The organism is Curtobacterium sp. MCBD17_023 (assembly GCF_003224415.1).
Lineage (GTDB): Bacteria > Actinomycetota > Actinomycetes > Actinomycetales > Microbacteriaceae > Curtobacterium.
The window spans coordinates 1-57,671 of record NZ_QKLJ01000005.1 but is presented as its reverse complement, the minus strand read 5'-3'; the positions used below and the strand labels follow the sequence as shown (position 1 = coordinate 57,671).

The following is a 57,671-nucleotide window of genomic DNA, read 5'->3' as shown; positions in this document are numbered from 1 at the left end:
CGGCCAGGAGGTCAGTGGAAGGCAGGGACGATGAGGTAGACGCCGTACAGCACCGCGGCACCGCAGGCGGCGAAGCAGACCACGGCGAGCGCCCGGAACGCACGGATCGCGGTGGAGGCCGCGGTCGGGTCGGGGAAGCCGGCGGTGGCCGGGCCGACGGTGCCGTCGTCCTTCACCGTGTACTTGCCCGCGCGGGCGTCGGCGGCGCTCCAGAGGCGGAGGCCCACGGAGTAGACGGTGACGACGAAGCACGCCGACACGACGGCCACCAGTGCGACGAGCAAGAACGCCGCCCAGTCGATACCCATCAGCAGGTCCCTCCGAGCAGGAACGCTCCGCCGCGTCCGTCCATGGCGATACCCATCAGCAGGTCCCTCCGCAGCGTCCGTCCATGGCGATACCCATCAGCGACGGCCTCCCTTGCGTCCGGCCATGCGGCGGAGGGTCCGCTCGCGGCTCAGTTCGGCGCGACGCGCGGCGACGGCCTCGGCACGCTTGGCGCGCTGCAGGTCGCGCCGCTCCTTGCGGGTCAGCACGGCGTTCGCGGCGACGTCGACCTCGATGGCCGCGGCGTGCTCGTGCGGCTTGCGCAGCGACCACAGGTACAGGCCGAGGATCACGGCACCACCGATGACCGCGTCGAGCACGAGACCGATGACGCCGAAGTGGGCGATGCCCGAGGCGATCGCCCCGACCGCCGCGGCGGCGGGCAGCGTGATGAACCACGCGATGACGATCTTGCCGGCCGTCGACCACTGGATCTTCGAACCGCGGCGGCCGAGGCCCGCGCCGATGATCGAGCCCGACGACACCTGCGTCGTCGACAGTGCGAAGCCGAGGTGGCTCGACGCGAGGATCGTGGCGGCGGTGGACGCCTCGGCTGCGAAGCCCTGCGTCGCGCGGATCTCGGTGATGCCCGAGCCGAGCGTCCGGATGATGCGCCACCCGCCCGTGTAGGTGCCGAGGGCGATCGCCAGGGCACACGCCACGACGACCCAGAACTGCACGCCCTGGTCACTCGACTGCGCGCCCGAGGCGATGAGCGTCAGCGTGATGACACCCATCGTCTTCTGCGCGTCGTTCGTGCCGTGGGCGAGCGACACCATCGAGCTCGTGAACACCTGTCCGATGCGGAAGCCCCCGCGCTCGTTCGGGAACACCGGACGACGGGTCACGCGGTAGGCGATGCGCGTGGCGAGGAGCGACACGAGCGCGGCGATCACCGGCGACAGGAAGGCCGGGATGATCACGACCGTCAGCAGTGCCGCGTAGTTCACCGAGTCGAAGCCGGCGCCGACGATCGCGGCGCCGATGAGCCCGCCGAAGAGCGCGTGCGAGGACGACGAGGGCAAGCCGCGCAACCACGTGATCATGTTCCACACGACCGCGCCGATCAGGCCCGCGAAGATCATCTCGGGGCTGATGGCGACGCCACCGGGGCCCTCGTTGATGAGCCCGTGCGAGATCGACGTCGCCACGGCGGTGCTGAGGAACGCACCGACGAGGTTCAGCACCGCGGCGACCGTCACGGCCACCTTCGGCTTCATGGCACCGGTGGCGATCGGTGTCGCCATCGCGTTGGCGGTGTCATGGAATCCGTTTGTGAAGTCGAAGAAGAGGGCCAACGCGATGACCAGGACGACTATGAGTGTGATGTCCACCGCGGGCAAGTGTCGCAGCCCGGCGGCTCCGGAGCAAACCCTGTCGTCCACCGGCCGTTCACCGGGGCTGCGGAACCGTTCAGCCTGCGAACCATCCGGATGGGAGGATGGGCCTCATGGGCACCGCGGAACTCCTCATCCTGTTGATCGGTTCGCTCGCGGTGACCGGCTTCGCCCGCGCCAAGGGGCTGCCCGCCCCGCTGCTCGTCACGGCCGTCGCACTCGCCGTCTCGTTCCTGCCCGGCCTGCCGGAGATCGAGATCGACTCCGAGGTGATCCTCACGGTGATCCTGCCGCCGCTGCTGTACTCGGCGGCACTCGACGTGTCGTGGCAGAGCTTCCGGCAGTCGATCAAGCAGATCCGGCGACTCGGCATCGTCCTCGTCATCGTCACGGCGCTCGCGGTGGGACTCGCCGCGTACCTGATCATCCCCGACATGGACTGGCCGGCGGCGATCCTGCTCGGCGCCGTGGTCGCTCCGCCGGACGCCGTGTCCGCCGCCGCCATCGGCCGGAAGCTCGGACTCCCCCGCCGTGTGATGACGGTGCTGTCCGGCGAGAGCCTCATCAACGACGCGGCGTCGCTGACCTTGGTCCGGGTGTTCACGCTCATCGCCGCGGGCACGTCGCTCACCATCTGGCAGGACCTCGGCATCTTCGGCCTGGCGATCGGCGTCGGCTTCGCGGTCGGCATCGTCCTCGGCGTCGCGGTGCACTGGATCCGGATGCGCATCAACGACCCCGTGGTCGAGACGATCATGAGCATCCTGTTGCCCTTCGTCGCGTACGTCCTCGCCGAGCACCTGTCCGGCTCCGGCGTCATCGCGGTCGTCACCGCCGGCCTGTACATCGGGTACAACTCGCCGAAGGAGGGGTACGCGACGCGACTGCAGGAGCGCCCGCTCTGGACGAGCATCGACGTCATCCTCGAGGGGTTCGTGTTCGCCCTGATCGGGCTGCAGCTGAAGACGGTCGTGCAGGACCTGCTCGAGAGCGACCGCAGCCTGGCCCAGACCCTCACCGCGGCGGCCGTCGTGCTCGTCGTCGTGGTCCTCGTCCGTCCGCTCTTCGTCTTCGAGTCCTACGCGCGCAACCGGATCAACGGCAGGTGGCTGAGACCGCTGCGCGTCCGGTTGTCCCGCGGGCACCGTTCCCTGCGGTGGTTGCGCGGCACGGCGGAGCCGAAGCTGAACTGGCGGGAGCTCACGGTCATCTCGTGGACCGGCATGCGGGGCGTCGTCACGCTCGCAGCAGCCGTCGCCGTCGTCTCCGACCCCGTCCAGGTCAAGGCGCAGGACACCATCTTCATCATCGCGTTCGTCGTGACGGTGGGCACACTCCTCCTGCAGGGGCTGACGTTGCCGTTCGTGATCCGCGCGTTGCAGGTGCAGGACCCCGGCGAGAGCGAGGAGGACGTCCGCAGCGAGATGCGCCTCAACCAGCGCACGACCGAAGCGGCGATCGCCCTGCTCGAGCGCCGACGTCCGGCCTGGGCGGAGCAGTACGGACACCAGGCCGTCGACAGCGTCGTGAACCGCTTGAAGGCCCGGCTCGAGCGGCAGGCCGAGACCCTCCGCCGCGATGCCGAGGAAGAAGAGGACGAGGAGCGCAACACCCCGATGCGCCTCCGTGGCGCACAGATCCAGGACATCCGACGCGAGCTGCTCGACCGTCGCCGCGAGATCGTCCTCGAGGAGCGCGAGAAGGGCAACCTCGACGAGGAGGTCATGCGCCGCGTGCTCGTGACGCTCGACGCCGAGGAGCTCGCGATGGACTCCGCGCAGGCCTCCCGCAGCCGCTCCTGATCCCGTCACCCACCCCGGAGGCACCCCTGCTGCCGCGGCGTATCGTGGAGCGCCAGACGACAGGACAGGAGCGCAGCGCCGAGTGAGCACGCCGCGGAACGACCGACCGAGGAAGAACGACCTGCCGGAGCGGGCAGGTGGTGCGCGGACGGCCGCCGGTCCGCCCGCCGCCGCCCGCTCCAGCGCGCCGCCGAAGCAGCAGATCGGGCGCTACCGCCGCTGGTACTCGACCCTGCACCCGTCCCTCCAGCTCATCGGGCTGCAGCTCTGGATGCCGCTGTTCTTCATCGTCGGCTTCTGCCTCTGCTACGTCTTCGCCTTCCACGCGCCGCATCCGCACGACGTCCCGGTGGCGCTCGTCGGCAGTGACCCGTCGTTCGTCGCGGCCGTGCAGAAGGCCCTGCCGGGTGAGTTCGTCTTCCACACCTACGACTCGCTCGCGGCCGCGAAGCGGGACGTCCTCACCGGGTCGATGGCGGTCGCGTACGACCCGTCGGCCAACACCTTCTTCAAGGCCAGCGCGCACCAGTTCCAGGTCGCGAACCTCGTCCCGGCGACGCTGACGGCCGTGTTGACCGGCATCGGGGTCGCGACGCCGCAGGTCACCGAGCTCGCCGCGCTGCCGGCGCGGGACGAGTACGGCACCGTCCCGATGTACGTCATGCTCGCGTGGTGCATCGGCGGCTACATGGTCGCGATGTTCATCGGCATCATGGGTGGGCCCCTGCGGCACCGCACCCGGATGACCGTGATCGTCGTCGGCGGTCTCGTCATCTCCGTCATCACGAACACCCTCGCGGGTCCGGTCGTCGGCGCGATCTCCGGGCACTTCGTGCCGCTCGTGCTCATCGCCTGGGGGTGGATCGTGGCCATCGGGCTCGCGGTCAACGGGCTGAGCTACTTCGTCGGCCGCTTCATCGCCGCCCCCGCGATGATCTGCTTCGTGTTCCTGTCGATGCCGTCCTCCGGCGGGGCCTACCCGAAGTGGTTCATGCCGGAGCCGTTCGCGTGGCTGAACCACGTCGTGGTCGGCTCGAGCATGGTCGACATGATCAAGCACGAGGTCTACGGCGTCGGCCCCGGTCCGGCCCGCGGGCTGATCACCATGGCCTGCTACGCGGCCGCCGGGCTCGTGCTCATGTACTTCGGCAAGCAGTGGTGGGAGCGCCGTCGCATCCGGGCGATCCTCACCGGCCGCACCACGATGTTCCAGGACGCGAACACCGCGAACCGCGAGTTCCTCGGTCGTGAGCGCGACGCCGAGCTGGAGCGGCACGGCCTGACCTCGACCGCGACCGGCACGCTGCAGGTGGTGCGCGACGACCGGTGGGAGGACGACCGCGCCGGCGGCGACGTGTTCACCGGCGGCCGCGACGGGCTCGAGAACGATCCGCTGGACCGCGGTCGGTAGCGCTCCCGGCGTCGGTATCCTGGGGTGATCATGTCCCGCATCGCCTGGCACCGCCTCCTCGTCACGATCGTCGTCGTCTTCCTCGTGCTCGCGGCGATGTCGTACGTCACGAGCATCGTCCTCGCGCCGAGCGGCGGCCGCAGCGTCGCCGGGCTCTGGGACGGCTGGGCGATGTTCTCGCTCGTGGCCGCGATCGCCTTCGGGGTCGTGGACTTCTTCGTGCGTCCGCTCGGCGGACAGAGCGGGGACGCGGACGTGATGGCCGCGGCCGAGGAGGCCCGGACCGGCAGCACGCGGACACAGCGGTCGCGCTGACCGTCGGTCGACGTCGGGCCCGCAGGCCTCACCGTCCGGCGTCCCCGGCGCTCAAGCCGGTTCCCCGATGCCCGTCCCGGTGAACCCGGCGACCGTCGCGTCGTCCTCGGCGAACACGACCCGCGCCTCGACCCGACCGCCCGCGAGCACACCGGGCAGCCAGTAGCGCGCGTCGTCCCACATCGCGTCGTAGGGGACGGCGTCGACCGGCACCCACCGCGGCTCCAGCTCGTCGCCGCCCGACGGCTCCCCCTGCCAGCGGCGGCAGACGAAGACGTCCGACACCTGGGACCAGGACGGGCGGAACGGGAACCGGTAGTCCAACGTGCCACGTGCCTCCAGGTCGGCAGCGTCGACGCGGAGACCGACCTCCTCGGCGACCTCGCGGACGGCGGTCTCGACCGCCGTCTCGTCGCCCTCGCGCTTGCCGCCCGGACCGACCACGCGGCCCGTGCCGAGCCCGCGTCGCTTCTCGCCGAGCAGGACCTCCGGCCCGTCCGCACCGTCCCGCAGCAGGTACACGACGACCACGGCCGGGTGCTGGGACTTGCTCTCGTCGCGCTCGGTCATGTGGTCCAGTGTGGCCGATCCGATGACGTACGCTCGTTGCATGGCAGGCGTGCTCTGGGGGCGTCATGGCTGAGTCGCGGAGGGCGGGGCGCAGCCTCGAGGTGCTGCGCGCCGAAGCCGCCGAGGAGATCTCGGTCATCGTCGAACACCGCTGCCGGCAGGGCGACGACCCGTGGGACTTCATGCACACGCTGCCGACCGTGGACGAGCAGGTCGTGCTCATCCTCCGCGCCGAGGCCATGGACGTCGACGTCCGGATCGGCCGCCGGAGCTCCCAGTGGTCGGCGCACCCGGCCTCCGGTCACGGCACCGAACACGGCGAGGAGTACCACCGTCTCCGGCGCATCGCGCTCCAGCACCCCGAGCTGACGCAGGCGGTTTGGAAACTCATGGACGCGCTGCCCGGCGGTCGCTGACCTGGGGTTGGATGGGTGGCATGACCGACACCGTCCTCGCCGTCCTGAACCAGCCCTCGCGGTCCGCAGCCCCGCACGACCCGGAGGCGGACGCCTTCACGTGGGAGAAGCCGCTCGAGGAGCACGTCCAGGTGATGGACCTCGGGCTCACCCGCGGGGACGGCGTCTTCGAGACGATCACGGTCATCAACGGCCGACCGCAGGCGCTCGAGGCGCACCTGGCCCGCTTCGTCCGCTCCGCCGCCAAGCTCGACCTGCCGGAACCGGACGTCGATGCGTGGCGGCGGGCGATCGAGGCCGTCTGTGCCCGGCTCGACCCGGTGCGCGAGGCGTACGCGAAGACCGTGCTCACCCGGGGCGTCGAGGGCCTCGGGCGTCCGACCGGGTGGGTCTACGCGGCGCCGTCGGCCGACCAGACGCGTGACCGCACCGAGGGCATCGGCGTCGTCACGCTCGACCGCGGCTACCGGCACGACGTCGAGCGGACCTCCCCGTGGCTGCTGCAGGGCGCGAAGACGCTCTCGTACGCGGTGAACATGGCGGCACTCCGGGAAGCCGTCCGCCGTGGAGCCGACGACGCGCTGTTCGTCTCGACGGACGGGTACGTGCTCGAGGGCACCCGCGCGAACCTCATCATGTCCGTGGGCGGCCGCTTCGTGACGCCCCGCACCGACATCGGCATCCTCGACGGCACCACGCAGGCCGACGTCTTCCGCTTCGCCGAGCAGGAGGGCATCGAGACCGCCTACGAGCTCGTCACGCTCGACGACCTGCGGGCCGCCGACGCGCTGTGGCTGGTCTCCAGCATCCGGCAGGCGGCACCGATCCACACCGTCAACGGGGTGCGGATCGAGATGGACCTCGGCATGACGGAGCGCATCAACGACTTCCTGCTGGCGCGCGAGGACTGACGCGTCGGACGGGAGGCACGGGGCGGGGGTGCGCCGCGCCTCCCGTCCGACACGGTGTCACCAGCGCGGTGTCGTGACGCCCTGACCGTCGACGTAGGCGAAGACCTGGCGGCCCTCGATCCAGACGCGCTGCGCGCGGCTGGTCGCGTCGAGCGGGTCGCCGTCCCAGAGGACGAGGTCGGCGTCGTACCCCGCGGCGATGCGGCCGACACGGTCGCCGAAACCGAGGATGTCCGCGGGGGCGGAGGTGATCGCCTCGAGCGCGGTCTGCCGGGGCAGCCCGTCGCGGACGGCCATCGTGGCCTGGGTCACGAGCATGTTGATCGGGACGACCGGGGCGTCCGTCGTGATCGCGACCCGGACCCCGGCCGCCGCGATCGTGGCGAGGTTCGGGATGCCGCGGTCACGGAGCTCCACCTTCGACCGGCTCGTGAACAGCGGGCCGTAGACCACCGGGATGCCCTTCTCGGCGAGCAGGTCGGCGATCTTGTGGGCCTCGGTGCCGTGGTTCACGACCAGGCGGTAGCCGAACTCCTCGGCGAGGCGGATCGCCGTCGCGATGTCGTCGTGACGGTGGGTGTGCTGGTCCCAGGCGAGCTCCCCGTCGAGCACGCGCGCGAGGGTCTCCTTCGTGAGGTCACGCTCGAACGGCTCGTCCTTGCGCGCAGCGGCGTCGCGGGCAGCGCGGTAGTGGTCGGCGGCCAGGAAGGCCTCGCGGATGACCTTCGCGACGCCGAGGCGGGTCGACGGCGTCTGGCCCTTCTCGCCGTAGACGCGCTTCGGGTTCTCGCCGAGGGCGCTCTTCACGCTGACGCTGTCCGAGATGAGCTGTTCGTCGATGGTGCGGCCGCCCCAGGTCTTGATCGCGACCGTCTGCCCTCCGATCGGGTTGCCGGAGCCGGGCTTGACGACGATGCTCGTGATGCCGCCGGACAGGGCGTCGCGGAAGCCCTCGTCCTCGATGTCGACCGCGTCGATCGCGCGGACCGCCGCCATGTTCGGGCCGGTCATCTCGTTCGTGTCGTTCCCGGCGGAGCCGTTCGCCTCCTCGTGGATGCCCACGTGCCCGTGCGCCTCGACGAAACCCGGCAGGAGCCAGGCACCGGCGGCGTCCACGACCGGCAGCCCGTCCGGCGGGGTGACGTCCGGTCCGACGGCGGTGATCCGGCCGTCCTGCACGACGACCGCCCCACCGTCGAACTCGTCACCCTCGACGGGGACGACGTGGGCACCGGTGATCACGAACGTGTTGTCAGTCATTCCACAACGGTACCGATCGGTGCCCGTACCGGGACGAGCCGGGCTGGCCGTGCCGGCCCGGCCCGTGCACACGACATCCGGGTTCTTCGCTGATCGGGCCGCACCGCCACTACCGTCGGCCGGTGCGAGGAACGGGAGGCAGCATGACGGGCACCACGGACACGACCGACAGCACAGTCACGATCGGCAGCACGGACACGATCGGCGCGGACTGGGCGCTCCGTCCCGGGGCGTCGGGTGCACCACGCGCGGCGACCGGGAGCGGGCGTGCCGCGGGGGCTTGGCCACGCCACGGATCGACCACGCGTCCGTGGCGGAGCAACCGGCGGCTGCCGCGCGCCGACCGGATGACACGCTCAGTGCGGTGCGCGGTGCCGCCCGCGATCGCGGAGCAGACGTACGTGGCGCCGCCCGACCTCGCCGCACTGCTGACACGCGCGACCGACCGCCTGGTGGACCTCGACCGCCGGCTCGGTGACCGCACGGCCGCGTTCGACCTGCTGCTCGCCCGGACCGAGGCGGTCTCGTCGTCCCGGATCGAGGAGGAGCACGCCACGCTCGACGACTACGCCCGGGCGCTCGTCGGCATCCGCGCGAACGGCAGTGCCACGGCGATGGTCGGGGCGACCGCCGCCCTGCGCGGGATGATCACGGCCGCCGGTCGGGGCAGCATCACCGAGCGGTCCGTGCTCGACGCCCACGCGGTGCTCATGCGGGACGACCCGGTGGACGGCCCCGCCGCCGGGCAGTGGCGTCGGGTGCAGAACTGGATCGGCGGCGGGGCCTCTCCCCGGGACGCCGCGTACGTGCCGCCGCCCGCGGACGACGTCCCCGCCGCGATGGCCGACCTCTTCGCGTTCCTCGCGCGGGACGATGTCGACGCGTTGGCGCAGGCCGCGATCGCCCATGCCCACTTCGAGTCCGTCCACCCGTTCACCGACGGCAACGGTCGGATCGGACGAGCGCTCGTCAACGCGGTCCTGCGGCGGCGCGGCGTCACGACCGCGCTCGTCGTGCCCGTGGCCGCCGCCCTGGCCGCCGATCGGACGGGCTACTTCGCCGAGCTCGAGCGCTACCGGGACGGCGCAGTCGACGGGATCGTCGGCCTGACGGCACGGGCGATCGGCGTCGTCTGCGACGAGGTCGAGTTCGCCGCGCTCCGACTCGACGAGGTCGAGCACGACCGGAGCGCGGTCCGCCCGACCGGTCACGGACCGCGGGTCACACACCACTCGGACCTCCTCCGCGTCCTCCTGGCCGATCCTGTGCTGACCGAGGCCGCGGTGAGCGCAGCGCTCCCGGCGGACCTGCCGTGGACCGACGCGGTGATCGACGAGCTGGTCGAGGCCGGCGTGCTCCGCCCCGTCACGGAACGTCGGCGCGACCGGGCGTGGGTCGCGGCCGACGTGCTGGCCGAACTCGACGCACTCGCCGAGCGGATCCGGGCGGCAGCGGCACCGGGGTCGTCCTGATGGAGCAACAGACCGGTCGTGGACGCACGATCCACGAGCTGAGGTTCCTGATGGACCGTTCGACTCGACAGCCTGGAAGGAGACCAGTTCGACCGCGGAACGGGCCGATTCAGGCACCACAGACGGCCATCGGTCGGTTCGGATCGGTACTGACCCAGATGGCGTTCACGTGTTCCCCGTCAGTTCCGACCTGGAAGCGCAGCACACTGTCAGCTTGTGTGACGTCCCACATCGACCCCGGGCCCGAGAAGTCCGGCGTCGAGTTGACCAGCGTCGAGTACACCGCACGGACCTCCCCGATCGTCGAACCGACACCGATCCCAGCTGCCGTCGTCGGGCCGGGCACCAGGCTCGTCGGAGTACCGCCGTCCTCCGCCGTAATCAGAACGCCGGACACCGATCTGACGAGGGCGCCGGAGGTTTCCGTCTCCTCCCAGGCGAGCTCGATGGTCGAGTAGCCCTCGCGTGCCCACGTGCCCGGTACCGTGCACGAGCCTTCGCCTGGTGGAAGCGACCGGTAAGCGACGCGGAGGTCGTCGCCCTCGGCCTCGAACTCACCGCCGATCTCGATCGGTCCGACTTCAGAACCGGAGATGGTCCACGTGGAGGGGTCGTTGAGCGCGAAGGCGCCCTTCGTGCCCGTGGGTGTCGGTGTGGGGTCGGGGATCTCCCGGACCGGTGCCGCTGCCGGCGTGCTCGGCATCGCTGGTCCGGTGGGGCTGGGCGACGGCGCGGGGGCCGAGGCCGTGAAGGGCTGCGGGATCATCCCGAGGGCGACAGCGCCGCTCGTGGCGCCGAGGCCGAGCAGCGCGATCACGCCGATCGCGACACCGGCACGTCGGCCGCGACGGCGCGGTGCGGGGCGACGGTCCTCGGCGCGGTCGAGGACCGTGTGCTTCATCGAGACGAGCATCCGCTGCAGGTCGTCTCCGGTGGGGGGCTCAGTGTTCATCGTGCATCACCGCCTTCTTCAGTCGTGCGCGCGAGCGGGAGACCCGCTGGGTGACCGCCCCGACGCTGAGGCCGAGGATCTGCGCGGCCTCGGCGTAGGAGTGGCCCTCGAGCAGGCACAGCTCGCAGATGCGTCGGTCGATGGGTGCCAGTGCTGCGATCTCGTCGCGGACCCAGCGCAGGCGTTCGCGGGCCTCGTCGGCACCCGGATGCGCCGCGAGCTCCTCGGGGAGCTCGTCCCCGCGGTTCTTCGCCGAGCGTCGGGCCTGGTTGCGGGCGTGGTTGCGGCACACCACGAGCAGCCACGGCAGCAGCGCACTCGTGGCCAGGTCGAGTCCGGCAGCCTTCTGCCAGAGCGTGAGGAAGGTGTCCTGCACGAGTTCCTCGACGTCCTGCCGGCTGTCGGCCAGCGCCCACGCGTAGCGCGTCAGGGTCGGCGCGAACCGGTCGAACGCGTCGGCCAGCGCCGTCCGGTCCCCGTCCGCGAGCCGACGAGCCAGTGCTGCGTCGGCTTCGGTGTCGTCATCCACTGATGCCCCCTCTCACCTGGAAGTGTCGAGAACGACGCGATCATGACAGGCGACGGAGCAACCGACCAGCTCCCCTCCTGCCGACGTGGTGTCGGAGGGGCCGGTCACGGACCGGACTGCACCCCGCGTTCGGACAGCTCGGGGACGATCGTGACGAGTCCGACATGGACCGACCGGCGCCGTCCATGGACGGTGCTTCCGCTGCGGGTCACCCTCCTCGACGCCGCAGGAGTCCCCGCGCGGTGCAACCGAGCCCAGCGATCAGCGCGAGCATCAGCACGACGAGGCTCGCTCTCCAACGATGCCGGCGGGATCGAGCGCCTCGAGCGTTCCGTCCGGGGTCGGGCCTCCATCCCGAACGCATAGGGTGGGCCGGGTGACCAGCGAGCACGACGTGACCACCCCGCCGACCGCCGCCAAGCGGCCCGTGACGCGGACCCACCACGGCATCGACTTCGTCGACGACTACGAATGGCTCCGTGACAAGGAGTCCCCGGACACCGTCGCGTACCTCGAGGCCGAGAACCGGTACACCGAAGCGCAGACCGAGCACCTCGGTGCGCTGCGGGACCGCCTGTTCGACGAGGTGAAGAGCCGCGTGCAGGAGACCGACCTCTCGGTGCCGGTGCGGATGGGCCAGTGGTGGTACTTCACCCGCACGAGCGAGGGCAGCCAGTACGGCGTGCAGTGCCGCGCCCCGATCAGCGGGCCGGACGACTGGACACCGCCGTCCCTCGACGAGGGCTCAGCCACCCTCCCGAACGAGGAGGTCGTCCTCGACGGCAACGCCCTCGCCGACGGACACGACTTCTTCTCGCTCGGCACGTACGACATCAGCGACGACGGCAGCCGCCTCGTGTACGGCGTCGACGTCGAGGGCGACGAGCGGTACACGCTCGCCGTCCGCGACCTCGAGACCGGGCAGGACCTGCCCGACACGATCCCGAACACCGGAGCCGGCGCGACGTTCGACCCCTCCGGGCGGTACGTCTTCTACCCGACGGTGGACGAGTCCTGGCGCCCGGACCGCATCTGGCGGCACGAGGTCGGCACCGCGGCGGACGCCGACGTGGTCGTGTTCGAGGAACCGGACGACCGGTACTGGGTCGGCGTCGGGGTCACCCGTTCGTCGCAGTACATCGTCATCGAGCTCGGGTCGAAGATCACCTCCGAGGCGCTCGTCCTCGACGCGTCCGACCCCACGGGCGAGTTCCGTGTGGTGTGGCCGCGTCGCGAGGGCGTGGAGTACGAGATCGAGCACGCGATCGTCGGGGGCAGCGACCGTCTGCTCGTCCTGCACAACGACGGCGCGGAGAACTTCGAGCTGGTCGACGTGCCCGCAGACGACCCGGCCTCGACCGCCGACCGCCGCGTGGTCGTCCCGCACCACGAGCAGCGGCGCATCGAGTCGGTGGACGCCTTCGCCAGGCACCTCGCGCTCGAGTACCGGTCCGAGGCGCTCCCCCGGATCGCCGTCATCCCGATCGAGGGCGACGGCTACGGCGAACCCCACGAGGTCCCCTTCGACGAGGCACTGTTCTCGGCCGGACTCGGCGGCAACCCCGAGTGGGACCAGCCGACCCTCCGCCTCGGGTACACGTCCTTCGTGACGCCGTCCGAGGTGAGCGACCTCGACCTGACGACCGGACAGGTGACCGTCCTGAAGCGGCAGCCGGTGCTGGGCGGGTACGACCCGGCCGACTACGTGCAGGAGCGCGACTGGGCGACCGCTGCCGACGGCACCCGCGTCCCGATCTCGCTGGTGTGGCGCAAGGACGCCGTCGACGCGGACGCCCCGGCGCCGCTGCACCTGTACGGCTACGGGTCGTACGAGCACTCGATCGACCCCGGCTTCAGCGTCATGCGCCTGTCGATGCTCGACCGCGGGGTGGTCTTCGCGGTGGCGCACGTCCGCGGTGGTGGCGAGATGGGCCGGCACTGGTACGAAGACGGCAAGACCCTGACCAAGAAGAACACCTTCACGGACTTCGTCGCCGTCGCCGAGCACCTGATCGACAGCGGTCGGACGAGCGCCGACCAGCTCGTGGCCGAGGGCGGCAGCGCCGGTGGGCTCCTGATGGGCGCGGTGGCGAACCTGGCCCCCGAGCGGTTCGCGGGCATCCTCGCCGCGGTGCCGTTCGTCGACGCGCTGACGAGCATCCTCGACCCGGACCTGCCGCTCACGGTGATCGAGTGGGACGAGTGGGGCGACCCGCTGCACGATGCCGAGGTCTACCGCTACATGAGCGAGTACACGCCGTACGAGAACGTCCGCGACGACGTGCAGTACCCGCGCATCCTCGCCGTGACCTCGATCAACGACACCCGCGTGCTGTACGTCGAGCCGGCGAAGTGGACCGCGAAGCTCCGCGAGGTCGGGGCTCCCGTCCTGCTGAAGACGGAGATGGCCGCCGGCCATGGTGGCGTCAGCGGACGGTACGACTCGTGGAAGGAGCGGGCGTTCGAATTGGCCTGGTTGCTCGACGTCCTCGGTCTGGCCGACGTCTCCCCTGCGGCCGCGACGGCGAACCCGATCGCGGCCGGCTGAGCGGACCCCGCGACCGACACGACGACGGCGCGCACCCGACCCGGGTGCGCGCCGTCGTCGTGTCCGACGGTCACACGCGGTTGAGCGCGTGCACCGCCTCGTCGTAGGACTCCTCCGCCAGCCGGACCCGGTCGCCGGCGAGCACGCCGTACCCGAACGTCCCTTCGCCTCCGCGATCGGCGATCCCGGAGTGCGTGCGGAGCGCGTCGAGTGCGTACAGCGACCGCACCCGCTCGGTGAGGACGTCGGCGGCGGTCCCGATGCGCTTCCACAGTGCGTGCGGGAAGGCGTCGTCCCCGAGCACGTCCATCGCGAGTCGTGCGCGCATCGTCCCCTGCCAGGCCAGTTCGGTCGCAGCCCGGTCGGCTGCTTCGCGTGCGGCTGCCGTGTCGGAGGTGTCGTCGGCCACGGCGTCGCGCACGAGCTCCCGGACGTGGGGCTTCACCGTTGCGGTGACGTCCTGGGCGACCTTCTTCGGCGACCGGAGCGCCCACTCGGTCGGGGCGGGCCGCTCGACGGCGTCGTCGAGGGCGTCGAGGAGCTCCAGGAACGGCTCCCCGTGCAGCGCCGCGACGACGTCCCGCACCGCGGAGTCGCGTCGCTCGCGCGTGGCGGCGAGGATGCGTTCGCGGGTCATGGCGTCGACGAGGGCGTCCTGCGCCGGCGTCGACGCCCGCGGCAGCCGCTCGACCAGGTACTCGGCGAGCGCGGCGCGGGCGGCCACGTCGGCGAGGGCGTCGGCGCCGGCGACGGCGCGGTCGACGGCGTCACCGGCGGCGAAGGCAGGTCGGTAGGTCTGCAGGATCGCTGCGATCTCCAGCGTCGTCGCGGCCACGTCGCGGAGCTCAGCGTTCTCGCCGGAGCGCAGCCGGGCCTCCTGGCCGAGCAGCGCGGAGCGCAGCTTCCCGAGACGCTTCGTGAGGATGCGCGCGGTCGTCCCCTTCTCGGGGCGGTCGACGGTCTGGAGGCGCGGTGCGGGTGCGCCGGCGAGCCCGCGTGCCAGCTTGGACGCGACGGCGGCGGGGCCGGCACCGACGGCCGCGAACCGACCGTCGAGCGCGGCGAAGAGCTCGTGAGCGACCTGTTCGTCCACACCGCCGAGGGTCTCGACCTCGACCTCCCGCCAGGTGCGCGGGTCGGCCGGAGCGTCGTCGTCGAGCCGTTCGGCGACGACCCGGTCGTCCGCGAGTTCGGCGATCTGGTCGCCGTCCTCGTCGAGCAGTCGGGTGACGGTGCGGGTGGTGGTGATGCGGACGACCGGGTGCAGTCCGCGGCCCCGACGCTCGGTGAACAGGGCGGCGAGGACCTCGTCGGGCACGGTGTCCGGGTCCTCGGTGAGCGGGAAGTGTTGCTCGTGCCGGACGGTGTCGGACTCGGCGCGCTTGATGTGCCAGCCGGCGTCGTGTCCCCCGGTGCGACGGCGGACGGTGACGTGCGCGGCGACCAGGTCGTACCGCTGCGTGTCCCAGTAGGTGGCGTCGAGCTCGAACGGCTCCTGGTGGTCGGCCCGCATGATGCCGCCGACGCCGATCAGGTCGGGGAGCGGGGCTCCGTCGGGCAGGTCGTAGGTGCGCTCGATCTCGAGGTGGGTGTCGCTCACGCGGTCCTGTCTACCAGGGTGGCGGCATGCTCCTCACCACGGGTGCCTCGGCTGGACCGAGCGGTTCGCCAGGCCAGGAGCCCGGCGACGACCACGGCGAGCCCGAGCAGGGAGATGATGCACGGCTGCAGCCGGATCGGGACGACCACCCACAGCGCGCCGCTCTCGATCAGGGTCGCCACTCCGAGCGGAACGAGCAGGAGCAGCCAGCCGCGTCGTGGCGCCTCGATCGCGACGAGCCAGCCGGCGAGCGCGAGGAGGGACGGCAGCACCGCCGGCAGGATGCTGACGGGCCAACCAGAATCCGGGACGACGAGCGGGGTGACGACCGCACCGACCGCAGCGGCCGCGATCAACGCGGCACCGAGGCGACGGCGACCGGGACTCGATCCGGGCAGGAGCAAGGCCGCCGCGGTCACCGCTGCGCCCGGGACCAGGTACGACAGGAGCCAGAAACCGATCACGCCGACGGTGCGGTCGAGGTCGCTCTCGTACCCGTAGTTGGGCTGCAGGATCAGCCACGGTCCGGTCATCAGGATCGCCAGGACGGCGACCGTGACCAGCACCGGGACGGTGCGGATGGTGTGTGGTGTCGCCGCTGTCGAGAACGGTGCGGTGGTCATGGTCTCTCCCCAGGTGGTACGCCGAACCCCTCGGCGGTGGAACAGTGCGGTGGTGAAGGCGCCGAAGGCCAACGCCGTCGGTGAGAGCCCGAAGTCGGCCGCGTCGCGCAGGTCCGCCTGCCATTGCTCGCGCCGGACCGGGCGGTGCTCGGCGGGTGAGATGGCCACGGCGGCGGCGACGAGGGCGCGGCTGAACGCGGTCACGAGGTCACCGGCCGGGTGCTCGGGCGCGGTGCGGGACGGGTGGCTGCGGCGTCGGCTGTTCGTCGAGCGTCGACGAGCTCGTCCGCAGCTTGACGCCCGTCGGCGGTGAACTCGTAGAGGCGGCGACGGGGCCCGGAACGCTCGGCGTCGTCGTCCCAGCTGGAGTCGACCCACCCCTGACGCTCGAGTCGTTCGAGGATCGGGTACACGGTGCCGGACGGCCGTCCGACCACCTTGATGAGTTGCAGCCCCCAGGCCGGGCCCTCTGCCGCGAGCAGGGCGGTGAGGACGTCGAGCGTCGGAGCGGTGACGCGGAGCAACGGTTCCATGCTCGTAACCTAGCTATGTAGGACAAGCCGGTCAAGAGCCTCCCGGGGAGCAGGACGAGAATGAGGACATGAGCGAGACGATCACCCGTGACGCGTTCGTGCCCCAGGCCGGCGGCGTCACCATGTTCACCACGAGCTGGTGCGGCTACTGTGCCCGGCTGAAGAACCAGATGACGAAGGCCGGTGTGCCCTTCCGCGAGGTCGACATCGAGCAGACGCCGGGCACCGCCGAGCTGGTCGCCGAGGTCAACGGCGGCAACCAGACCGTGCCGACCCTGGTGTTCCCGGACGGCAGCACCGCGACGAACCCGTCCCTGGCGGAGGTCCAGTCGCGCGTCTGACGCGCGCGGCGCGGCCCGGCGCGAGCTGGCCCAGCACAACGAGAACCCGCTCGAACCACGGACGTCCGTGGTTCGAGCGGGTTCCTGTTGTGCGGTGCCGAACGGCGCCGGGCCGGGCGACGCCCGCGTCGGGCCGCCGCCGAGCGCTAGCGGCTGAGCGCGTCCATGAGCAGCGCGGCCATGGCGTCGAGCTGGATGTCGCCGGAGTCGACGACCTCCTCGTCGGAGCCGTCGAGCGCCCGGGCCGCGAGTCCGGCCTTGCTGTCGATGAGCTCGGCGATCTTCGTGTCGATCGTCTGCGCGGCGATGATGCGCCACGCGGTGACCGGCTCCTCCTGCCCGATGCGGTGTACGCGGTCGATCGCCTGCGTCTGCTCGGCACTCGTCCAGGACAGCTCGGCGAGGACGACGTTGGACGCCACCTGCAGGTTGAGCCCGACACCCGCCGCGGTGAGCGAGCAGACGATGACGGCCACGTCCGGGTCGTTCACGAACGAGTCGATCTCGGCCGTGCGCTGCGCCGGCGTCTGGTCGCCGCGGATCGTCGCCGTGCGCAGGTGCCGACGGGCGAAGACCTCTTCCGCCTGGTCCATCACGTCGAGGTGCTTCGCGAAGAACACCACCTTGCCGACGTTCGAGGCGAGCTGCGCCGCGTAGTCCGCCGCGAGCTGCGCCTTGGCCCGGCCGATGCGGCGCACCATGGAGAACACGTTCTCGCCGGTGGACGAGGCGTCCTGGTCCTCGAGCTCCCAGCGGGCGACCTGGCGGACGAGCTTCTCGTCGATGCCGACGACCGGGTCCTGGCCGGTCCGGGCGGCGAGCGCCTGGTGGTACCGCTTGACGAGCTTCGCGGTGAGCTCGCGCTCGGCGTCGCGGATGGAGCGGCCCTCGTCGCCGTCGAGCTCGACGGGGATGTCGGCGATCCGGCGGGCGGGGATGTCCGCCGCGACGTCGACCTTGCGCCGTCGGACGATGCCGAGGTCGATCACGGCCTTCCGCGCTTCGGTGAAGAAGCCCTGGTCGGCCGGGGTGAGCCCGATCTCCTCGAGCTCGTTCATGAGCTGCGCGCGGGGCTTCTTGTCGTCGATCCAGCCGAGGAACTCCCAGATGGTGCGGAAGTCCTCGACGGAGTTGATGAGCGGGGTACCGGTCAGGGCCATGAGCAGCGGGTTCGCCGTCCGCTCCCGGATCTTCTCGGCGAGCTGCAGCACGTACTTCGAGCGCTGCGACTCCTTGTTCTTGATGAAGTGTGCCTCGTCGACGACCATGCCCTTGAAGCCGAACGTGCCGAGCCAGCCGACGTGCCGGTCGAGGATCTCGTAGTTGACGATGAGGATGTCGGCGAAGCCGTCGAGGTCCTGCCCGTCACCGTGGATGACGGTCGCGCGGTGGTTCGGCACCCAGCGCTCGGCCTCGCGCGCCCAGTTCGTCTTGACGACGTTCGGGACGACGACGAGCAGCGGGAAGGCCTTGGCCGCGTCCGCCGCGAGGAGCGACTGCGCGGTCTTGCCGAGACCCGGTTCGTCGGCGAGCAGGAAGGTGCGGTGTCCCTGCGCGGCGGAGGTGACGAGCTCGGCCTGGTGCTTCATCAGCGTCACACCGGAGGGGGTGTGCAGCGACGCGGGCTCGGGCAGCGGCATGGACGCTGCTCCCCCGCCGGCGCCGTACTCGAACGACTTGAACAGCGGACCGAAGAGCTCCCAGTTCGCCAGCCGGCGGGGATGGGCGACGGGCTGGTCGGCGAGCGCGAAGTCCGGCGGCAGGAACGGATTGGCGAGCTGGCGCTGCACGACCGCCTGCGGCACGACGGCACGCTCGGGGGTCTCCACCGCCGCGGTGGGTTCGGCCGCGATGACGAGGTCCTCGGGCTGGAGCTCCATGCCGGCGGCGATCATCATGTCGCGCTTCACGGTGCGGGTGGCCTCGGAGACCGCGGCCTCCTCGGTCAGGAGCTGGATGACGCTGGTGTCCCGGGCGGCGGTCTTCGCCAGGATCGTCGCGACGCCGTCCAGGCGCTTGAGCTGCTCGGCACGCTGTGCGTCGGTGAGCGTCGTGTCCGCCTTCACGCGGGCACGCTCCTCACGCATGAGCAGCGCCACTGCCTGGAACTTCGTGCGGTTCGTGGCCTTGAGGGCTCCGCGCTGCGCGGCGGCCTCGACCTCGCGGACGGCACGGGCGAGGACGGGGATGAGGCCGTCGTTGTCGAGCGGCCGGGTCCGGCGCGACGCCGTCCGCGTGCCACCGGCAGCGCGGCGGGTACCTGATCGAGCCAAGGCTCCTCCTGTTCCGCCCTCGTCGGGGCGAGCCACCCGGTACGGGCGGAAGTCGTGTCGGTGCGTCCGTCGCACCCGGGTCCTCCCCGGGCCGCCGTGGCCCGGAGCGCACCGGATCGTCCGGCTGACCGCATCGCACGGCCCAGGGTGAGGACCGGTGGTCGATGGAACGGCCTGCGCGGGAGGTCCGGCGCCGTCGCACGCACGCGTCGTCCCGGAACTGTGCCCCCGGAGAGCTCCGCCCTCCGGAGGGCCACGCCTCGATGAGAGGCCCACCCCAGGAGGTCCGAACCCGGACGACGCGGATCCGGCACCCGCACCGGTCAGGCGACCGGTCGTCGCGGCAGGAATCGACGCGACATGCGAGCACGCGGTGCGTGCGCGGTCAGTTTACTCCCCAGCCCACGTCGGAGGCGACTCCCCGCCCGCCGCGCGTGGCGGGCCTCCCGGCCGGTCGCCGTCGACGCTGCCTCCCGGACCGCAGCCGGAGCCGTCCCGTCGGGACCGCTGGTCAGACGCGCGGCGCGGACCGCGGACGGCCGGAGCCGGACGGGAGGCTCGGGGCCGGCTCCGCCAGGGCGGCCCGCGTCGCGGCGAGCAGCTGCTCCGCCGTCGCGATGCCGTTCGCCGACCCGGTGGTGGCCTGGCCGCCGGCGTGGGCGAGGAGCTGCGCGCCGATGGCGGGTCCGATGCGCTCGGCCTCCTGCGGGTTGCGGGCGACCCAGTCGCGGGCGACGGCGTCGGCGAGACGCTCGGCGGCGGCCCCACGCTCGGCGTCCCCGCGCGACCGGTGCCAGAGCCCGGTGACGACGAGGTGCGCGACCACGGCGCCGATGTCCCGCACCGGGTGTCCCCAGCCGGCGGTGTCGATGTCGAGCAGGCCGGAGATGCGCCAGGGCTCGTCCTCGTCGACGAACACCTGCTCGAGGTGCAGGTCCCCGTGCACGACCTGCTTCTGGCCCGCGGCCCACCCGATGGAGCGGCGGCCGATGGCGTCGTACAGCCGGTCGATCTCCTCGGCGTCACCGGGGAGCGCGGTCGTCAGCGTCCGACGGTGCCAGTCGGCGTGGTCCATCGCGTCGGCCCGGGCCTGCTGCGTCATCGGCACCGTGGCGATCCGCCCGGTGAGCGCGGCGAGGGACGCCACGAACCGCGGGTCGTCGGCGATGTCGGTGATGCGGCTGCCGGCGGGCACGCCGCGGACGAGTTCGAGGACGAGCAGTCCGTCACCGCGGCTCGCCAGCACCCGCGGCACGGGCAGGCCCGCGGCCGCGAACTGCTCGTGGGTCCGGACGATCGGGGCGACCCGGTGCGGACGGACGATCTTGATGAACAGGGTCCGTTCCGGGGCGTCCACCCGGACGACGGCGCGCTTCCCCGGTCGGTACGCGGCGACCGTCAGCGTCGGGTTCGTCACCGGCAGCCCGAGCGTGGTGAGGAGCTCCGCGACGGCGTCGCGGTACGTCACCTGCGGCAGGACCGGGAGGCCCGGGTCGTTCGGGTAGGCCCACACCGACACCGGGTCGCCGGTCGTCGGGTCGGTGACGATGGCGCTGTTCTGGTCGTGGGTGCCACCGGTGTCGACGTAGGTCAGGACGGTGGCGCGCTGGCCGGCCCGGTCGACGGTGTCCACCTCGTAGCCGTACAGGTAGCCGTTGCCGGACGGCTCGACCGAGTGAGCGCGCGCGGCGACGACCGTCGTCCCGGACCCCGCGAAGGCCTCGGGGATGACTCGCTCATGGTTCGGCCACACGTCCACAGTCAACCGTGTCACCGGGGATCCGTCGCGTTCGTGCCCGGCTCGGCGTGCGGCTCGTGGCTACCGTGGGAGCGTGAACCCGGTCGCGCCCCTCCGCAGCTCGAGTCGCACACCCTTCCTGCAGGTCGTGAAGACCGCGGTGGCGGTGGTCGCGGCGGTGCTCCTGTGCGAACTGCTCATCCGCGGGCCCTTCCCGACCTTCGCCGCGATCGCCGCCCTGCTCGTCGTCCAGCCGAGCATCAACCAGTCGTTCGTCAAGGGCCTCGAGCGGAGCGCGGGCGTGCTGCTCGGCGTGGTGCTCGCCACCGGGGTGCACCTGCTCCTCGGCGACGCCGTCGCGGTCGTCCTGCTCGTCGTCGTCCTCGCGATCCTGCTCGCCTGGGCACTGCGGCTCACACCGACCTCCGCGACGCAGGTCGGCATCAGCGGCATGCTCGTGCTCACCGCGGGTGTCGTCACGCCGAACTACTCGGCCGATCGGATCCTCGAGACCGTGGTCGGCGCGGTCGTCGCCCTCGCGGTGAACGCCGTCATCGTCCCGCCGGTGCTCATCGAACCCGCGCACCTGGCGGTCGCGCGGCTCGCCCGGGACACGGCCGCCGCCTTCGAGCGGATCGCCGTCGGACTGACCGAGGGGTGGGACGCCGGCCGGTGGGACGAGGCACTCCGCCAGGCCCGCGCGCTCCGCCAGCAGCACGGCAGGACCGAGGCGGCGCTGACGTCGGCGCGCGACTCCCTCACGATGAACCCGCGTGGCGGCCGGCACCGCACGATCCTCGAGCGCGACGTCGCGGTCGCCGAACACCTCCGGGTCCTCGTCACGCGCGTGACCGGCATGACCCGTGCCGTCCGGGACAACACCGCCCCCGACCTGCGCGCCGACCCGATGGTCGGTCGGATCGCCACCGAGATCGCCCGGATCGGCGCCGACGTCCGACGCCTCGGTGCACAGGTCGAGTCAGCGCGGCTGACGCCGGGTGAACTCGACGACGGCCCGGAGGACGCCACGCTCGAGCACGCCCTGACGGCCCCGCTCGCGGTGGTCCGGCCGAACTCCCGGCACTGGGTGCTCATCGGGGCCCTGCTCGAGGACGTCCGACGCGTGCGCGAGGAACTCCTCGGCGAGGACGACTGACGCCGGCCCCCGGTTCAGCAGACCCGCTCGCCCGCTGCCCGTGCGGCCTCGGTGGCGGTGGACAGCACCTCGCGCCAGACGTCGGCTGCGGGCCACGTCGGGTCCGAGGTGCCCATCTCCACGTCGGCGAAACGGCCGATCTCGGCGACCACGGCCTCCGGTCCGACCGCCCGTGCTGCGCGACCGGCGCTGTCCGGCACGGCCGTGCGCAGGTCGGCGACCACGCGGTCGCGGTGTGGTCCGTCGAGCGCTCCGAGGCCGACGACGCCCTTCCAGGCGGAGTCGAGCTCGGCGCGCAGGCGGACGATCTCCGGAAGGTCCGGGTCGTGCATGCTTCCCCCAAGTACAGGACGGTCTGTCGGGTGCAGCGTCCGAGGCGGAGCATAGCAACGAAGGGGGTACCGTCAGTACCCGTCAGTCTCGGGTGTCCACTGACCGCAGCCCGCACCGGTCGGCTGTGTCGCTGCTCAGGCGTCGTGACGACGGAACCGCCCACGCGGTCCGCGTTCGGTGCCACGATGGTCGCAGGAGGTCCAGATGCGCTTGTTGGTGGTCGAGGACGACGACGAGATGCGCGCGCTCATGGAGCGCGGGCTCGCCGCCGAGGGGTACCGCGTCACCGCGGTCGAGAACGGTGTGGAGGCACTCATCGCCCTGGGCGAGCAGCCCTACGACATCGCCGTGGTCGACGTGATGATGCCCGGCATGTCCGGCTTCGAGTTGGCGCGGCGCGTCCGCGAGCGCGAGGACCCGGTCCGGATCCTGCTCGTGACCGCGCGGGACGCCGTCGACGACCGTGTGTTCGGGCTCGACGCGGGCGCGGACGACTACCTCACCAAGCCCTTCGCCTTCGCCGAGCTCACCGCACGTCTGCGGGCCCTGGGGCGTCGCGAGCCGACCGGCGCCCCGCGCACCATCGAGGTCGGGGACGTCTCCATCGACTCGGAAGCCCGTCGTGTGTCCGTCAAGGGGCAGCGGGTCGCGATGAGCCCCACCGAGTTCGCCCTGCTGCGCCTCCTCGCGCGCTCGGTCGGCACCGTCGTCGACCGGCCGAAGATCCTCGAGGAGGTCTGGGACGGGTCGCAGCACGTGGACCCGAACGTCGTCGAGCAGTACATCTCCTACCTGCGGAAGAAGCTCGTCGCGCAGGAGGCCACCGTGGCCATCAGCACCGTGCGCGGCCGGGGCTACCGGCTCGACCTCGTCACGGCCTGACGACCGCGTGGTGCGGTCGGACGGCGGCGTGACCGCGGGGCGGGTGGCCGGGCGCCGACCGTCCCGACTGCGGTCGCTGTCGTTGCGCGCCCGGATCACGATCGGGTCGACCGTCATCGCCGCCGTCGTCATCGCCCTGCTCGTGCTCGTGATGCGCCTGCAGGTGGTCAACGTCGTGGCGAGCGCCACCGAGACCCTGCTCGACGCCGACACGGACCCGTACGTCGCGACGCTCGAGGTCGACAGCGACCCGAACCTCTCACCACCCGGCAACGCCCAGTTCGTCGCCGTGGTCTCCCCCACCGGTGAGATCACCCTGTCCTCGATGCCGCGCCGCCTCGAGCAGTCGCTCGGCAGTCTGCGGACGACGCCGGCCGGCACCTCGGTCGTCGAGCTCGGCGGGTCCCAGTACCGCGTGGTCGTCGAACACCCGGTGAACCAGGCCGGTCGCTGGACCGTCGTCGCTGCCCGCAACTCGCAGGCCGAGGCGATCGTCGTCGACGAACTCACCACGACGCTGTCCTTCACCGGTCTGGCGATCCTCCTGGCCTTCGGCGTCGCGTCGTGGGTGCTGGCCACCACCGCACTCCGTCCGGTCAACCGGATGCGTCGCGAAGCCGAGCGGCTGTCCGTCGCCCCCGAACGTGCCGAGTTGCCGGTCGGCCCGGCGCAGGACGAACTCGCCTCGCTCGCGACGACCCTCAACGCCTTCCTGGCGCGGACGCGACAGGCCACCGAACGCGAACGACAGATGGTCTCGGACGCGAGCCACGAGCTCCGCACACCGCTGGCGATCCTCACCACGCAGCTCGACCTCGCCGCGCTCGACCGGGACGACGCCCGCGCACTCGCCGCGCACATCGAGCGGGCGAAGAACAGCGTCGCCCGGCTCTCCCGACTGGCCAACGACCTGCTCACGCTCTCGCGGATCGAGGAGTCGGAGCGCCGCGCGGCCGACGGTGCCCCGCAGTCCGCCACGACCTGGTCGGACCTCGGTGACGAGGTGATGGCCGCCGTCGACCGGGTGCGGCTCATCGCGAGCGCGAAGGACGTCACCGTCGACTTCGAACTCGAACCGCCGACCGTGGCCGACGGTTCCGACGAGCCGCGGTACCGGCTCGACACCGGGGGCATGGCACAGCTCGTCACGAACACCGCCGGCAACGCCGTCGCGGCGCTCCCCCGCGGAGGCACCGTGCTCGTCAGCTGGCGGGCCGCCTCCGGCGAGGGGGTGCTGCAGGTCACGGACGACGGCCCCGGCGTCCCGGAGTCGTTCGTGCCGGTCGCGTTCGACCGCTTCACCCGACCCGACGAGGCCCGCACGTCCCGCCGCGACCCGGACCCGACCACCGGCGGGGTCCCGATGCCGGGCGGGTCCGGCCTCGGGCTCGCGATCGTGCGGGCGGTGGCGGAGCGGGCGGGCGGCACGGCGGCCCTCCGCAACCTGCCGACGGGTGGGCTCGAGGTGACCGTGCGGGTGCCCGCGGTGCGGGACGCTCCGGCGGTGCGCGCAGCGCACTGACCCGGACGGGAGCCGCGGTCACTGGAAGTCCCGCGACCGTGTCCGGACAGCGAGCGGGAGGTGCTCGATGCGGTCCGCGACGAGGTTGACCACCCCGTCCGGTGACCGCTCGAGGATCCCCCGCACGATGACCGCAGGGGACTCCCGTGCCACCCGGCGGTACCGGCCCCACACCCCGACGCTGCAGATGACGTTCACCAGGCCGGACTCGTCCTCGACGTTGAGGAACGTGATCCCCGACGCCGTCGCCGGGCGCTGCCGGTGCGTCACGATCCCGCCGACCTCCACGCGCCGACCGGTCTCCGCCGTCCTGGTGTCCTCGACGCTGAGCACCCCGCGCGCCGACAACCGCTCGCGGAGGTGCCCGACGGGGTGGTCGTCCGTGGACATCCCCGTCGACCACATGTCCGCGATGAGGACGTCCCCGCTCGTCATCTGCCCGAACAGCGGCGGCTGCACGACGACCTGGGTGTCCGGCAGCTGGTCGGGGCGCTCCGCCGCCGCCTGCGCCGCCGACCACATGCCACCACGACGATCGACCCCGAGCGACTCGAACGCGTCCGCGGCGGCGAGCGCCTCGAGCTGCGCGGTGGTGAGGCCGACCCGGCGTGCGAGGTCGGACATGTCCGTGAACGGTCCGTTCGCCCGCCGCTCGGCGACGATCCGCTCGGCGCTCCGGCGGCCGAGCGACGCGACCTCGGCGAGGCCGAGCCGCACGGCGGAGGCACCGTCACGACGGTGTGCGGCGGTGTCGTCGGGGGCGTCCCGATCGAACGGCAACACCGGCGGCTGCTCGGTGGCCAGGCAGGCGTCGTCCCCGACCGCGTCCGTCAGACCCTCGATCGGTTCGAGCGTCGCGTCGACCTCGGACCGCAGGATGTCCGGCCGGAGCACGCGGACCCCGTGCCGGCGGGCGTCGGCGACGAGGGTCTGCGGCGAGTAGAACCCCATCGGCTGCGCGCGGAGCAGCGCCGCCAGGAACGCCCCCGGGTAGTGCAGCCGCATCCACGCGCTCGCGTAGACGATGAGCGCGAAGCTGATCGAGTGGCTCTCCGCGAAGCCGAAGTTCGCGAACGCCTGGATCTTGGCGTAGATGGCGTCGGCGTCCTCGCCGTGGATGTCGTTCTCCGCCATGCCCCGGTAGAGCTTGTCCCGGAGCCGGTCGATCTTCTCGAGGCCGCGCTTCGACCCCATCGCCCGACGGAGCAGGTCGGCGTCGTCCCCGGAGCAGTTGCCGACCGCGATGGCCATCTGCATGAGCTGCTCCTGGAACAGCGGGACCCCGAGCGTCCGTTCCAGCACCGGTTCGAGCGCGGGGTGGATGTAGGTCACCGGTTCCTCACCCGTGCGCCGGCGGATGTACGGGTGCACCGCCCCGCCCTGGATCGGCCCGGGGCGCACGAGGGCGACCTCGATCACGAGGTCGTAGAACCGACGCGGCAGCAACCGGGGCAGCGTGCCCATCTGCGCACGGGACTCCACCTGGAACACGCCGATCGTGTCCGCGCGACAGAGCTGGTCGTAGACGCCCTGCTCCTCCTTCGGGATGGAGTGCATGTCCCACCGCTCCCCGCAGTGGTCGGCGGCCAGGTCGAACGAGTACTGCAGCGCGGCGAGCATGCCGAGTCCGAGCATGTCGAACTTCACGAGCCCCATGTACGCGCAGTCGTCCTTGTCCCACTGCAGCACGGTCCGACCGTCCATCCGGGCGTGCTCGATCGGCACGACCTCGCCCACCGGCCGGTCGGTCAGGACCATCCCGCCGGAGTGGATGCCGAGGTGCCGCGGGAACCCGAGGACCTGCTGGGCCAGGTCGACCACCGGCTCCGGGATGTCGTGGTCCTGGCTCTCGGTGACCGAACCCCACCGTTCGACCTGCTTCGACCAGGCGTCCTGCTGTCCGGGGCTGTGTCCGAGTGCCTTCGCCATGTCCCGCACCGCACCCTTCGGCCGGTAGGTGATGACGTTCGCGACCTGCGCGGCGTTGAACCGGCCGTACTTGTCGTAGACGTACTGGATGACCTCTTCGCGCCGGTCGGAGTCGAAGTCCACGTCGATGTCCGGTTCCTCGTCGCGCATGGCCGACAGGAACCGCTCGAACGGCAGGCCGTACCGGATCGAGTCGACGGCGGTGATCTCGAGCAGGTAGCAGACCGCCGAGTTCGCGGCCGAACCCCGCCCCTGACAGAGGATCCCCCGCTCGCGGGCGAACTGCACCATGTCGCGCACGATGAGGAAGTACCCGGGGAAGCCCTTGTCCTCGATGACCGACAGCTCGCGTTCGATGCGCTCCCGCTTGTGCGCGTCGACGCCGTCCGCGTCCCCGGGGTAGAACCGACGGGCCCCACGCCAGGTGAGCTCGCGCAGCCAGGTCATCGCCGTGTGGCCGTCCGGCACGTCGAGGTCGGGCAGCCCGGGCTTCGCGGTCTTCAGCTGGAAGCCGAGTTCGTCGGCGAGCACCACGCTCCGTTCGACGGCACCCGGCCACCGGGCGAACCGCCTGGCCATCTCGGCACCGGACCGGAGGTGCGCGGTGTCGGCGGCCGGCAACCACCCGTCGATCTCGTCCAGGCTGCGCCGGGCGCGGACGGCGGCCAGGGCGGTCGCCACCGGGAACCGGTCCGGGGTGGCGTAGTGCACGTTCCCGGTCGCCACGACGGGCAGCGCGTGCCGGGCGGCGAGCGCGGCGAGGACGTCGTTCCGGGCGCTGTCGAGCGCGTCCCCGTGGTCGGAGAGCTCCACGACGACGGAGCCCGTCCCGAACCGGTCGAGCAGCGCCCGCAGCGCCTGGTCGGCAGCGCTCTCGCCGCCACGTTCGAGGGCCTGGCGGACGGTGCCCTTCCGACAGCCGGTGAGCACCCGCCACCGTCCGCCCGACCGCTCGGCGAGGTCGTCGAGGTCGTACCGGGGACGCCCCTTCTCGGAGCCCGCGGCGAGGTGCGCGGCCGTCACCGCGCCGGCCAGCCGGTGGTACCCGTCCTGCCCGTCGGCGAGGAGCAGCAGGTGCGAGCCCTCCGGGTCGGGTACGCCGTTCTGCGGTCCGGTCAGTCCGAGGGACAGCTCGGCGCCGTAGACGGTGGTGACGCTCGGGTACGTCTCGGCGACCTCGGCCATCCGCGCGGCACCGTAGAAGCCGTCGTGGTCGGTGATCGCCAGTCCGTGCAGGCCGAGTCGCGCGGCCTCCTCGAGCAGGTGCTCGGGCGGGCTCGCCCCGTCCAGGAAGCTGAAGGTCGAGTGCGCGTGGAGTTCCGCGTACGGCACCGCGGGCGGCGCGTCCGGCGAGGCGACGTCCGCCGGACGGTACGGCGCACGCTTCCGCGACCAGGCCGGGCTGTCGCCGCCGTCACCCTCGGGGGTCGTCCCCGGGCTCCGCTTGTCGGAGAGGGCGCGCTCGAACTGCGACCACGGGATCGGCGGGTTGTTGTACCCCATCAGCGTCCGTCCTTCACGTCGCGATCGCCTCTGCCCACCAGCGGTGGTCGGCGAGGACCAGGTACCACGCCCGCCCCTCGGCGTCGACGAGCTGCAGGCGGTGCAGTCGTCGTCCGCCCGACTCCCACCACCGCACGACGAGCGGCCACGGCCCCGCCCACGCCGTGACGGGTGCGAACCGTCCGCCGCGGTCGCCGTCCGACCGGAAGCGTCCGGGTTCGCCGGTCAGGGTGCCCCGGTCGTCGACGTCCACCGGACCGCCGTCCGCCGTGACGACGTCCACCGGGCGCGGCCGCTCGAGGACCGTCGCCGGCGGCGGCCCGGGCAGCTTGCCCGGCCACGGGCGGTCCCGGACCACCGCGAGGGCGCGCTCGCCCCCGGCGGGTGCGTCCCCCCACGGCACGAGCACGACGCGTTCCGCCAGCGTGCGGCCGCCACCGATCCGGGGCGTGACGACACCGTCGTGCCCGACCATGCCCTGTACGCGGGCCAGGCCGTGGTGCACCCGCTCGTCGGGTCCGGAGCCCCAGAGTCCGCGCTCGTGGTTCGCGAGGTCGTCCACCGCGACGGGTTCGAGCACGACCGAGGTGACCGGCGCCTCGAGCCCGGTCGGGTCGACCCCGCCGGCGAGCTGCCACCGCACCCGGTCCACCACGTCGGCCGCGTCGAACCACCGCGGGTGCGCCCACACCCGTTCGAGCAGGACGTCCCGCTCGTCGACGATGCCGACCCGGATCGTCGTCGCCACGAGACCGGCTGCACGGAGCTTCGCGGCGAAGTCGTCGGCGGAGCGGCGGAACGCGAAGGCGATCTGGTCGGCGCGGTCGAGGGGCGGTTCGAAGGACGCCTGGACCTCGAGGTCGGGCGGCACCTCGCGCGCGGAGACCTCCCGCGGGTCGCGCCCACCGGCGAGGCGGTGCAGGAACGCCCCGGGGACGCCGAACCGGTCGCGCACCTGTTCGTCGGTGAGCGCGGCGAAGTCCCCGAGCGTCGCGATCCCGAGTCGGCCGAGGACCATCGCGAGGTCCGGGTCGCCGAGCACGCCGAGCGGCAGCGGGGCGAGGAACTCCGCCGACCCGCCGACCGGCACCATCCGGACGCGCTCCCCGGGCCGCCGTGGTCGTGCCCGTGCGGCCTGCTCGGCGGCGAACGGGGTGTCGGCCACCCCGGCCCGGACACCCGGTGCGCCGTGGTCGGCCGCGATGCCCGCCAGGACGGTCGCCGCGGCCCGTTCTCCACCGTGGTAGCGCGCCGGACCGCGGGCCCGCAGCGCGATCGTCCCGGGGCGCAGGACCTCCACCCCGGGTGCTGCTTCCTCGATGGCGCGGATGACCGGCTCGAACGCACGGTGGTCGAGCGCGTCGTCGTACGGCTGGGTGACGAGGTCGGTGCAGCGTGCCTGTGCTTCCCGCACCCGCAGCCCTCGGACCACCCCGACCTGCCGGGCCGAGGCGGAGCTGGCGAAGACCAGGCCCTTGGCGATGAGGGCGAACGGTTGTTCCGGGGGCGATCCGGCTGCCCGGGCGGCCGCGATGACGGGCCAGTCCGGGCACCAGAGGACGATCGTGCGGGTCGGCGGGGGTTCCGGCAGCCCCGCTCCCCGGCTGAGCGCGTCCGCACGGACGGCTCCCGCACCGGGCATCCCGACACCGGGCATCCCGACGCCCGACAGTGCAGCGCCTGCTCCCCCGCCCTTCGGCGTGCCCACCAGCGCTCGGCGCCCGCGGGGGCTCACGACGCCACCGCGACGGGACGCAGGACCCGCTCGTCGACCGGCACCGCGGCGACCGCGGTCGTCGGGACGGCCGCGCGGACCGAGCCGTCCGCAGCGGGCAGCAGCAGTTCGGCGCTCGTCGGTCGGACCGCACCGGCGCGCCCCGACGCGGTGACGGTCACCCGTCGCTCGGTGAGGTACCCGTGACCGTGGCCGATCCCGCTCCACCGGGACTCGGTGACGCGCAGGGTGACGTCCGCCCCGGGCCAGGACCCGAGCGCGACGAGTGCGGCCCCGCGCTGCCGGAGACGCGCGGAGAGCCGGGCGACGTCACCGGGCACCACGCGGCCGAGGGGACGGGTGAGGACGATCTGCGCGACGTCGGCGAGGGCCGCGGTCACCGCGAGCCACTGGTCGCCCGGGTCCGGCACCAGCACGAGTCGTTCCAGGTCGATCCCCGCCGCGGCCGCCGCCTCCACACCGAACGAGGGCACGCCGACCACTGCGCACCACGCACCGGCCGCCGATGCCGCCTGCAGCATCGTCTGGGCGAGCAGCACCGACTCCGGCACGGCGTAGGTGCCACCCGCGCGGATCGCACCGCCCGGCAGCAGCGGGGCGAGGGCGTCCGCGGTGGGCAGCCCGTCGGTGTCCACCCGGGTGGACTCCATGTCGGCCACCCGCGACCGCAGCGAGGTGATCCGGTCGAGTGCCGCCCGCGCTGCTCCGACGTGGTCGGCCCCGCGAGCCCCGTCCGCGCCCCCGCGAGCAGCACCGTTCCGCCCGACGTGCTCGCGGTCCCCGCGTCCGCGGTCGCTGCGCTCGTCGGACGACCGGAGTGCCGTCGCCGTCTGCATGCCCTCATGTTCGAACATGTGTTCGATGATGTCAACCGGCACCGACATCCGGTGGACAGCGGTTCGAACACCCGTTCGATGGTCACCAGTGCGCCGCCGCGCCCACCCCGCGGAGCACCGACACCGTCTTCGCCTCGACCTCGTCGGCCTCGTCCTCCGGCGAGGACGACCACGTCACCGCGCCGCCCGCCCCGAGCGTCCTGCGCCGCACGGACCCGTCCGGGTGGAGGACCGTCACCAGTGTCCGGATGGCCACCGACAGATCGACCGCACCGCTGGCCGAGAAGTACCCGATCGCCCCGGCGTACACCCCGCGCGGGGCACCCTCCAGCCGGTCCGCGATCGCCGTCGCACTGCGCTTCGGCGCTCCCGTCATCGACCCCGGCGGGAAGGCCGCCCGCACGACCGCGGCCCGGGAGGCCCCGGGTGCCAGGACACCGGCGATCGTCGACACCATCTGGTGGACGCTCGCGTACGTCTCGACGTCGCAGAGCCGTTCGACGCGCACCGACCCCGGGCGCGCCGTCCGCTGCAGGTCGTTCCGCAGCAGGTCCACGATCATCACGTTCTCGGCCCGGTCCTTGGCGCTGGTCGACAGGTCGGCGCGCACCACGGCGTCCTCGACCGGGTCGACGTGACGCGGTCTGGTGCCCTTGATCGGCTCGGCCAGCACACCGCCGTCGGCGTCGATGCGCAGGAACCGCTCCGGGGACCGGCTGGCGATCCGCAGGTCACCGGTCCGCAGGTACGCGCCGAACGGCACCGGATCGCTCCGGCGGATCCGCAGGTACTCCGCCAGGTGGCGGTCGCCGGCGACCCCGGGGTGGTCCAGGGCGTCCGGTGCGTCTGCTCCATCCGGTGCGTCCGGGACGGCGAACGCCGTCGTCAGGCACACCTGGAACGCGTTGCCCTCGCGGATCTCGTCACGGCACGTGTCCACCGCGCGCTCGTAGGCCGCGCGGTCGACGCGACCACACGCCTCCAGGAGGGACCGGTCGGGCTCCCGACCACCGTCCGGGAGGCCCGTGGCCCGGTCCGCCAGGTCGTCGTGCGGCTCCGGGGCGGCCAGCCCCCGGTCGTCCGGGTCCGCGCCGCACAGCCCGGCCGACCAGGCGCGGTTCGCCGCGGACGCGTCCGGCTCATCGTCGTCCACGAGGGTCAGCGCCCAGGCGGCTCCGTCCCCCCGCACGAGGACCGCACGGTCCACGAACCGGAGGTCGGCGTCCGCGTGTCCGTCCGCGGTCCGGTCGGGCCCGTCGACCTCACGCCCGAGCTCGTACCCGAGGAAGCCGACCCACCCGAGCGCGAACGCACAGCCGTCCACCGGTGCGTCCAGCGTCGGTGTGCGCTGCAGGAGGTCGTCGAGGACGGCGAACGCGGCTCGGTCCTCGACCCGGGACGACCCGAACCACGACCCCGCGGCAGGCGACACGTCGAGCCGGGCGACACGGTCCTGGTGACGGAACCGCGCGGCGAACGGCCCGTCCGTGAGGGCGAGCACCGACCACGCGGCACGGAGCCCCGCCGACGGTGGGGCCCCCTCCGGCAGTGCGGAGTCGAACCAGACCAGGTCGGTCGCGGTCCTCCTGGCGAGCACGGCGAGGTCGACCGGGCCGTCGAGCCTGCGGGTCTCGAGCCGCGGGCCGGCGCCTCCCTCGACGGACGGGGTGGGAACCGCCTCGGCCGTCAGACCGCGGAGATCGTCCATGCGGCGGCGTGGGCGGTGCCCGGCTCGAGCACGACGAGGCCGGCGTCCACGTCGGCGGCGAAGGCGTCCCCGTTGAAGGCGTTCGGCGCGCAGGTCATCGGCTCGACGGCCAGCCCGGCACGGTGGTACCCGGGGACCACGTGGTCGGCGGTGTGCACCTGCGCCCACCCGCACTCAGGGCCGAAGGCGACCCGGACGCCGTGTCCGTCCGCTGCCGTGACGGTGATCGCCGCGATGCCGTCGGTGTCGCGGTCGAAGCCGGTGAAGGCGTGGTCGATGAACCGCGGTCCGATGTGCGTCGGCGTCCGGAGGTCGAACTCGTCGTGCACCGGGACCAGGTCGGTCGGGATGAGCCGGTCCTCGGTGACCTCGAGGACCTCGGCGGCCGGGAGCGTCAGCGTCCAGTCGTCGACCGTGCCCGCGCCGGCGAGGAGGTACGGGTGCGGGCCGGTCCCCCACGGTGCCCGGTCGTCGCCGGTGTTCGTGCCGGTGACGGTGGTGTGCAGGCCGTCGGCGTCGAGGCGGTACTCCACGCGGACCTCGACCCGGTACGGGTACCCCTCCTGCGGCTGCACGGTCGTGGCGAGCACCACACGGTCGACGTCGTGTTCCAGCACGGCGAACTCGGTCCAGGCGACCAGTCCGTGCAGGGCGTGAGAGCGCTTCGGCTCGGTGAGGGCGAGTTCGTGCTCGGTCCCGCCGAAGGTGTACCGGCCGTCCACGACTCGGTTCGGCCACGGGGCGAGGACCGCCCCACGGAAGACCGGTCGGACCTCGTCCGCGTCGAAGGTGGTGACGAGGTCGCGGCCGTCGTGGCGGAGCGCCCGCAGGGTCGCGCCGACGCTCGCGATGTCGGCGGTGTAGCCGGAGGATGCGATCGACGTCTGGGACCCGGACCGGGGGGCTGCGCTGCTCATGCGGTCAGCGTATCGGCCGCGGGGACCCGGGCGGGCGACGGGGCGGGAACGGGAGAAGCCCCGTTGCTCGGGGAGCAACGGGGCTTCGGTGGTGGATCTGAGGGGACTCGAACCCCTGACCCCCTGCATGCCATGCAGGTGCGCTACCAGCTGCGCCACAGACCCATCGGCCGCAAGCGGCCTGTCGGTGTCCCTCCGGTTCCCCGGAGGCACCAGTACAGCGTACACCACGCGGAGACGGGGGAACGAAATCGCCGTCGCCTCCCGGGCGCGTCGCCGCTACGCGGACTGTTCTGCCGCCTGCGTCTGGTCGACCGGGAGGTCGAGCGGGATGACCGGGCAGTCCGACCAGAGTCGCTCGAGAGAGTAGTACTGGCGCTCTTCCTCGTGGAAGACGTGCACGACGATGTCCCCGAAGTCGATCAGCGCCCATCGGCCTTCACTGCGGCCTTCACGACGCAGCGGCTTCGAACCGGCCTCGAGCATGCGGTCCTCGATCTCGTCGGCGATGGCGAGCACGTTGCGCTCGTTGCGGCCGGTGGCGAGCAGGAAGACGTCGGTGAGCTGGAGCGGTCGGGTGACGTCGAGGGCGACGAGGTCCTCGGCCTGCTTGGAGTCGGCCGCTTGGGCGGCGATCTGCACGAGTTCGAGTGCGCGAGCGGAGGCGGTCACGGATTCCTTCCGGTGGTCATCCCGACGGAGGCGTCGCGATGTTCATGATGGGTGTCGATCATAGGTCAGACCGCCGACGACGGCCATGCCGACGAGGACGGTGAGCCCGGACCGACGACCCGGTGATCGGCTACGAGCCGAAGAAGTTGGTGGCCACCAGGGCGACGACGATCACGCCCGCCGCGACGACCCCGACCGCGCTGGCCGCGACCGCCAGGACCACGGGCGCCTTCGAGTCCTTGGGCTTCGCCGCGGCCAGGACGACCTGCCGCGTCGAGGTGTGGCTCGACACCGCACGGCTCGCGCGCACCGGGCTGGCGTCGGTGTCGGGCTGCTCGTCCTGCTGGTCGAGCAGCCGGTCGACCTCGGCGCCGTCGATCGGCCGGTGCGACCCGGTCGAGGACAGCGAGGACGGCAGGTCGATCGACCCGGTGAGGATGACCTCGCCGGTGGCGTTCAGCGCACCGGTCGGGTCCGCCAGGGCCGAGTTCGGCAGGATCATGGCGTTCGACCGCGCCTCGGTGACGCGGCGGGTGCCGGTCTCCTCGTCGTGGACCTCGGCGTCGTTCGAGTCGTGCGCGAAGGTGGACCAGTGGCCGCTCGGCGCCTCGAAGGCCGTGGTGACCGGCTTCGGCTCGCGGCCGGCATCGGACGACGCCGGACGGGATGCGGAGCCCGGCGCCGACGCCGAGCCGGAACGGACGGCGGAGGTCGGTCCGGACACCTGGGCGTCGGCGGGCACGACGGGCAGCGGGACCTCGTTCGTGTCGTCGTCGTCCAGGTCGAGCGGGAACACGCCGGGAGCCGCTGCAGCCGGGGCGGAGGTCGGAGCCGGGATGACGTCGTCGACACCGGTCCCCGCCGTCGTACCCGGCTCGTCGGTGACCGCGAGGTCGTCCGGGTCCGCGTCGTGCGGTGCCCAGGTGGTGCGGTGCAGGCGCGGCTCCTCCGCGTGCGCGGCCGCCGCCTCGAGGGGCTCGATCGCGTCGGGCGATCCGTCGGCGGCCGTGGCCTGCTCGACGGCTGCCGGGTCGAGGTGGGACACCTCGGGGTTCGGCTCCTGCCAGTGCGAGGTCTCGCCGCCGTCGTCCTCAGCGCGGGTGTCCTGACCGGCGTCGTCGTCCGACCGGTCTGCGGTGTCGGCGGTGTCGGCGGGGCCGGCGAACCCGAAGGGCACCAGCGGCGCCCGCTCGGGGTCGACGCCCGACGCGGCCGTCTCGGCGGGCGTCGGAAGGGACGGCACCTGTGCGTCCGGGGCCGGGACGGCGGCCGGACCGGACAGGGTGCCGAGCACGTCCTGCACCGTGCGGTCCGAGGAGTGCGGGGTGGGGTTCTGCAGCGGGACCGGACGGCCGCCCTGCTCCTGTGCCTCGCGGAGGAGCCGCAGCTGTCGGCGGGACATCCCGCCGGTGCCGGGCACGATCTCCGTCGCGGACGCCGGCGGCTGGTCCGGGACACCCGAGGGTGCGCTGGCGGACCGCGGGACGGCCGACTGGGCGGACGCCGCGGAGCCGGGCGCGACGTGCGAACCGGGACGACGCCGGGCCTCCGGCGCGCTGGTCGCGGCGACGGTCGGCGGTGGGGTCACGGGCTGGGCACCGCCGGACGCGGCGCGCTCACGCTCGCGCATCTGACGCCGCGACAGGGGCGGCTGCGCGTCGGACGGACTCATGCAACGCTCCGATACAGATGGTGCTTCGAGATGTACTGGACGACGCCGTCCGGTACGAGGTACCAGACGGGGGACCCGCCTCTCACCCGATCGCGGCAGTCGGTCGAGGATATCGCCAGCGCGGGGACCTCGAGGACACTAACGTCCCGTTCTGGGAGTCCGGTGATGCTCAACGCGTGTCCCGGTCGGGTCACGGCGACGAAGTGGGCCAGGTCCCAGAGGCCGTCGTGGTCCTTCCAGTCCAGGATCTGCTGGACCGCGTCCGCTCCGGAGATGAACACGAGCTGCGCGTCGGGGCGCTGCTCGCGGAGGTCGCGGAGGGTGTCCACCGTGTAGGTCGGACCCGGGCGGTCGATGTCCACCCGGCTGACCGTGAACATCGGGTTCGACGCCGTCGCGATGACCGTCATCAGGTACCGGTGTTCGGCGTCGGTGACGTCCGCCTTCATGTACGGCTGACCGGTCGGGACGAACACGACCTCGTCGAGGTCGAAGTGCTTCGCGACCTCGGACGCCGCCACGAGGTGACCGTGGTGGATCGGGTCGAACGTCCCGCCCATCACCCCGATGCGCGGCCGACCCGTGCTCTCGAGCATCGGGGGGCTGGTCAGATCTTCGAGTGGCCGAACTCGTCCACGCCGGTCTCGTGCTGCCGGGTGGCCTGGAACTTGTGCGAGTGGCGGTAGGCGACGTCGCGGAAGCTCCACGTGACGAAGCCCAGGAAGGTGAAGAAGCAGGCGGCGACGATCGGGTAGACGATCGCGGGGACGCCGGCCGCGTGCTCGGCGGCCTCAGCGAGGAGTGACATCTGGCAGTGCTCCGATCGGTCGAGGAAGACTCCGGACCATCCTAGCCGCGGATGTGTCCCTGCCCGCGCACGAGCCACTTGGTACTCGTGAGCTCCGGGAGCCCCATCGGCCCCCTGGCGTGCAACTTCTGGGTCGAGATGCCGACCTCGGCCCCGAAACCGAACTCACCCCCGTCGGTGAACCGGGTCGAGGCGTTCACCATGACGACAGCGGAGTCGACCCCGGCCAGGAAGTGCTCCGCCGTGTCGACGTCGTTCGTCACGATCGACTCGGTGTGGTGCGTCGACCACCGGGCGATGTGCGCCATGGCCGCGTCCACGTCCGGTACGACCCGGATCGACAGGTCGAGGTCCATCGACTCGGTCGCCCAGTCGGCCTCGGTCGCGCGCAGGACCCCGGGCACGATCGTCCGGGTGGCGTCGTCGCCACGGAGGGTCACCCCGGCGCCACGGAGCCGGTCGGCGAGCACGGGCAACAGCCGTTCCGCGGCCCGCTCGTGCACCAGCAGGGTCTCGAGGGCGTTGCACACGCTCGGCCGCTGCACCTTGCTGTTCAGGACGATGTCCACGGCCCGGTCGAGCGGCGCGGACTCGTCGAGGAACACGTGCACGACCCCGGCCCCGGTCTCGATCACCGGCACCAGGGACTCGGTCACGACGGTCTGGATCAGGGAGGCGCTCCCCCGCGGGATGAGCACGTCGACGAGCCCACGGGCACGCATGAGCTCGGTCGCGCCCTGCCGGCCGAACTCGTCGATGGTCTGGACCAGTTCCCGCGGGAGTCCGACCGAGGCGACGGCGTCCTGGATCCGTGCGACCAGGACCGCGTTCGTCCGCTGCGCCGCCGACCCGCCGCGCAGGACGACCGCGTTGCCGGACTTCAGGGCCAGGGAGGCGATGTCGACCGTGACGTTCGGTCGTGCTTCGTAGATCGCGCCGACGACCCCGAACGGCACGCGGACCTGCGTGAGTTGCAGGCCGTTCGGCAGGACCGATCCCCGGACGTGCTGGCCGACCGGGTCGGTCAGGCCGACGACGTGCTCGACGGCGTCCGCGAGGGCATCGACCCGGGCCACGTCGAGCCGCAGTCGATCGAGCAGACCCGACGACAGGCCGGCGTCCTCCCCCGCGACGAGGTCCTCGTGGTTCGCCGTCACGATCTCGGCCGTGCCCGCACGCAGCTCGAGCGCGATCGCCCGGAGAGCGGCGTCCTTGACGGCGGTCGTCGCGGTCGCGAGCGCCGTCGATGCGGAGCGCGCGGCGGTCAGGACGTCGGCCAGGGTCGGAGCGGGGGCGGTGCGGGACATGGACCGATCGTAGACCGGCGACCACCCGCGTGACGCGACCTGTGGACACGGACGGGAGGCGCGCCTCCAGGCCGTCGACGACCCGCGCTCAGGCGCGTGGTGCGGCCCGGAACCAGGTACCGACGTGCTCGCCGCCGAGGGCTCGCTCGACGAGCGCGGTGGCCGTGACGAGGACCGCGGTGCCGGCCTCGGCGGCGAGTCGCGCGGCCGCGACCTTCGTGCCGGCTCCCCCGGTGCCGACCCCGGCCGCGCCGATCGAGCCGAAGGTGACGCCGGCGAGCTCGTCGCCGAACGGGACCTCGTCGATGCGGGTGGCGCCGGGCTGCTCCGGCGGCTTCGTGTACAGGGCCTCGACGTCGGACAGGAGCACGAGGGCGTCGGCCTCGAGCTGCCGGGCGACCAGTGCCGCGAGCCGGTCGTTGTCACCGAACCGGATCTCGTGGGTGGCGACCGTGTCGTTCTCGTTGACGATCGGGAGCACCCGGAGTTCGAGCAGCCGGTTCATCGCACGGCGGGCGTTCACGCGGTGCGTCGGGTTCTGCAGGTCGCCGGCGGTGAGCAGCACCTGGGCCGCGGTGACGCCGTGGCGGTCGAGTTCCTTCTGGTACCGGAACACGAGGACGGCCTGCCCGGTCGCGGCGGCCGCCTGCTGGGTCGCGAGGTCGTCCGGCCGACCGTCCAGGCCGAGGAAGGGGAAGCCCGTCGCGATCGCACCCGAGGACACGAGCACGACCTCGGTCCCACGCCGGTACGCACCGACCAACGCGTCGACCAGGGGGCCGATCTGCCCGGCGTTGTCCCCGCTGACCGAGGAGGACCCGACCTTGACGACGATCCGTCGCGCGCGCGGGATGTCGGCCCGCTCGGTGACGGGTCCGGCGGTGCGCTCGGTCGTGTCGGTCATCGTCGCTCCCGGGTCAGTCCCGCTCGGCTGCTGCCTGCTCGACGGACGAGGCGGTGTCGGGCACGCCCGCGTCGGTGGTGTCGTCCTGCCACAGCCCGGCGCGGCGCTCCTGCTCGAGCTCCGCGCGGGCGGCCGCCTTCGCGTCCATCCGCTCGAAGTAGTCGGCACGACGCTCGTTGCGTGTGGGGCGCGCGTTGAGGTCGAGTCGGGCGTCGGTGCCGCGTGCACTCGTGATGAGCTCGGCGGTGGAGGTGAGGGTGGGCTCCCAGTCGAAGACCATCCCGCCGTCGCCACCGATCACGACGGTCGACCCGGCGACGGCTCCGGCCTTGAAGAGGCCGTCCTCGACACCGAGCTTCGCGAGCCGGTCGGCGAGGTAGCCGATCGCCTCCTCGTTGGTGAAGTCGGTCTGCTGGACCCAGCGCTCCGGCTTCGCGCCGCGGACGCGGTAGAAGCGGTGCTCCTCGCCGCCCTCGGCCCGGACGGTGAAGGGCTTCTCGTCGACGGCCTTCGGGCGGATGACGATGCGCTCGACCTCGGGCTCGGCGGCACGCTCGGCCCGCGCCTGCTCGACGACGTCGGCCAGGGCGAAGGTGAGTTCGCGCAGGCCCTTGTGCGACGCGGTCGAGATCGGGAAGACCCGGTAGCCGCGCGACTCGAACTCCGCGGTCACGAAGGCCGCGAGCTCCGCGGCGTCCGGCACGTCGATCTTGTTCAGCGCGATGAGCTGCGGCCGCTCGAGGAGCGGGACCTGTCCCTCGGGGACCGTGTACTGCTCGAGCTCGCGGAGGATGACGTCGAGGTCGCTCACCGGGTCGCGGCCGGCGTCGAGCGTCGCGCAGTCGATCACGTGCAGGAGGGCCTCGCAGCGCTCCACGTGGCGGAGGAACTCGAGCCCGAGGCCCTTGCCCTCCGACGCGCCCTCGATCAGGCCGGGGACGTCGGCGACGGTGAACCGGGTCGTGCCGGACTCGACGACGCCGAGGTTCGGCGTGAGGGTGGTGAACGGGTAGTCGGCGATCTTCGGCTTCGCTGCCGAGACCGCGGCGATGAGCGAGGACTTGCCCGCGCTCGGGAACCCGACCAGGGCCACGTCGGCGATGGTCTTCAGCTCGAGGCTGACGTCTCCGCTCCAGCCGTCGGTGCCGAGCAGCGCGAACCCGGGGGCCTTGCGCTTCGTGGTCGCCAGTGCGGCGTTGCCGAGCCCGCCCTGGCCGCCGGGCGCCACGACGACGCGGATGCCCGGTTCGGTGAGGTCCGCGAGCACCTCGCCGTCCTCGTCGTACACGACCGTGCCGACGGGGACGGGGAGCTCGAGCGTCTCGCCGCTGACACCACTCCGGTGGTCGCCCATGCCCGGCTGGCCGTTGCGGCTGGAGCGGTGGGGCGAGCGGTGGTAGCCCAGGAGGGTCGTGACCTGCGGGTCGGAGACGAGCACGATGTCGCCGCCGTCACCGCCGTTGCCGCCGTCGGGGCCCGCGAGGGGCTTGAACTTCTCACGACGGACGGACACACAGCCGTTGCCACCGTTGCCTGCCGTCAGGTGCAGGGTCACGCGGTCGACGAACGTCGCCATGGGTTCACTCCTGGTTGTCGTACGGGAAAACAGCGGGAGGGGCAGGCACACGGCCTGCCCCTCCCGCTGAACTGATCGTCGGTGACTACGCGTTGACGATGTTGATGACCTTGCGGCCACCCTTGGTGCCGAACTCGACCGAACCGGCCGAGAGGGCGAACAGCGTGTCGTCGCCACCGCGGCCGACGTTCGCGCCGGGGTGGAAGTGCGTGCCGCGCTGGCGGATGATGATCTCACCGGCGTTGACGACCTCGCCACCGAAGCGCTTCACGCCGAGGCGCTGTGCGTTCGAGTCGCGACCGTTGCGAGTGGAACTCGCACCCTTCTTGTGTGCCATGTCTCTACCTCCGCCTTACGCGATCTTGGTGACCTTGACGCGCGTGAGATCCGCGCGGAAGCCCTGGCGCTTCTTGTAACCGGTCTTGTTCTTGAACTTCTGGATGATGACCTTCGGGCCGCGGAGATCGGCGAGGACCTCGGCGGTGACCGTCACGTTCGCGAGCTCGGCCGCGGCGGAGGTGATCTTGTCCCCGTCCACGAGGAGCACCGGCGCGAGGTCGATGTTGCCATTGTCGTCGGCCTTGATGCGGTCGATGGTGATGATCGAGCCGACCTCGACCTTCTCCTGACGGCCGCCGGCGCGCACTACTGCGTAAACCACGTGGATTCCTTACGTAACTCTGCTTGAGGGAAGTCTCGGGTGCCCACTTCTGCGCGATCCATCCGGCTTGCCCCGGATCCCGGTTCACCCGGGTCCCAGGTCGCCCCGAGTCGATCGGCGACGCAGGCAGAACGGCCCGCTGACACCAGGGATCGAGAATACTCGATCCGACCAGGTGGGTCAAACGCCGACACACGTACCATGGCGGGATGACCGTGCTGATCGATCCCCCGGCCTGGCCCGCGCACGACACGCTCTGGTCACACCTGGTCAGTGACTCATCCTACGACGAGCTGCACGCCTTCGCCGACCGTGCGGGCGTCCCGCGACGGGCGTTCGACCACGACCACTACGACGTGCCGCAGGCCCGGTACGACGAACTCGTGGCGTCCGGGGCCTCCCCCGTGACCGGTCGCGAGCTGGTGCTGCGGCTCATCGCGAGCGGGTTGCGGGTGCCGCAGCGCGACAAGCGCCACTGACACGACCGTCTGCTGCCGACGACCGCGGGTGCCGGCACGCCGCCAGTGGGCCTCCGGAACGGGTCGTCAGGCCCGCGGGGCTCCCGCCGGACGGCGACGTGCGCGTCCGAGCCACAGCCACGCCACCGTCGACGAGCCGAGGGACATCAGCGCGAGCGGCAGCCCGATCTGCACCGGCGTGGTGACGGCGTCGACGAGCAGGCGCCCGAGGGCCTGTCCGACGGTCCCCTGCCCGGCGGCCTCGGCCACCCCGTGGACGAGGCCCACGAGTGCGAGGGCGAGGGTCCCGCCCGCACCGGCGAGCAGGACGCGGAGCAGGACCACGGGCAGCGGCACCCTCGGCACGACGGGCGCGAGGAAGGCGAGCACGAGGAACGCCGCCAGGTGGAACGGGAACCGGGTGACGAAGACGCTCTGCACGAACGCCTCCACCAGGCTCGTCCCGCCGTGGCTCCGGAAGGGCCCGACGATCGTGCTCGTGCCGACCAGGCCCACCAGACCCGCGACGAACTCCACCAGGACGACGCTGACCACCGTCAGGGCGGCCCCGGTCGTCGCGAGCGTGGACGCGCCCGGCGCGACGACGGCGGCGCGGACCGGGGCGGCCGGAGCCGGGTCGGCGTGCGACCGCGGCGGCGGGACCGCACCCCAGCCCGGACCGGGCTGGTCGTGACCCGGGACCGGGCCGCGACCAGCCGTCGGCTGCTCGTCGGTCACCTCACCGTCCGACGATGACGGTGCCGTCGTCCTCGGTGCCGTCGGTCCCGGCGGGGCTGGCCGGTGCGCTGATGCTGCCCGAGGACACGCGACGCGAGCGGGAACGACCCTGACCGGGCTGCTTCGGCTCCGGGAGCGCCTGCAGCACCGAGTCGAGCAGCGACTCCGCGGCCTCCTCGCTCACCCGTCGCGGCTCACGCTTGGCGACCCCGACCGGGATGTCGAGGATGGCGACCGTGGTGTCGGCCGGCGTGATCGCGGCCGACGAGCTGACCCGACGACGACCCGCGGGGCGTTCCTTCGGTGCGGCCTGGGGAGCCGGCTCGGACACGGCGGGCTGCTGCGCGACCGGTGCCGGCGCGACGGGCTGCTCCGCGGGGGCCGGGACCTCCGGCTGCGTGTCGGTCGTGTCGGCGCCGGCCGTCGTGCCGGGCAGGACGGCCTCGGGCGCGGGCGTCTCCAGCGTCGACGCCTGCTCGGCGACCGGAGCCTGCTGCGCCGGTGCCTGCTGCAGGTCCCCGGCTCGGCTCCCGCGACGACGGCGCCGCTTCGACCCGCCCGTCGACTCGGCCGGCGTCTCCGCCGCGGGGGCGACCGGCGAGGTCGGCGACGCGACCGACACCGGGGACGCCGGCGACACCGTCGCGGCGATGCCGGTCAGCGGCGCACCGGACTCGTCGTGCGTGATGGTGGACGCCGCGATCCGGGACAGCGCGTGCTTCACGTCGTCGGTGATCTGGTGTGCCGACGACTTCTGCTCGGTCGTGGCGTTGCCGCCGTTCGACCCGTTGCCGTTGCCGCTGCGCGCCTTGCGGCGACCCTTGGTCGGACCGGGGTCGGCGTTGTTGTCGTTGACCTTCGCGTTCACCTCGTCGAGCGACTCGCGCAGGCCCACGCCGATCTTCTTGCGGGTCATCTGCACGAGGCCGAGCGAGGTGACCTCCGCCACCTGGTGCTTCGTCCGGTCGCGGCTCAGGCACTCGACGAGGCGACGGAGGACCAGGTCGCGGTTCTCCTCGAGCACCATGTCGATGAAGTCCACGACGATGATCCCGCCGATGTCGCGCAGGCGGAGCTGACGGACGATCTCCTCGGCGGCCTCGAGGTTGTTCTTCGTGACCGTCTCCTCGAGGTTGCCCCCGGAGCCGACGAACTTGCCCGTGTTGACGTCCACGACCGTCATGGCCTCGGTGCGGTCGATCACGAGCGACCCACCGGAGGGCAGCCAGACCTTGCGGTCGAGCGCCTTCTCGATCTGCTCGTTGAGCCGGTACTCCTCGAACGAGTCCGGCCCGTCGTAGAGCTCGACGCGGTCCTTGAGGTCCGGCGCCACGGCGGTGAGGTACTCGTCGATCGTCTGGCGGGCGGACTCGCCGTCGATGATGAGCTTCGTGAAGTCCTCGTTGAAGACGTCGCGCACGATCTTGACGAGCAGGTCGGGCTCGGAGTGCAGCATGACCGGGGCCTGCCCGTTCTGCACCTTCTTCTCGATGGCCTCCCACTGGCTGGTGAGGCGCTGCACGTCGCGGGTCAGCTGGTCTTCGGTCGCACCCTCGGCGGCGGTGCGCACGATGACGCCGGCGTGCTCGGGCAGGACCTCCTTGAGGATCTTCTTGAGACGGGCACGCTCGGTGTCCGGCAGCTTGCGGGAGATCCCGTTCATCGAGCCGTTCGGCACGTAGACCAGGTAGCGGCCCGGCAGCGACACCTGGCTGGTGAGGCGGGCGCCCTTGTGGCCGACCGGGTCCTTCGTCACCTGCACGAGGACCTTGTCGCCCGGCTTGAGGGCGGCCTCGATGCGACGACCGTGGCTGGTGTCGACCGAGTTCCAGTCGACCTCGCCGGCGTAGAGCACGGCGTTGCGGCCGCGGCCGATGTCGACGAAGGCGGCCTCCATCGACGGCAGGACGTTCTGCACCTTGCCGAGGTAGACGTTCCCGATGAGCGAGACGTTCTGCGACTTCGTGACGTAGTGCTCCGCGAGGACGTTGTCCTCGAGCACGCCGATCTCGATCGTGGAGGAGCTCGACCGGACGATCATCTGCCGGTCGACGCTCTCGCGACGGGCGAGGAACTCGTCCTCGGTCACGACCTGGCGGCGGCGCCCGGCGTCACGGCCGTCGCGACGACGCTGCTTCTTCGCCTCGAGGCGGGTCGAGCCCTTGATGCGCTGCGGCTCGGTGATGAGCTCCGGCTCGCGGCGGCGGGGTTCGGCCTGCTCGCGGTCGCTGCTGCTCCCCCGGCGGCGGGTGCGACGACGGCCGCCACCCTGCTCGTCACGGTCCTCGTCGTCCCAGCGGTCGCTCCGGTCCGGGCGTTCCGTCCGCTCGGGGCGGTCGTCCCGGTCGTCGCGGTCGAAACGGTCCGCGCGGTCGTGGCGGTCACCGCGGCCGCCGCGCTCCGGACGCTCACTGCGCTCGTACCGGTCGCGGCCCGAGCGGTCGCGCTCGGGGCGGGCCGGCAGGTCGGGCAACACCGGGGCGTGGAAGATCAGGCTGAGCGTGCTCGTGGCCTTCGGGACGAACGGCTCGGCGGGCGCCGGCTCGGCCGTCTCGCCGGTCCGGTCCGGACGGGAGGCCCGCTCCGCGTCCGCCTCGTCGCCCGCGTCCCCCGCGCCGGCGGTCGGTGCGGAACCGGTCCCGTCCGGACCGGCCACCGTGTCGTCCTGGCCGGCGGTCTCGTCCTGCGCGGCCGTCTCGTCCTGCGCAGCCGTCTCGTCCTGCGCAGCGGTGCCGGCCGTGTCCGCGACGGTGGCGTCCCCGGTGAGGGTGCTGACGTCGTCGGGCGCGGTGCCCGCACCCGAGGACGTGTCGACCGCGACGGGCACGGGACCGGTGGCGGTGTCGAGCACGAGCTCGTCGGCCTCGGACGTCTGCTCGACGTCCGCCTCGGCCGTGTCCGTCACGTCGGCGGTGTCGATGACGTCCGCGCCGTCGACGACGTCGACCGTCTCGGCGATGTCGGCCGTCTCCGCGATGTCGTCAGCCGCGGCGTCGGGACCGTCCGTGTCGACGGCGTCCGTGTCGACGGCGTCCGCTGCGACGTCGGACGGCTCGTGGGCCTCCGGGCCGCCCGACCGGGCGCGACGGCCGCCGAAGAGGCGGGTCCGGCGCTTCGGCGCGTCGTCGGTGTTCTGGTTCTGGTTCTCGTTCTGATCCACCATGGACTGGTGCACTCCTCGACCCCGCACGCACCCGGTGGGTGGCGGGAATTCTCTCGTTTCGGTGCGGGCGGCGACTCCGCCCCCGCGCTCGCTGCTGTTGCGTGACCGGTCCGTCTTCTCCGCGTCCGTCGTCGTGGGCACCCGGCTCACGGCGGCTCGGCGTCGGAGGTGACGCGTCGTCCGGTCACGGTGCTCTCTCACAGCACCATCACGTCCGGGCGGTGGCCCGGCAAGTTCTCGTCGTCGCCCGGATCGGCCGGGTGACTCCCCCATCATCGCACGCGGTCACGGAGAACGCCGGGAGCCCCGTGCGAAGATGACGCCGTGAGTTCCACGCCTGTCGCTCCCCGCCGCCCCGTCGCCGTCGCGATCCTGCTGCTCGTCACCGGCGTGGTCGGGCTGTACGCGGCGTTCCGACTGGTCCTCGACGAGTTCGAGAAGTACGAGAACCCGAAGGCCGTCCTGTCCTGCGACGTCAGCCCGTTCGTGAACTGCTCGAACGTCATGGCCAGCGCTCAGGGGCACCTGTTCGGGTTCCCGAACCCGCTGCTCGGGCTCATGGGGTTCGTCGCCCCGATCGCCGTCGGCGTGGTGCTCCTCGCGGGCTTCCGCGGGACGAGGTGGTTCTGGACGGTCTTCAACGCCGGCGTGTTCCTGGCCTGGGTCTTCGTCACCTGGCTGTTCACGCAGACCGTCTGGTTCATCGGCTACCTCTGCCCCTGGTGCATGCTCGTCTGGGCGATGACGATCCCGATGTTCTGGGTGTTGACGATCTGGAACCTCGCGAAGGGGAACCTGCCCTTCGGCAACGGCGCCCGTCGTGTCGGACGCGCGCTGCTGCCCTTCTGCTGGGCGTTCCCGCTGGCGAACTACCTGTTCATCGTCGTGGTGATCCTCGTGAAGTTCCCGACGGTGCTGACGACGCTCTGACGCCCGCAGCGGTCGAAGAGATGACGTGTCACCGGATTCCGGGGTGCTTCCCAGCGCCAGGGCCCGGTCCCGACGCCCGCGGGCATTACGCTCGTTCCCGATGAGCGACAACGAGAGCAAGAAGGCGCGCCGGAACGCTGCGCGCGAGCGTGCCCGCGAGGCCCGCCAGAAGGAGCAGGCCCGCCGGCGTCGGAACAAGACGCTGACGATCAGCGCGATCATCGTCGGGTCGCTCGCGGTCGTCGCGGTCGTCGTGCTCGTGATCGCGAACTCGATCCAGCCCGTCGGCCCGGGCCCGAAGAACATGGCGAGCGACGGCATCGTCCTCACCGGCGAGAGCGGCAAGATCGTGCCCGTCGAGACGAAGGCCATCCCCGAGGGCGGGGAGCCGACGCCGACGAAGCAGGACGACTCGGTCACGAACATCACCGTGTACGAGGACTACATGTGCCCGATCTGCAACCAGTTCGAGACCGGGAACATGGACCAGATCAAGCAGTGGGTCCAGGACGGCACGGCCACGCTCGAGGTGCACCCGTTCAACCTGCTCGACCGCGCCTCGCTCGGTTCGAAGTACTCGACCCGCTCCGCCGCCGCCGCGGCCTGCGTCGCGAACTACGACCCGGAGGCCTTCCTCGACGTCAACAGCGCGTTCTACGAGAACCAGCCGTCGGAGAACACCCGCGGGCTGAGCAACGACAAGCTGGCCGACATCGCGAAGCAGGCCGGCGCGACGAACGAGAAGGTGCAGTCCTGCATCACCGACCAGGAGTTCGCGGGCTGGGTCGCCGACGCCACGAACCGCGCGCTCACCGAGCCGCTCCCGAACTCCGACCTGCCGAAGCTGACGGGCACCCCGACCGTCATCGTCAACGGCAAGCAGTACAACGGCCAGGGCACGAACTCGTGGGCCGACGCCCAGGCGTTCGCCGCCTTCGTCGAGGCGAACGGCGCGTCCGCGAAGTAACCCGAGCGCCGGTACGAGGACGGCCCCCGCACTCCGAGGAGTGCGGGGGCCGTCGTCGTCCCGGTCGGACACCGTCGGACCGGGACGGGTCAGTCGGATCAGGCGAACCAGAGCCCGAGCTCGCGGGCGGCGGACTCGGCCGAGTCGGAGCCGTGCACGAGGTTCTGCTGGACCTTGAGACCCCAGTCGCGACCGAGGTCACCGCGGATGGTGCCGGGGGCGGCCGAGGTCGGGTCGGTGGTGCCGGCGAGCGAGCGGAAACCGGCGATGACGCCGTTCCCCGCGACGCGCACGGCGACGAGCGGGCCGGACTGCATGAACTCCACGAGCGGCTCGAAGAACGGCTTGCCCTGGTGCTCCTCGTAGTGGCTGTCGAGCAGCTCGCGCGGCGCGGTCAGCATCTTCAGGTCGACGATCTCGTAGCCCTTCGCCTCGATCCGGCGGAGGATCTCACCGGTGAGCTGGCGGGCGACGCCGTCGGGCTTGACGAGGACGAGGGTCTCTTCGAGTTCGGACACAGCGGGACTCCCTGCGGTTCGAGGTGGGATGGATCAGTCCTCGCCGAGTGCGGCGCGACGGGCGGCGTTCTGCCGGTCGAGCTGACCGCCCTTGACGAAGCAGAAGACCCACAACGCCAGGAACACCAGGCCCACCACGACCATGAAGGGCTCGATGAACCCGGTGGCGAGGATGGCCGCCTGCAGCAGCCATCCGAACCCTACACCGGCCCGGGAACCGGTCATCCGGGACGCGAGGAGGAGCACGATGATCGCCGCGATGCCCCCGCCGAAGGCGACGGCGGCCGGCAGCGTGTGCTTGCCGTAGACGACGAGCATCGGGAAGAAGAACATGAACGCCTCGAGGCCCAGCGTGATCGAGAGCAGGCTCTCGCGGGCACCACGGTCACGACGCGGGCGTCGGACCCGGGGTGCACGCGGCGGCCGGGAGGCACGCCCTGCGTCCGTCACTTCGTCCCGCCTTCCCGGTGCACCAGGTCCATGACCGCGCCCACCATGACGATCGACCCGGCGACGAGGACCATGGCGTCCTCGGCGTCCGCGTCGTCGGCCAGGTCACGGGCCTCCTGCAGGGCGCCGGCGAGCGACGGCTCGACGACGACCCGGTCGTTGCCGACCTCGTCGACGACGACCCGGGCGAACTCGTCCGCGTCCAGTGCACGCTCCCCCGGCGGCTGCGTCACGACGAAGGTCGCGACGGTGTCCTTGAGCGCACGGACGAACCCGCGGGCGTCCTTGTCGCGGAGGATCCCGACGACGCCGACGACGTGCTCCGACGGGAACGCCACCGGCAGCGCGTCGGCGAGGGCTTTGGCACCGTGCGGGTTGTGCGCGGCGTCGACCACGACGGTCGGCCCGGTCGCGATCGGCTGCAGGCGGCCCGGGCTCGTCGCGTTCGCGAGGCCCTCGCTGAGGACGTCCTCGTCGAGGGCCTGGCTGCCGCGGCCGAGGAACGACTCGACCGCGGCGATCGCGACGGCCGCGTTGTGCGCCTGGTGCGCGCCGAACAGCGGCACGAACAGGTCGTCGTACGCGCCCGCGATGCCCTGCACGCTGACGAGCTGCCCGCCGACGGCCGGGGTGTCGCTCGTGACCCGGAACGCCGACCCCTCCACCGCGAGGGCCGACTCGGTGAGTTCGGCCGCGCGCTCGAGCTCCGCGAGGGCCTCGGGCGTCTGCGCGCTCGTGACCACGGACGAGGACGGCTTGACGATGCCCGACTTCGTCCGGGCGATCTCGGCGACGGTGCTGCCGAGCTGCTTCGCGTGGTCGATGGCGATCGGGGTGAACACCTGCACCTGGCTCTGCACGACGTTGGTGGAGTCCCACTCGCCGCCCATGCCGACCTCGATCACGGCCACGTCGACGGGTGCCTCGGCGAAGCACGCGAGCGCCAGCACGGTCAGCGCCTCGAAGAACGTCAGCGGCTGCTCACCCTTCGCGGTGAGCTCGGCGTCGGTCATCTCGAGGATCGGGGTGATGTCGTCCCAGTTCTCGACGAACCGGCTCGGCTCGATGGGCTCGCCGTCGATGACGATGCGCTCCCGGATCGAGACGAGGTGCGGGCTGGTCATGAGTCCGGTGCGGAGCCCGTGGGCGCGGACGATGCTCTCGGTCATCCGGGCGGTCGACGTCTTGCCGTTCGTCCCGGTGATGTGGATGACCGGGTACGCCAGGTGCGGGTCGCCCAGGAGCTCGACGGCACGACGGGTCGCGGTCAGACGCCGTTCGGGTGCCTGCTCCCCGATCCGGGCCATGAGCGCCGCTTCGACCCGCCGGACCTCGTCGTCGTCCCCGCCGTACGGCAGTTCCTCGCCGGAAGCGGTGTCGCCCGCCGGACCGACGGGGATCTCGATCCCGTCTGCGTCCTCCGCGGGGACCTCGTACTCGTTGCTGTCGCTCATGCGCGCTGGACCTCCACGGTCACCTTCGCTCCGTCGCCGACCGCGACGGTGTCCTCGTCCTGACCGAACGTCGTGGGCACGACCTGTACTCCGCCGGCGAGGGTCTCGTTCGCGATGAGCGTCTCGTGCACGCCGATCGCGGCTGCTGCCGTCTCGTCCGCACGGAGCGTCAGGACGATGCGGTCACCGACGTCGAGACCGGCGTCGCGTCGGGCCTGCTGCACGGCACGGACGACGTCGCGGGCGATGCCCTCGGCTTCGAGCTCCGGCGTGGTGACGGTGTCGAGGACGACGAACCCGCCGCCGTCGAGGAACGCCACGGCCTTGGACGTGTCGGCCACGGTGAGGTCGAGCGTGAACTCGCCCTCGACGAGGTCGATGCCGCCGACGGTCACGCCGGTCTCGGTCGCGGTCCAGTCGCCCCGTTTGGCGGCCGGGATGACCTGCTGCACGGCCTTGCCGATGCGGGGGCCGGCAGCGCGGGCGTTGACGGTGAGCTTCCGCTCGATGCCGTACTGCGCCAGGGACTCCTCGGCCTGCTGCTCGAGCACGACGCGCTTGACGTTGAGCTCGTCGCGGAGGATGTCCGCGAACGGCTCGACGGCCGCGGTGTCCGGCACGACGAGCGTCAGCGTGGCGAGGGGCAGACGGACGCGCTTGCCGGTCGCCTTGCGGAGCGCGAGGCCCTTCGACGCGACGTCCCGCACGCGGTCCATGGCCGCGACCAGGGCGTCGTCGGCGGGGAACTCGTCGGGCGACGGCCAGTCGGTCAGGTGCACGCTGCGGTCACCGGTCAGGCCCTTCCAGACCTCCTCGGTCACGAGCGGTGCCAGCGGCGCCGCCACCCGGGCGAGCGTCTCGAGGACCGTGAACAGCGTGTCGAACGCGGCACGGGCCTCCGGGGAGGACTCCGCGCCGGCCCAGAACTTGTCCCGCGACCGCCGGACGTACCAGTTGGTGAGCACGTCGGCGAAGTCGCGGATCGCCTGCGCGGCCAGCGGGGTGTCGAGCGCGTCGAGGTGCGTCGTGACGTCGGCGACGAGCACGCGGGTCTTCGCGAGGAGGTACCGGTCGAGCACGTCGGTGCTCGCGGTGCTGCGGGTGGCTCGGTACCCCTGATCGCCGGAGGCGTTCGCGTAGAGGGTGAAGAAGTAATACGTCGACCACAGCGGCAGGAGGAACTCGCGGACGCCCTGTCGGATGCCCTCCTCGGTGACGACGAGGTTGCCGCCGCGGATCACCGACGACGACATGAGGAACCAGCGCATCGCGTCGGCGCCGTCGCGGTGGAACACCTCGGACACGTCCGGGTAGTTCCGCAGGCTCTTCGACATCTTCTGCCCGTCGGACCCGAGCACGATGCCGTGACTGATCACGTTCGTGAACGCCGGGCGGTCGAACAGCGCGGTCGACAGCGCGTGCATGACGTAGAACCAGCCGCGGGTCTGCCCGATGTACTCCACGATGAAGTCCGCCGGGCTGTGGGTGTCGAACCACTCCCGGTTCTCGAACGGGTAGTGCACCTGCGCGTACGGCATCGACCCGGAGTCGAACCAGACGTCGAACACGTCGGTGATCCGGCGCATGGTCGACCGCCCCGTGGGGTCGTCCGGGTTCGGCCGCGTCAGCTCGTCGATGAACGGCCGGTGCAGGTCGACCTCGCCCTCGGCGTTGCGGGGCAGGCGGCCGAAGTCGCGCTCGATCTCCTCGAGCGAGCCGTAGACGTCCTGACGCGGGTACTCCGGGTCGTCGGAGACCCACACCGGGATGGGCGTACCGAAGTAGCGGTTGCGGGAGACCGACCAGTCGATGGCGTTGCCGACCCACTTGCCGAACTGGCCGTCCTTCACGTTGTCCGGCACCCAGGTGATGTCCTGGTTGAGCTCGCCCATGCGGTCGCGGAACTCGGTGACGCGGACGAACCACGACGAGACGGCCTTGTAGATGAGGGGCTTGCGGCAGCGCCAGCAGTGCGGGTAGCTGTGCTCGTACGACGCCTGGCGGAGGAGCCGGCCGGCGTCGCGGACGGCCTTCGTCAGCGGCTTGTTCGCGTCGGACCAGAGCATGCCGGCGACCTCGCCGAACTGCGACGTGAACAGGCCGCCCTCGTCGAGGGAGAGCACCACGGGGATGCCCGCGGCCGCGCAGACCTCCTGGTCGTCGGCACCGTAGGCCGGGGCCTGGTGCACGATGCCGGTGCCCTCGCCCGTCTCGACGTACTCGGCGACGAGGACCTTCCAGCCGTTCTCCATGCCCTCGGTCTCCGACAGGAAGTCGAACAGGCGCTCGTAGGTGACGCCGTCGAGCTCCCGGCCCTCGATCGTCCGGCTGACGGCGTCGACGGCCTCCTCCGCCGAGGCGTAGCCGAGGTCCTTCGCGTGCGCGGCGACCGTGTCGGACGCGAGCAGGTACGTCGCGGAACCGGTGGCGCCACCGTCAGCCGCGCCTCCCGGCCCGGCCGGCAGGACCGCGTACGCGATCGCCGGACCGACCGCGAGCGCGGCGTTGGTCGGCAGCGTCCAGGGGGTGGTCGTCCAGGCGAGGGCGCGGACGCCGGTCAGCCCGAGCTCCTCCGCACGCGCACCGGTCAGCGGGAACGCGACCGTGACGGACTGGTCCTGACGCATCTTGTAGACGTCGTCGTCCATGCGGAGCTCGTGGTTCGACAGCGGGGTCTGGTCGTTCCAGCAGTACGGCAGGACCCGGAAGCCCTCGTACGCCAGGCCCTTGTCCCACAGCGTCTTCCACGCCCAGAGGACGCTCTCCATGTACGTGACGTCGAGCGTCTTGTAGTCGTCCTCGAAGTCGACCCAGCGCGCCTGGCGGGTGACGTACTGCTGCCACTCGTCGGTGTACTGCAGGACGGATCGCTTGGCGGCTGCGTTGAAGACGTCGATGCCCATGGCGTCGATCTCGTGCTTCTCGGTGATGCCGAGCTGCCGCATCGCCTCGAGCTCGGCGGGCAGACCGTGGGTGTCCCACCCGAAGCGGCGGTGCACCTGCTTGCCACGCATGGTCTGGTAGCGCGGGAAGACGTCCTTCGCGTACCCGGTCAGCAGGTGGCCGTAGTGCGGCAGGCCGTTGGCGAACGGCGGGCCGTCGTAGAAGGTCCACTCGTCGCAGCCCTCGCGCTGGGCGATGGAGGCACGGAAGGTGTCGTCGCCCTTCCAGAAGGCGAGGATGCCGTCCTCGACCGAGGGGAAGGACGGGGACGGGGTCACGCCGTCGGGTTCGGAGTTCAGCGGGTACCGCACGGGAGGCTCCTGGAGGTCGGTGGAACTGGACCACGAGGACGGAGCCTGCGCTCCGCGGTACCACCTCGCTTGCCACGGACCGGCGCGCAACGCCTGCTCGTGACCACTCTGCGTCGGGGTGGTGTCGGTCCCGAACCCGCCCGGTTCTAGTGACGACCCCGTCGGTGCCGTGTTCTTCCGGGAGGCTCCCCGGTGATGGCCGGATCGATGCCTGTGGGACCGACTCTACCGGACGGGAGCATGCTGGAGCGATGCCCTCGTCGTCGTCCCCCGAGGCCCCGGAGACCGCTCCGGACGCCTCGTCCTCGCAGCAGAAGCCCGAGTCGCTGCTCACCGTCCTCATCGCCTTCGGGGCGAACCTGCTCGTCGCGATCGCGAAGTCGGTCGCCGCCCTCGTGTCGGGCTCGGCGTCGATGGTCGCCGAAGCCGCGCACTCGTGGGCGGACACCGGCAACGAGGTGTTCCTGCTCGTCGCGGAACGGCGGGGTGCCCGGAAGCGCGACGCGAGACACCCGCTCGGGTACGGCCGTGAGACGTACATCTGGTCGATGTTCGCCGCGTTCGGGCTCTTCACCGCGGGCGCGATCGTCTCCATCACGCACGGCATCGGCGAGCTCGGGGACACCGGCCCGGCCGAGGACGTCACCCTCAACTACATCGTGCTCGCGGTGTCGTTCTGTCTCGAGGGCACGAGCTTCCTGCAGGCGTTCCGGCAGGCCCGCGGCGCCGCGACGAAGCGACGGGTCCCGGTCCTCCGCCACGTGCTGCAGTCCTCGAACCCGACGCTCCGGGCCGTGTTCGCCGAGGACGCCGCCGCCCTGGTCGGCCTGGTCATCGCGTTCCTCGGGGTCTTCCTGCACCAGGTCACCGGGCTCGCCGTGTTCGACGCGATCGGGTCCATCGCCGTCGGGCTGCTGCTCGGGGTGGTCGCGATCGTCCTCATCGACCGCAACCGCCGGTTCCTGCTCGGGGAGAGCACGTCCCCGGAGCTCGAGAACGCCGTGCTCGTCGAGCTGCTCGCCCGGGAGCAGGTGGAGAGCGTGAGCTACCTGCACCTCGAGTTCGTCGGACCGTCCCGCGTCTACCTCGTCGCCGCGGTCGACCTCGTCGGCAACGACACCGAGGAGCACGTGGCCGCTCGGCTCCGCCGGATCGAGGACTCGCTGGAGCAGAGCCAGTACGTCGAGGAGGCGGTGCTCACGCTGTCCGTGCCGGGCGCCCCGGTCCTGCGGCCGACGAGCGACGACATCCCGGACGTGGTCCGGGACGGCACGGTCGAGGACGTGGCGTCCGGCGGCGCCGGCACGCTCCGCGCCTGACCCCCGGGACGGTCAGCAGTCGTCGTTCGTGAACTCCAGGTCGACGGTCTGGTCGGAGCCGGTGAAGACGTAGGAGTACCGCATCGCGATGTCCTCCTCGAGGATGTCGCGGGTCGCGTCCGTCGAGCAGAGGTTCGACAGCACCGAGTCACGGATCGTGCGTTCGGAGACGGCGGCCGGGTCGGCGTCCACCCGGTAGCGGTAGTGGATGGCCTCGTCCTCGGCCTCGACCCCGGTCCACGTCGTGATCTCGTCGACCTGCCGCGGGAACGTGGTCTGCTCGGAGATCTTGGCGACACCCTCGTCGACGAGCTCCTGCTTGGACGGACCACCGAACGAGGCGAAGCCCCAGCGGACCAGCGCGGCGGCGATGACGAACGCCAGGATGCCCGCGATGGTGACGAGCGCTCGGCGACCCCGGGACTGCTGCGGGGGCTGGGTCCCGAACGCGGCGGCGCCGCCGGGCTGCGCGACCGGGGCGCCCGGACCCTGCCAGGGCTGCTGCGGGCCGCCCGGGTACTGCTGCCCGGGGACCTGCTGCGGGCCGGCCGGGTACTGCTGCCCGGGGACCTGCTGCGGGCCGGCCGGGTACTGCTGCCCGGGGACCTGCTGCGGGCCGCCGGGGACCTGCTGCTGCCCGGGCACCTGCGGCGCCGGGGGCGCCGATTCCTGCGGAGCCCCGGTGCGCGCGTCCCGTCCGCCGGTCCACTGCGGTGCCGGGGGCACCTGGCCCTGGTCGGCCGGGAGGCCCTGCCCACGGTCCGACAGACCGTCCGGCCCTCCGGTGTGGTCCGGATCCGGACCCGGTCCGGACGACGACCGCTGCTGATCGGGTGTGTCGGACACGGGTCCCCCTGATGTCGGTGGCCGTCCCCCTCGGACGGCGCATCCCGAACCTACCAGCGGACCGGGGCGGGCAGACCGGTGCTCCGGCGCGGCCCGGACAGGGTCGGCCTACCGCCTGCCGTCTGCCGCCTGCGGCCTCGACCCGGCCGTGCCGGACCGGCACCTCGTTCCGGCACGCCGGACCGGCGACAGCGGACCGGTGCGGCCAGACCGGCGCCGTCAGCGCGCGTCGAGCCCCACGACCACGGGCGTCAGCGCGGCGCCGACGTACTCGACGAGCGGCCGTCGCGCGACGCCGTCCCGCACCCACACCCCGAACGCCGCGGCGGCGGCACCGAGCATCGCGCCCGCCACGGTCTGCGGCCACAGCGACCCCGCGTGCTCCCCGGTCCGACCGGCGACGAAGGACGCGACCGCCTGGTGCTGCGCGGTCACCCGGGTGGCGACGCTCGCGACGAGTCCGTCGCCGACGTCCATCACCTCGGCCTGCGCGATCGCCCAGGGCACGCGCTCCGGGTCGTGCGCCCGGGCGGCGGCGAGCAGGGCCTCCTCGACGGCACGGACGGCGCTCGACTCGGTCGAGGACGCCAGGTGCTGCGGCAGGTCAGCGACCGCTGCGTCGAGGTCGAGCCACATGACGTCGGACTTGGCGGTGAAGTAGTTGAAGAAGGTGGCCCGACTCACCCCGGCACGGGCGGCGATCTGGTCCACCGTGGTCCGTCCGTAGCCCTGCTCCAGGAAGAGCTCGGCGGCGGCGTCCGCGAGCACCTCGGCGCTCGAGCGGCGCGGTCGCCCACCGCGGCGGATCGGTTCGTCCATGCCTCCAGTAAAGCGCTAGACTCGGCCAGCCATGATCTTGGACCCAGTACAGAAAAGCCCGGCGCTGCGGCGCATCGTGACCGGCGTCGCCGGCGCGGCCACGATCCTCCTGGCCGTCACCGCGTGCTCCGGCGACGGTGCCGCCGGGGACAGCAGCACGCCCGTCAGCGGCGGCACGCTCACCTACGCCTCCGGCGACGCCGAGCCGACCTGCCTGGACCCGCACGTCGGCGGCAACTACCCCCAGGCGCTGCTGGCGACGCAGTACATCGAGGAACTGGTCGGGCTCGACGACGACGGCCGGCCGACGCCCGAGCTCGCCGAGATGTGGACGACGAGCGACGACGGGAAGACCCTCACGTTCACGCTCCGCGACGACGTCACCTTCACCGACGGCACCCCCTTCGACGCCGCGGCCGTGGTCGCGAACATCGAGCACGTGCAGGACCCGGCCACGGCCTCGAGCACCGGGTACCTCGCCCTGCAGTCGATCGAGAAGGCGACCGCCACCGACGACCACACGGTGACGCTGTCCCTCAGCCGTCCCGACGCCGCACTGCTCGAGTCGTTCTCGCAGCCGTGGGTCGGCATGGAGTCCCCGAAGGCGCTCCAGCGGAAGCAGGCGACGAACTGCGAGTCCCCTGTCGGCACCGGCCCCTTCGCGGTCACCGGGTGGAAGCACGGCGACCGCGTCACGCTCGAACGGAACACGGCGTACACGCCGCTCGCCGGGTCGTCCACCGAGCCGCGCCTGGACGGACTCACCTGGCGGTTCCTGCCCGACTCGACCTCGCGGTACGCGGCCCTGCAGTCCGGCCAGGTCGACGTCATCGACAACGCCCAGCCCGACCAGCTCAAGGCAGCCTCGGCGAAGGGCAGCATCCGCGACCTCGACGCTCCCCGCCCGGGTGCGTCGAACCGTCTCGAGTTGAACTCGGGCCACGGCGTCTTCCGCGACGAGTCCGTCCGCGAGGCGTTCATCGCAGCGGCCGAGATCGACCCGGGCCTGCGGTCGCTCTTCCTCGGCACCGCGAAGCGCTCGTACTCCGTGCTGTCGAGCGTCGAGCCGACGTCGTACTCGGACGAGTCGTTGTTCGCGTACGACCCGGCCGAGGCGAAGCGTCTGCTCGACGAGGCCGGCTGGAAGACCAACAGCGACGGCGTCCGCGAGAAGGACGGGAAGACCCTGACCGTCACGTTCCCGGTGTCGACGAACCAGTCCGTCCCCGCCGAGCGCAGCCTGTTCCAGCAGATCCAGGCGTCCGAGGCCGAGGTCGGCATCGAGGTCCGGCTGCAGGAACTCGACCTGTCGAGCTGGTACGCGGCACTCGCGGAGAACCAGTACGACGTCGTCAGCGCCCCGTACACGAAGGTCGGCCCGGACGTCCTCCGCATCCTGTACGACTCCGCCTCGATCACCCCGGCACCGTCGGGCTACTTCGCGAACCTCGCGCAGCTCGACGACCCGGCCCTCGACGAGTTGCTCGAGAAGGCGTCGCAGACCTCGGACGCGAACGAGCGAGCGGACCTGGTCGAGCAGGCACAGCGGACGATCCTCGAGAGCCGGACGGTCCTGCCGCTCTACGACCAGCAGAACAACTTCCTGTACCGCTCGGCCGTCCACGGCATCTCGACCACGTCGGTCTCGACGCCGTGGTTCGGCACGGCGTGGGTCG

Annotated in this window: 50 protein-coding genes and 1 tRNA gene; 16 read left to right on the top strand and 35 right to left on the bottom strand. The window is 72.1% G+C overall.

Translation table 11 applies throughout. The features are described from left to right. Positions 1-11: 11 nt before the first annotated feature. Both DEI84_RS08970 and DEI84_RS08965 read right to left on the bottom strand, forming a co-directional pair. The gene (locus DEI84_RS08970) at positions 12-308 is read right to left on the bottom strand and encodes a hypothetical protein (protein ID WP_110823857.1); all 297 of its coding nucleotides are present in this window, start codon (positions 306-308) and stop codon (positions 12-14) included. A 96-nt stretch (positions 309-404) separates the two neighbouring features. Continuing rightward, the gene (locus DEI84_RS08965; protein WP_110823856.1) at positions 405-1,661 is read right to left on the bottom strand and encodes an inorganic phosphate transporter; all 1,257 of its coding nucleotides are present in this window, start codon (positions 1,659-1,661) and stop codon (positions 405-407) included. Positions 1,662-1,777: 116 nt separating this feature from the next. On the opposite strand from DEI84_RS08965, the gene DEI84_RS08960 reads away from it, so the two are divergent. From DEI84_RS08960 to DEI84_RS08950, 3 genes are all read left to right on the top strand, one after another. Beyond that, complete coding sequence (locus tag DEI84_RS08960; RefSeq protein ID WP_110890606.1) at positions 1,778-3,466, top strand: sodium:proton antiporter; 1,689 nt, start codon at positions 1,778-1,780, stop codon at positions 3,464-3,466. A gap of 82 nt (positions 3,467-3,548) precedes the next feature. Further along, positions 3,549-4,877, top strand: a complete 1,329-nt coding sequence (locus DEI84_RS08955) for an ABC transporter permease (protein WP_110890549.1) — start codon at positions 3,549-3,551, stop codon at positions 4,875-4,877. A gap of 30 nt (positions 4,878-4,907) precedes the next feature. Then, a complete protein-coding gene (locus DEI84_RS08950) occupies positions 4,908-5,192 on the top strand; it encodes a hypothetical protein (protein ID WP_146232769.1) in 285 nt (94 codons plus the stop codon). A gap of 51 nt (positions 5,193-5,243) precedes the next feature. Here DEI84_RS08950 and DEI84_RS08945 read toward each other — a convergent pair whose 3' ends face one another. Further along, on the bottom strand, positions 5,244-5,762 hold the full coding sequence (locus DEI84_RS08945) for an 8-oxo-dGTP diphosphatase (protein WP_110823853.1): 519 nt from the start codon (positions 5,760-5,762) through the stop codon (positions 5,244-5,246). 65 nt (positions 5,763-5,827) lie between these two features. On the opposite strand from DEI84_RS08945, the gene DEI84_RS08940 reads away from it, so the two are divergent. Beyond that, positions 5,828-6,178: a tryptophan synthase subunit alpha gene (locus DEI84_RS08940; protein ID WP_110823852.1), complete on the top strand. Its 351-nt coding sequence runs from the start codon at positions 5,828-5,830 to the stop codon at positions 6,176-6,178. Between the two features lie 20 nt (positions 6,179-6,198). Continuing rightward, positions 6,199-7,089: an aminodeoxychorismate lyase gene (locus tag DEI84_RS08935; protein WP_110890605.1), complete on the top strand. Its 891-nt coding sequence runs from the start codon at positions 6,199-6,201 to the stop codon at positions 7,087-7,089. Between the two features lie 57 nt (positions 7,090-7,146). Here DEI84_RS08935 and DEI84_RS08930 read toward each other — a convergent pair whose 3' ends face one another. Then, a complete protein-coding gene (locus DEI84_RS08930) occupies positions 7,147-8,349 on the bottom strand; it encodes an amidohydrolase (protein ID WP_110890547.1) in 1,203 nt (400 codons plus the stop codon). 401 nt (positions 8,350-8,750) lie between these two features. On the opposite strand from DEI84_RS08930, the gene DEI84_RS08925 reads away from it, so the two are divergent. Continuing rightward, positions 8,751-9,821 carry a Fic family protein gene (locus tag DEI84_RS08925; RefSeq protein ID WP_181420397.1) on the top strand — a complete coding sequence of 357 codons (1,071 nt, stop codon included), beginning with the start codon at positions 8,751-8,753 and terminating at the stop codon, positions 9,819-9,821. Positions 9,822-9,930: 109 nt separating this feature from the next. On the opposite strand, the gene DEI84_RS08920 is transcribed toward DEI84_RS08925, so the two are convergent. Then, positions 9,931-10,773: a hypothetical protein gene (locus DEI84_RS08920; RefSeq protein ID WP_146236336.1), complete on the bottom strand. Its 843-nt coding sequence runs from the start codon at positions 10,771-10,773 to the stop codon at positions 9,931-9,933. Continuing rightward, positions 10,763-11,302, bottom strand: a complete 540-nt coding sequence (locus DEI84_RS08915; protein ID WP_110890544.1) for an RNA polymerase sigma factor — start codon at positions 11,300-11,302, stop codon at positions 10,763-10,765. Before DEI84_RS08915 ends, DEI84_RS08920 begins: the two co-directional genes overlap by 11 nt. Positions 11,303-11,696: 394 nt before the next feature. Here DEI84_RS08915 and DEI84_RS08910 point away from each other — a divergent pair, with 394 nt between their 5' ends. After that, complete coding sequence (locus DEI84_RS08910) at positions 11,697-13,850, top strand: S9 family peptidase (protein ID WP_375537651.1); 2,154 nt, start codon at positions 11,697-11,699, stop codon at positions 13,848-13,850. A 70-nt stretch (positions 13,851-13,920) separates the two neighbouring features. Here the strand turns inward: DEI84_RS08910 and DEI84_RS08905 are convergent, their stop codons facing one another. The 3 genes from DEI84_RS08905 to DEI84_RS08895 are packed head-to-tail and all read right to left on the bottom strand — an operon-like array spanning position 13,921 to position 16,606. Further along, on the bottom strand, positions 13,921-15,450 hold the full coding sequence (locus tag DEI84_RS08905; RefSeq protein WP_110890542.1) for a CYTH domain-containing protein: 1,530 nt from the start codon (positions 15,448-15,450) through the stop codon (positions 13,921-13,923). Further along, a complete protein-coding gene (locus DEI84_RS08900; RefSeq protein ID WP_110890541.1) occupies positions 15,447-16,277 on the bottom strand; it encodes a hypothetical protein in 831 nt (276 codons plus the stop codon). The genes DEI84_RS08905 and DEI84_RS08900 overlap by 4 nt, the downstream gene beginning before the upstream one ends. Further along, on the bottom strand, positions 16,274-16,606 hold the full coding sequence (locus tag DEI84_RS08895) for a PadR family transcriptional regulator (protein WP_110890540.1): 333 nt from the start codon (positions 16,604-16,606) through the stop codon (positions 16,274-16,276). Before DEI84_RS08895 ends, DEI84_RS08900 begins: the two co-directional genes overlap by 4 nt. A gap of 68 nt (positions 16,607-16,674) precedes the next feature. Here DEI84_RS08895 and DEI84_RS08890 point away from each other — a divergent pair, with 68 nt between their 5' ends. Then, on the top strand, positions 16,675-16,947 hold the full coding sequence (locus DEI84_RS08890; protein ID WP_110824018.1) for a mycoredoxin: 273 nt from the start codon (positions 16,675-16,677) through the stop codon (positions 16,945-16,947). A gap of 146 nt (positions 16,948-17,093) precedes the next feature. On the opposite strand, the gene DEI84_RS08885 is transcribed toward DEI84_RS08890, so the two are convergent. Both DEI84_RS08885 and DEI84_RS08880 read right to left on the bottom strand, forming a co-directional pair. Continuing rightward, positions 17,094-19,220: a DEAD/DEAH box helicase gene (locus tag DEI84_RS08885; protein WP_110823848.1), complete on the bottom strand. Its 2,127-nt coding sequence runs from the start codon at positions 19,218-19,220 to the stop codon at positions 17,094-17,096. Between the two features lie 511 nt (positions 19,221-19,731). Next, positions 19,732-20,994: an aminoglycoside phosphotransferase family protein gene (locus DEI84_RS08880; protein WP_110890539.1), complete on the bottom strand. Its 1,263-nt coding sequence runs from the start codon at positions 20,992-20,994 to the stop codon at positions 19,732-19,734. 58 nt (positions 20,995-21,052) lie between these two features. On the opposite strand from DEI84_RS08880, the gene DEI84_RS08875 reads away from it, so the two are divergent. Then, positions 21,053-22,114, top strand: coding sequence for an aromatic acid exporter family protein (locus DEI84_RS08875; RefSeq protein ID WP_258371742.1), 1,062 nt, complete (start codon positions 21,053-21,055; stop codon positions 22,112-22,114). A gap of 14 nt (positions 22,115-22,128) precedes the next feature. Here the strand turns inward: DEI84_RS08875 and DEI84_RS08870 are convergent, their stop codons facing one another. Beyond that, positions 22,129-22,446: a hypothetical protein gene (locus tag DEI84_RS08870; RefSeq protein ID WP_110823846.1), complete on the bottom strand. Its 318-nt coding sequence runs from the start codon at positions 22,444-22,446 to the stop codon at positions 22,129-22,131. Positions 22,447-22,651: 205 nt separating this feature from the next. Here DEI84_RS08870 and DEI84_RS08865 point away from each other — a divergent pair, with 205 nt between their 5' ends. Together DEI84_RS08865 and DEI84_RS08860 are read left to right on the top strand one after the other, a co-directional pair. Then, positions 22,652-23,329 (top strand): response regulator transcription factor, encoded by a 678-nt coding sequence (locus DEI84_RS08865; protein WP_110823845.1) that lies wholly within the window; start codon positions 22,652-22,654, stop codon positions 23,327-23,329. A gap of 28 nt (positions 23,330-23,357) precedes the next feature. Then, complete coding sequence (locus DEI84_RS08860) at positions 23,358-24,851, top strand: cell wall metabolism sensor histidine kinase WalK (RefSeq protein ID WP_110890603.1); 1,494 nt, start codon at positions 23,358-23,360, stop codon at positions 24,849-24,851. 18 nt (positions 24,852-24,869) lie between these two features. Here DEI84_RS08860 and DEI84_RS08855 read toward each other — a convergent pair whose 3' ends face one another. The 15 genes from DEI84_RS08855 to rplU form a co-directional block, all read right to left on the bottom strand. After that, entirely contained in the window at positions 24,870-28,283 is a 3,414-nt protein-coding gene (locus tag DEI84_RS08855; RefSeq protein ID WP_110890538.1) for an error-prone DNA polymerase, read from the bottom strand. Between the two features lie 13 nt (positions 28,284-28,296). After that, a complete protein-coding gene (locus tag DEI84_RS08850) occupies positions 28,297-29,925 on the bottom strand; it encodes a DNA polymerase Y family protein (RefSeq protein ID WP_110890602.1) in 1,629 nt (542 codons plus the stop codon). Between the two features lie 89 nt (positions 29,926-30,014). After that, positions 30,015-30,872: a hypothetical protein gene (locus DEI84_RS08845; protein WP_181419394.1), complete on the bottom strand. Its 858-nt coding sequence runs from the start codon at positions 30,870-30,872 to the stop codon at positions 30,015-30,017. Positions 30,873-30,936: 64 nt separating this feature from the next. Continuing rightward, complete coding sequence (locus DEI84_RS08840) at positions 30,937-32,562, bottom strand: anthranilate synthase component I family protein (RefSeq protein WP_110890537.1); 1,626 nt, start codon at positions 32,560-32,562, stop codon at positions 30,937-30,939. Next, complete coding sequence (locus tag DEI84_RS08835; protein WP_181419395.1) at positions 32,541-33,479, bottom strand: aldose 1-epimerase family protein; 939 nt, start codon at positions 33,477-33,479, stop codon at positions 32,541-32,543. Before DEI84_RS08835 ends, DEI84_RS08840 begins: the two co-directional genes overlap by 22 nt. A gap of 89 nt (positions 33,480-33,568) precedes the next feature. After that, positions 33,569-33,644 (bottom strand) — tRNA-Ala (locus tag DEI84_RS08830). Between the two features lie 114 nt (positions 33,645-33,758). Then, positions 33,759-34,151, bottom strand: a complete 393-nt coding sequence (rsfS, locus tag DEI84_RS08825; protein WP_110823841.1) for a ribosome silencing factor — start codon at positions 34,149-34,151, stop codon at positions 33,759-33,761. A gap of 130 nt (positions 34,152-34,281) precedes the next feature. Continuing rightward, positions 34,282-35,823 carry a hypothetical protein gene (locus DEI84_RS08820; RefSeq protein ID WP_146236335.1) on the bottom strand — a complete coding sequence of 514 codons (1,542 nt, stop codon included), beginning with the start codon at positions 35,821-35,823 and terminating at the stop codon, positions 34,282-34,284. Beyond that, positions 35,820-36,419 (bottom strand): nicotinate-nucleotide adenylyltransferase, encoded by a 600-nt coding sequence (gene nadD, locus DEI84_RS08810; protein WP_110823839.1) that lies wholly within the window; start codon positions 36,417-36,419, stop codon positions 35,820-35,822. The genes DEI84_RS08820 and nadD overlap by 4 nt, the downstream gene beginning before the upstream one ends. Positions 36,420-36,430: 11 nt before the next feature. Beyond that, positions 36,431-36,631, bottom strand: coding sequence for a hypothetical protein (locus DEI84_RS08805; RefSeq protein WP_110823838.1), 201 nt, complete (start codon positions 36,629-36,631; stop codon positions 36,431-36,433). 41 nt (positions 36,632-36,672) lie between these two features. After that, positions 36,673-37,938, bottom strand: a complete 1,266-nt coding sequence (locus tag DEI84_RS08800) for a glutamate-5-semialdehyde dehydrogenase (RefSeq protein ID WP_110890533.1) — start codon at positions 37,936-37,938, stop codon at positions 36,673-36,675. An 88-nt stretch (positions 37,939-38,026) separates the two neighbouring features. Continuing rightward, on the bottom strand, positions 38,027-38,842 hold the full coding sequence (gene proB, locus DEI84_RS08795) for a glutamate 5-kinase (protein WP_110890532.1): 816 nt from the start codon (positions 38,840-38,842) through the stop codon (positions 38,027-38,029). A gap of 13 nt (positions 38,843-38,855) precedes the next feature. After that, on the bottom strand, positions 38,856-40,418 hold the full coding sequence (obgE, locus tag DEI84_RS08790; protein WP_110890531.1) for a GTPase ObgE: 1,563 nt from the start codon (positions 40,416-40,418) through the stop codon (positions 38,856-38,858). A gap of 85 nt (positions 40,419-40,503) precedes the next feature. After that, positions 40,504-40,755, bottom strand: a complete 252-nt coding sequence (gene rpmA / locus DEI84_RS08785; RefSeq protein WP_071257351.1) for a 50S ribosomal protein L27 — start codon at positions 40,753-40,755, stop codon at positions 40,504-40,506. A 15-nt stretch (positions 40,756-40,770) separates the two neighbouring features. Beyond that, positions 40,771-41,079 carry a 50S ribosomal protein L21 gene (gene rplU, locus DEI84_RS08780; protein WP_110823834.1) on the bottom strand — a complete coding sequence of 103 codons (309 nt, stop codon included), beginning with the start codon at positions 41,077-41,079 and terminating at the stop codon, positions 40,771-40,773. 209 nt (positions 41,080-41,288) lie between these two features. Here rplU and DEI84_RS08775 point away from each other — a divergent pair, with 209 nt between their 5' ends. Continuing rightward, positions 41,289-41,558: a DUF4031 domain-containing protein gene (locus DEI84_RS08775; RefSeq protein ID WP_110890530.1), complete on the top strand. Its 270-nt coding sequence runs from the start codon at positions 41,289-41,291 to the stop codon at positions 41,556-41,558. Between the two features lie 66 nt (positions 41,559-41,624). Here DEI84_RS08775 and DEI84_RS08770 read toward each other — a convergent pair whose 3' ends face one another. Further along, positions 41,625-42,275 (bottom strand): hypothetical protein, encoded by a 651-nt coding sequence (locus tag DEI84_RS08770; protein ID WP_110890529.1) that lies wholly within the window; start codon positions 42,273-42,275, stop codon positions 41,625-41,627. Between the two features lies 1 nt (position 42,276). Then, positions 42,277-45,438, bottom strand: coding sequence for an Rne/Rng family ribonuclease (locus DEI84_RS08765; protein WP_110890528.1), 3,162 nt, complete (start codon positions 45,436-45,438; stop codon positions 42,277-42,279). A 324-nt stretch (positions 45,439-45,762) separates the two neighbouring features. On the opposite strand from DEI84_RS08765, the gene DEI84_RS08760 reads away from it, so the two are divergent. Both DEI84_RS08760 and DEI84_RS08755 read left to right on the top strand, forming a co-directional pair. Then, positions 45,763-46,368 (top strand): vitamin K epoxide reductase family protein, encoded by a 606-nt coding sequence (locus tag DEI84_RS08760; RefSeq protein ID WP_110890527.1) that lies wholly within the window; start codon positions 45,763-45,765, stop codon positions 46,366-46,368. Between the two features lie 100 nt (positions 46,369-46,468). Next, entirely contained in the window at positions 46,469-47,335 is an 867-nt protein-coding gene (locus DEI84_RS08755; protein ID WP_110823829.1) for a thioredoxin domain-containing protein, read from the top strand. A 98-nt stretch (positions 47,336-47,433) separates the two neighbouring features. On the opposite strand, the gene ndk is transcribed toward DEI84_RS08755, so the two are convergent. Genes ndk through ileS form a run of 4 tightly spaced genes read right to left on the bottom strand, consistent with a single transcriptional unit; the run spans position 47,434 to position 53,011 of the window. Continuing rightward, entirely contained in the window at positions 47,434-47,853 is a 420-nt protein-coding gene (gene ndk, locus DEI84_RS08750) for a nucleoside-diphosphate kinase (RefSeq protein ID WP_110823828.1), read from the bottom strand. A gap of 33 nt (positions 47,854-47,886) precedes the next feature. Continuing rightward, the gene (locus DEI84_RS08745; protein WP_110823827.1) at positions 47,887-48,303 is read right to left on the bottom strand and encodes a DUF4233 domain-containing protein; all 417 of its coding nucleotides are present in this window, start codon (positions 48,301-48,303) and stop codon (positions 47,887-47,889) included. Continuing rightward, on the bottom strand, positions 48,300-49,757 hold the full coding sequence (locus DEI84_RS08740) for a folylpolyglutamate synthase/dihydrofolate synthase family protein (protein WP_110890526.1): 1,458 nt from the start codon (positions 49,755-49,757) through the stop codon (positions 48,300-48,302). The genes DEI84_RS08745 and DEI84_RS08740 overlap by 4 nt, the downstream gene beginning before the upstream one ends. Beyond that, on the bottom strand, positions 49,754-53,011 hold the full coding sequence (gene ileS, locus DEI84_RS08735) for an isoleucine--tRNA ligase (RefSeq protein ID WP_110890525.1): 3,258 nt from the start codon (positions 53,009-53,011) through the stop codon (positions 49,754-49,756). Before ileS ends, DEI84_RS08740 begins: the two co-directional genes overlap by 4 nt. A 251-nt stretch (positions 53,012-53,262) precedes the next feature. Between ileS and DEI84_RS08730 the strand changes: the two genes are divergently transcribed. Then, the gene (locus DEI84_RS08730; protein WP_110823824.1) at positions 53,263-54,330 is read left to right on the top strand and encodes a cation diffusion facilitator family transporter; all 1,068 of its coding nucleotides are present in this window, start codon (positions 53,263-53,265) and stop codon (positions 54,328-54,330) included. Between the two features lie 12 nt (positions 54,331-54,342). Here DEI84_RS08730 and DEI84_RS08725 read toward each other — a convergent pair whose 3' ends face one another. Continuing rightward, positions 54,343-54,975 (bottom strand): hypothetical protein, encoded by a 633-nt coding sequence (locus DEI84_RS08725; RefSeq protein WP_181420396.1) that lies wholly within the window; start codon positions 54,973-54,975, stop codon positions 54,343-54,345. Between the two features lie 420 nt (positions 54,976-55,395). Next, positions 55,396-55,995 (bottom strand): TetR/AcrR family transcriptional regulator, encoded by a 600-nt coding sequence (locus tag DEI84_RS08720; protein WP_110890522.1) that lies wholly within the window; start codon positions 55,993-55,995, stop codon positions 55,396-55,398. Positions 55,996-56,026: 31 nt separating this feature from the next. Here DEI84_RS08720 and DEI84_RS08715 point away from each other — a divergent pair. After that, positions 56,027-57,671: ABC transporter substrate-binding protein (locus tag DEI84_RS08715; protein ID WP_110890601.1), on the top strand; the 1,645-nt coding region annotated here is incomplete at its 3' end.

Excerpts from the sequence above, each read along its gene's own strand:
- DEI84_RS08935 (WP_110890605.1), top strand. The coding sequence starts at position 6,199 with ATGACCGACACCGTCCTCGCCGTCCTGAACCAGCCCTCGCGGTCCGCA.
- DEI84_RS08740 (WP_110890526.1), bottom strand. The coding sequence starts at position 49,757 with ATGAGCGACAGCAACGAGTACGAGGTCCCCGCGGAGGACGCAGACGGG.
- DEI84_RS08765 (WP_110890528.1), bottom strand. The coding sequence starts at position 45,438 with ATGGTGGATCAGAACGAGAACCAGAACCAGAACACCGACGACGCGCCG.
- obgE (WP_110890531.1), bottom strand. The coding sequence starts at position 40,418 with ATGGCGACGTTCGTCGACCGCGTGACCCTGCACCTGACGGCAGGCAAC.
- DEI84_RS08720 (WP_110890522.1), bottom strand. The coding sequence starts at position 55,995 with ATGGACGAACCGATCCGCCGCGGTGGGCGACCGCGCCGCTCGAGCGCC.
- DEI84_RS08730 (WP_110823824.1), top strand. The coding sequence starts at position 53,263 with ATGCCCTCGTCGTCGTCCCCCGAGGCCCCGGAGACCGCTCCGGACGCC.
- DEI84_RS08950 (WP_146232769.1), top strand. The coding sequence starts at position 4,908 with ATGTCCCGCATCGCCTGGCACCGCCTCCTCGTCACGATCGTCGTCGTC.
- DEI84_RS08920 (WP_146236336.1), bottom strand. The coding sequence starts at position 10,773 with ATGAACACTGAGCCCCCCACCGGAGACGACCTGCAGCGGATGCTCGTC.
- DEI84_RS08970 (WP_110823857.1), bottom strand. The coding sequence starts at position 308 with ATGGGTATCGACTGGGCGGCGTTCTTGCTCGTCGCACTGGTGGCCGTC.
- DEI84_RS08850 (WP_110890602.1), bottom strand. The coding sequence starts at position 29,925 with ATGCCCGGTGCGGGAGCCGTCCGTGCGGACGCGCTCAGCCGGGGAGCG.
- DEI84_RS08755 (WP_110823829.1), top strand. The coding sequence starts at position 46,469 with ATGAGCGACAACGAGAGCAAGAAGGCGCGCCGGAACGCTGCGCGCGAG.
- DEI84_RS08940 (WP_110823852.1), top strand. The coding sequence starts at position 5,828 with ATGGCTGAGTCGCGGAGGGCGGGGCGCAGCCTCGAGGTGCTGCGCGCC.
- DEI84_RS08895 (WP_110890540.1), bottom strand. The coding sequence starts at position 16,606 with ATGGAACCGTTGCTCCGCGTCACCGCTCCGACGCTCGACGTCCTCACC.
- DEI84_RS08890 (WP_110824018.1), top strand. The coding sequence starts at position 16,675 with ATGAGCGAGACGATCACCCGTGACGCGTTCGTGCCCCAGGCCGGCGGC.
- DEI84_RS08865 (WP_110823845.1), top strand. The coding sequence starts at position 22,652 with ATGCGCTTGTTGGTGGTCGAGGACGACGACGAGATGCGCGCGCTCATG.
- DEI84_RS08855 (WP_110890538.1), bottom strand. The coding sequence starts at position 28,283 with ATGGGGTACAACAACCCGCCGATCCCGTGGTCGCAGTTCGAGCGCGCC.
- DEI84_RS08845 (WP_181419394.1), bottom strand. The coding sequence starts at position 30,872 with ATGTTCGAACATGAGGGCATGCAGACGGCGACGGCACTCCGGTCGTCC.
- DEI84_RS08945 (WP_110823853.1), bottom strand. The coding sequence starts at position 5,762 with ATGACCGAGCGCGACGAGAGCAAGTCCCAGCACCCGGCCGTGGTCGTC.
- DEI84_RS08840 (WP_110890537.1), bottom strand. The coding sequence starts at position 32,562 with ATGGACGATCTCCGCGGTCTGACGGCCGAGGCGGTTCCCACCCCGTCC.
- DEI84_RS08960 (WP_110890606.1), top strand. The coding sequence starts at position 1,778 with ATGGGCACCGCGGAACTCCTCATCCTGTTGATCGGTTCGCTCGCGGTG.
- proB (WP_110890532.1), bottom strand. The coding sequence starts at position 38,842 with ATGACCGACACGACCGAGCGCACCGCCGGACCCGTCACCGAGCGGGCC.
- DEI84_RS08930 (WP_110890547.1), bottom strand. The coding sequence starts at position 8,349 with ATGACTGACAACACGTTCGTGATCACCGGTGCCCACGTCGTCCCCGTC.
- DEI84_RS08775 (WP_110890530.1), top strand. The coding sequence starts at position 41,289 with ATGACCGTGCTGATCGATCCCCCGGCCTGGCCCGCGCACGACACGCTC.
- DEI84_RS08800 (WP_110890533.1), bottom strand. The coding sequence starts at position 37,938 with ATGTCCCGCACCGCCCCCGCTCCGACCCTGGCCGACGTCCTGACCGCC.
- rpmA (WP_071257351.1), bottom strand. The coding sequence starts at position 40,755 with ATGGCACACAAGAAGGGTGCGAGTTCCACTCGCAACGGTCGCGACTCG.
- DEI84_RS08835 (WP_181419395.1), bottom strand. The coding sequence starts at position 33,479 with ATGAGCAGCGCAGCCCCCCGGTCCGGGTCCCAGACGTCGATCGCATCC.
- nadD (WP_110823839.1), bottom strand. The coding sequence starts at position 36,419 with ATGCTCGAGAGCACGGGTCGGCCGCGCATCGGGGTGATGGGCGGGACG.
- DEI84_RS08820 (WP_146236335.1), bottom strand. The coding sequence starts at position 35,823 with ATGAGTCCGTCCGACGCGCAGCCGCCCCTGTCGCGGCGTCAGATGCGC.
- DEI84_RS08805 (WP_110823838.1), bottom strand. The coding sequence starts at position 36,631 with ATGTCACTCCTCGCTGAGGCCGCCGAGCACGCGGCCGGCGTCCCCGCG.
- DEI84_RS08870 (WP_110823846.1), bottom strand. The coding sequence starts at position 22,446 with ATGCACGACCCGGACCTTCCGGAGATCGTCCGCCTGCGCGCCGAGCTC.